This window comes from Streptomyces sp. NPDC001156 (assembly GCF_053598275.1).
Genome location: NZ_JBSFJX010000031.1, coordinates 1 through 56,005 on the forward strand (window position 1 = coordinate 1; position 56,005 = coordinate 56,005).

Below are 56,005 nucleotides of genomic sequence, written 5' to 3' on the forward strand. Positions count from 1 at the left end.
CCTGTGGCGCCTCGTCGACGGCGAACTCACCCGCGACTGACGCCCACCGCCCTCGCCTCACAGGGGCCCCCTTCGCCTCACCGCGGCCCCTGCTCTTCCCCCTGACCCTGGCGCGCACCGTCGCCACGGACGGCCGCGCGCAAAGGAGCTGAATGACGAACCCATGGATGAAAGCCGCATGTCAATGACAACCAAGGACCAAGCGGCGGCAAGCCGCGAACCCGCGGCCTGCGAAGACGTACGCAGGAAACTGCTGGGCGCGTGGGAACTCGTGTCGTACACCGCGACAGACACGGACGGCCAGGTCATCGACCCCCTCGGCCCCCAGCCGCACGGGCTGATCGTCTACACCCCCGAGGGTTACATGTCCGCCCAGCTGTGCCGCAGTGATCGCCCGCGCACGGGATCCGATCGTCTCGAAGAAGCCACGGCGGATGAACTGGCCCAGGCAGCGATGACCTACGTCGCCTACGGAGGCCCCTTCACCGTCGTCGATCCGACGACCGTCGAGCACCAGGTCACCACCGGCCTCTTCCCGAACTGGGTCGGACGGCCCCAAATCAGAAGAGTCGGCTTCGAAGGCGAGTTCCTGAAGCTGAGCCTTGCCACCCCCACCCGTCTGTGGGGCGCGGACCGCACAGCCGAACTCACGTGGCGGAGAGTGAGCTGACCCAGGTAGCGGCGTCTCTCACGGCGAGGGCGTCTTGTCCGCCCGGCGGGGGCTGCGGGGGCCGCAACTTCGACGAGGCCGGCCCCCAGGCCACCGTGCAGGGGCGGTGTCCAGCCCGTGGGCTGTCCGGCGCGGTTCGTCACCGGTCGCAGATCGTCATATTACTGTGGGTGACTGCTGTCGGGAGGAGCTGGCATGGGCGCCCATGTGGAGGCGGGGGGCGAGCCGGACCGGGTACTGCGGATCGCCGTGGTGCTGCTCGTGACCGCTTCCGGCGCGGTGGAGGCCATCTCGTTCACCGCCCTGGACCGGGTCTTCGCCGGTGTCATGACGAGCAACCTGGCGCTGCTCGGGATGGCGATCGGTGAGTCGCGCAGCGCAGGTGTGAATGCGGCCCTGCTGGCCTTGGCGGGCTTCGGCGTGGGCGCCGTGCTGGCCGCCTGGGTCACCCGGGGCGCCACGGGTATCGCCACCCACTGGCCGCCGCGCGTGATGGTCTGCCTGGTCGGTGAGGCGGTTCTGCTCGCTGTCGGCGCGGGGGTCTGGGCCGCGGTCGGTGGCGCGCCGAGCATCATGTTGCGGCACGTGCTGCAGTGCGGCGCCGCCCTGACGATGGGCGTACAGGCCGCGGCCATGGTGGCGGCCGGGCGGGCGGCCGCTCCGACCACCTATCTGACCGGCACGCTCGCCACCTACATCGTGCGCGGCGTCGGCAGCGCCTCGGCGCCCCCCAACCGGTGGGTCCCCCTCCGGCTCTTGGGTCTGATCGTGGGCGCGGCGGCCACCATGGCGCTGCGGCGGACCGCGCCGGAATGGGCCGGCGTCCTCCCCTTCGTACTCGTCACCGCAGCCGCCCTCATCGCCCGCGGGCCCCTGATCCGGGCCCGTCGCGGGGCCTGAATCGCGACGTGGCGTGCCGTGGCCGAATAGGGCGCTCAGGCCGTACCGGCGGCGATGGCGCGCCTGGCGGACTCCCGCAGGACCTCGATGCTGTGGGCCAGGGCCTCGTGCTCCTCGGGCGTCATCGCAGGCTCGTACATCTGCTGGACACCGCCCGCACCCAGCACGCTGGACAACGACAGGGTGACGTCGTGGCGGAGGAGCGGGCGGCGACCGGCAGCACCGCGCGTTCGTCGCGCAGGACGGCCTCGACGAGCCGGGCGGAGACGGCTCCGATGCCGTACTGGCTGGCCCCGTGCCCTCGATGATGGCGATGTTGGCGTACGGGATGTCGTTCTCGACCTCCTTGCGCACCTCCTCCAGGGACCTGCCGGTCTCGGCGAGCAGATCGGTGACGGGGATGCCGCCGACCGTCGCCGAGGACCACAGCAGCACCTGCGAGGTGCCGTGCTCGCCCACCACCAGGGCCTGCACATCGCGTGGCCGGGCCTTGAGCCGGTCGGCGAGCTGGACACGGAACCGCAGGCTGTCGATCAGCGTGCCCGTGAAGAACACCCGGTCGTGTCCGGCCAGTTGCAGTGTGAGGTCCGCCAGCGGATCGGGCGGATCGGTGACCACCATCAGCACCGCCTGCGGCGCGACGGCGACGACCTTCGCGACGATGTCCGCGTACACCTTGGCGTTGGTCTCCAGCAGCCGCAGCCGGCCCTGTGGGTCGGAGCGATCGGTTGCACCGCCGGCCTTCTCGTTCACCCCCGCGGTGATCACGACGACAGCGGCGTCCGCCAGGTCGTCGTAGCCTCCGCAGCGCACATCGACCGTGGGGGACAGCGGTGTGGCGTACCGCATGTCGGCGCGACTCCGGCCGCCCGCGCGCTGTCCCGGTCGATCACCACGATCTCCCGGCACGTGCCGCCGCGTTCGACCAGCGACAGCATGGTGGCGGATCCGACCGCGCCCACGCCGATGGCTCCGACCTTCATCGCACCACCTCTCCTTCCGGGTGGCCCGGCGGCGGTGACGGCGGCTCAAGGGCCACGACCGCCTCGCTCGTGTAGGCCAGGAAGGTGAGCGTCTCCTGGAAGTACAGCTGCACGGTGCTGTCGTCGTGCGACAGGTACCCGATCGACAGGTCCTGGCCGATGCGCAGTTCGAAGTCGCCGCCCCGGGTGGACACCAGAAAGGCCCCGTCGATGGCGGGCGCCCACACGATGTCGCCGTCCAGGAGCCTGGCGATGTGGTTGATGACCGGGTAGCCGTAGTCGGAGGTCTCACTGACGGCGGTGTACGCCTCGGCGCTCAGCGCCAGGGTGTAAGCGCCGCCCACGCCCGCCAGCCGCAGCGCGCTCATGGCCTGGCTGACGGCGTCGGGGTAGGCGCGCACCTCAGCGGGCAGGGTCAGGACCGGGTTGGAGGAGCTCGCGCGCAGACCTGCGATGCCGGCGGAGGCATAGCCTTCGAACACGGCCCGGTCCTCGGCGTACGCGATCCGCCGGGCGGCGTCCTTCACCGGTTGCCAGTCTGCGTCCTTGGCTCCGCGTGCGACGTCGTCGACCTGCTGCCGGTCGACGGTGAACGGAACACGGAGTTCCACGACGGGCTGGTACAGGCGGGTACGGGCCAGGACCCCCTCGGCGGGGGCATCGACGGTCTGCAGATGACCGGTGCCCACGCCGGACAGCTCCAGGCCTTCGGGCTCGGGCACGTCGACGATCCGGCGGGCCGCCACATGGCGCCTGAATGTACGCCGCGCCTCCTCCTCCAGGTCCGCCCAGGCGGCGGCGGAGATGGGCGCCAGTTCGCGGTGAAGGTTGTTCATCGGCGTCAACTGCCCTTCAGGTCACCGATCCCGAGGGAATCGTCCGGAGCCGCCACGTGCGCGAGGGGCATCGAGCCGGTCGTAGTACGGGTGCCATCGGCGTCGGCTGGGGGAGGGGCTTCGAGTTCGGCCTCGGTTCCGGCTGCGGACGCGCTTGCATCGGGTGGGTCGGGAAGGTCGTCGAGGAAATCGCTGGTGGGCACGTGGAACAGCGATCCGGTGACCGGGGTGGAGAAGTCCAGGATCCGGTCGTGGGACGCGGGCGGCGCGCCGAGGAACATGCGCTCCAGCATGGTCTCCGTCACCGCGGGGGTACGGGCGTACCCGATGAAGTAGGTGCCGAACTCGCCCTTGCCGACGGCGCCGAAGGGCATGTTGTCACGCAGGATCTCGTGTTTCGTACCGTCCGGGTCCTCGAGCGTGGTGAGCGCGACATGCGAGTCGGCCGGTTTGATCTCGTCGTCCAGTTCGATGTCGGACAGCTTCCGGCGTCCGATCACCATCTCCTGCGCCTCCACCGGGAGGGCGTTCCACGCCTGGAGATCGTGGATGTACTTCTGCACGATCACGTAGCTTCCGCCCGTGAAGGGGGGATCCTCGTCGCCGACCAGGACGGCCGCGCTCGCCGCCGGACCCACCGGGTTCTCCGTCCCGTCGACGAAGCCGAGCAGGTCCCGTACGTCGAAGTACTTGAAACCATGCACCTCGTCGCGCATCGTCACGGCGCCACGGAGACGCTCCATGATCTCTGCGGCCAGCGCGAAGCACAGATCCAGTCGTGCGGCCCGGATGTGGAAGAGCAGGTCACCCGGCGTGGACACGGCGCGGTGCAGGGGTCCGGCGAGTTCGCGGAAGGGGTGCAGCTCCGCCGGGCGCGGACCCGAGAACAGACGGTCCCACGCATCGGATCCGATACCCGTGACACAACTCAGCCTGCCCTCGGCCGTGGCACGGAAGCCGACGGCACGCTGCAGACCGTTCATGTCGGACAGCAGAGAGCGGACGACCGGCTCACCGCCGCGATCGACGGTCATCACGAGGAAGATGGCGGCAGCCGTCAACGGGGAGAGCACCGACTGGGGGACCGGTTCCTCGGAGCGTTCGGCCACGAGCCACACCCCTTTCCCGGGGCACGAGGGAAGGTGGGCGTCCACGCCCTTTGAGCCGCCGCCACGCCCCGGGGGCTGCGTACCGGTCCGGCTGCTCACGGTGTGCCGGGCGGTGCGGCGGTGACGGGAAACGTTCTCTCACCATAGGGCGGCCCCAACAGGTCTGCCACCGAGGCCCATGACGGAGCGTGAGCACGGTGGGACGGCGGTTCGGGACGCGAAAGATCGCCGTGGAGTGGCCTTCCGGTCGTGTAGCTGTCTGCTGCCTGCCTGTTGCCGCCGTGGGCGGTGGGTACGACCCGCGACCCTCACGGCCCAGCCGGCCCGAGTCCAGTGCCTTCTGTTCCTGGTCCGTACGAAACCGACGGGGTGCATGGTCGTAGCCCGGCGGTCCCGTCACGCGGGCTGCTCGGAGGCGAGCGGGGGTTCGGCCCAGATGAGGGGGCGCCTTCACCACCGCCTCCATCTCTGTTCCCACCCCGTTTTCCATCATCGCGGACTTATCCACAGGGTCTGACGCCTCTCGACGACCCGCTGTACGGTCATCCGCAGTTGATGTTCGTACGGCTGCGTGGACAGCGGGGGAGGCGGTCGGCATGACCGAGGTCGGTGCAGGGATCGAAACGGCAGTGCCGCGGCAGACGCCCAGGATCCCTTCGGTGCGGGGCTTCGCGCGGTGGCCGGTCGCAGACTCCCCCAAGGAGGAGGGCAAGGCCCTGCGCGCCCGGGTGCGGCGACGGTCGCACGCCGAGCTGCCGGTGGACGGCGACCGCCCGGACGCGGTCACCGCGGTCGAGGAGTCCAACCACGGCCGGATCCCCGAACTCACGCCGATACGCGTCGGCAGGATGGCGGCCTCCCCCTTCGCGTTCCTGCGCGGCTCGGCCGGCCTCATGGCCCACGACCTCGCACGCACGCCGAGCACCGGCATCAACGCCCAGATCTGCGGCGACGCCCACGCGGCCAACTTCGGCCTGTACGGGGACGCGCGCGGCGGCCTGGTCATCGACCTGAACGACTTCGACGAGACGGTGCACGGCCCCTGGGAGTGGGACCTCAAGCGCCTCGCCACATCGCTGGTCCTCGCCAGCCGTGAGGCGGCAGCCGACGAGGACACATGCCGTCAGGCGGCGCGCGACACCGTGGGCGCGTACCGGCGCACCATGCGCCTGCTGGCCAGGCTCCCGGTCCTGGACGCCTGGAACGCGATCGCCGACGAGGAGCTCGTCTCCCACACAGACGCCCACGACCTGCTCGGCACGCTGGAGCGGGTCTCGGAGAAGGCACGGAACAACACGAGCGGACGCTTCGCGGCGAAGTCCACGGAACCGGTCGAGGGCGGCGGTCGCCACTTCGTGGACGCACCGCCAGTGCTGCGCCGCATACCGGACGCCGAGGCGGCGGCGGTCGCGGCGTCGCTGGGGCAGTATCTGACTACGCTGTCCGAGGACCGCCTTCCGCTGCTGGCCCGGTACGCGGTGCACGATGTGGCGTTCCGCGTGGTCGGCACAGGCAGCGTGGGCACGCGCTCCTATGTGGTACTGCTGCTCGACCACCGCGGCGAGCCGCTGATCCTGCAGGTCAAGGAGGCGCGTCCGTCCGCTCTGCTCCCCCACCTGGCCACGGCCGGCCACCCGGTGCCGCACGTGGAGCACGAGGGCCGCCGGGTCGTCCTCGGCCAGAAGCGCATGCAGGTGGTCAGCGACATCCTGCTGGGCTGGACGTCGGTCGACGGACGTCCCTACCAGGTACGGCAGTTCCGCAACCGCAAGGGCAGCGTCGACCCCGCCGCCCTGGCTCCCAACCAGATAGACGACTACGCCCGCATGACCGGAGCGCTGCTGGCCCGTGCCCACGCGCACAGCGCCGACCCGCGCCTGATCTCGGGCTACTGCGGAAAGAACGACGAGCTGGACGAGGCGATAGCCACGTTCGCCGTGTCCTACGCGGACCGTACGGAGGCGGACCACGCGGAACTGGTGGCTGCGGTGCGTGGGGGGCGGATTGCCGGGGAGATGGGGGTCTGATGGGGGCGGGAGCGGGGAGGCCCCCCGATCTCCCCGACTTGCCCCGAGTCCGCCCCCGCACCCACCCCCGTCCCCCACCAGCCCCCACGCCCGACCGGAAGAACGGTGCCGCGTACGTGTCTTAGGCTGGTCCGGTGACGACGCCCGAAGCCGAGCAGAGCGAGTCCGTGTCCGCCGCCGAGGAACCGGTTGCCGAAGGTCCCGGGTCCGGCGAAGGTGCGGCCATGGGAGTAGACGGTGCCGGGTCCGGCGAAGACGCGGGCTCCGGGGCAGAAGGTCCGGGGACAGACGGTCCGGGGACCGGCGAGGGCCCGGACGGCCCGGTCGGCGGGGCGCGGCCCGAGGATCGGCTGGAGCGGGCCGTGCGGGCCGCCGAGCAGGCGTTGATCGAGTACGAGATCGCCGTGGAGACCTTCCGCGTCGAGGTCGAGAACTTCTCCCGGCTGCACCACCAGAAGCTGGGCCCGATGTACGCCCGCCTCGACGAACTGGAGGCGGATATCGCCGAGGCGCGGGCCGCCCGGACCGGCGACGCCGAGGACATACGCCTCGCTGACGAAGCACGCGCCCGGGTCATGCCGATGCCGGGCGTCGAGGAGCTGTTCCACGGCTGGATGGACTCCGACGGACTGTTCCCGGAGGCCCAGGCCATGCTCACGGACCGTCCCGTGCGGCCTCCGCAGCGTGTCCGCCCCAGCGAGGAGGCCCGCAAGCTGTACCGGGAGCTCGCCCGCAAGGCCCACCCCGACCTCGCTCAGGACGAGGAGGAGCGCACGCGGCGCGACGAGTTCATCGCCCGGGTTAATGTCGCCTACGCCCGCGGCGACGAGGCCCTGCTGCGGGAGCTGTCCGCGGAGTGGGCCGCCGGGCCGGTCCCGAAGGAGCGCAGGCCGAGCCGCAGCGAGGAGCTCTACGCCCGCCTAGAGTGGCTTGCCCAGCGCAAGGACATGCTCACGCTGGTGGCCCAGGAACTGGAGGAGAGCGCGATCGGCTCGATGCTCCGGCTGGCCCCAGACGACCCTGACGGTCTTCTCGAGGACATCGCGGAGCAGCTGCTGGCCCAGGTGGCGGAGAAGGAAGCCGAGCTGGTGGCACTGCGCGGCTGAGTCCGTGCTCGCCGTCTGCGGTGGCGCGGGTCAGGGGGACGGCGTACTGCTCACCGGTCCCCTGTCGTCCAGCCGCCCGTGCACGGCAGCCCTCAGGGGCGGGGGCCCAGGTCCGTGCTTCGGTCGGGTAGCGTCGGAGTATGCATTTCGGAGCTGGTGTGCCCACGGTCGGGGTCACGGACCTCAAGGACGGCGACTTCCTGCTGGACGTCCGCGAGGACGACGAGTGGCAGGCGGGTCATGCCGCTGGGGCGTTGCACATTCCCATCAGTGAGTTCGTGGCGCGCTATGGCGAGTTCACGGAGGCGGCGCCGCAGGACGGCCGGATCCATGTGATCTGCCGCTCCGGTGGGCGTTCGGCCCAGGTCGCGATGTACCTGGTCCAGCAGGGCGTCGACGCCGTGAACGTCGAGGGCGGTATGCAGGTCTGGGCCGCCTCCGGCCGTCCTGTCGTGGACGCCAAGGGCGAGTCGGGCTTCGTGCTGTAGTACGGGACGCGGGGCCCGCCCGGGAGCGGGCCGGGTGCTCATCCCAGTGGGTGTGCCGCCAGCAGGTCGCCCAGTGTCTCTTCGTGGGCCGCGGCGGGGCCGAGCGAGAGTTCGAGGTGCTTGGCCCAGGCGTGGTAGCGGTGCAGCGGGTAGTCGACGTCGGCGCCGAAGCCTCCGTGCAGATGCTGCGCCGTCTGCACCACCCGGCGTACGCCTTCCGAGGCCCAGATCTTCGCCACCGCCACATCCCCGGCTGCCGGTAGTGCGCCGGCCGCTCCAGAGCCGATGCGCCAGGCTGCCTGCCAGAGTGTGGCCTCCATGGCCCGCAGGTCGATGTACCGGTCGGCTGCCTGGACGGCGACCGCCTGGAACGTGGCGATGGGGTGGCCGAACTGCTCCCGCTTGCCGGTGTACTCGCTCGTCATCTCCAGTACGCGTTCGCCGAGGCCGAGTGCGAGTGCGCAGGTGCCGGTGGTGAGCAGCAGGCGCAGCTGGTCCCAGGCTCCCTCGGCGTCGAGTACGTGGCGCCCCGTGATCCGCGCCGACTCGAGCCGCAGTTCCGCGAGCCGTTCTCCACTGGTGGAGAACTGCTCGGCAAGGACGACGCCCTCGTGCACCCTGGGTACCAGGGCGAGGACGGTGAGGCCCGAGTCGTCGGTGTGCGCGGGTACGAGGATGCTGTCGGCGTTGTATGCCCAGGGCACCGCCGTCTGCATGCCGTCCAGCGTCCAGGTACCGTCTGTGTCCCGCCGTGCGATCACCGAGAGTTCGGCAGGGTCGTGGCCGGTGCGGCCGTGTGCGGCGACGGTGAGTACCTGTTCTCCGCGACCTGCCCGTGCGAGCAGCTCTTCTTTGAGTTCGGGGCTGCCGTGGGCCTGGATGACCGTGGTCGCGGCTGTGTTTTCCAGCAGTGGTACGCGTGCCAGTACCTTGGCCGATTCCCGGAGCACCAGGCAGAGCGCGATCGGGTCGAGGCCGGCCCCGCCGTACTGTTCGTCCAGCAGCAGGCTCAGCAGGTCCGCGGTTGCGAGCCGCGCCCATAGTGCTCGGTCGAAGTCGTCGGCCACGGTGCCGGGGCTGAGCGCGGGGGTGGGCACCGCGTCCGGCGCGACTGCGGCGAACACGGCTTTCGCCGCCTCGAGTGCCGCCTGCTGCTCCTCGCTGAAGGTGAAGTCCATGGCTTGTCCTCCTGGCGGATCCGCTGATCTGACGGAGCGTCAAGATAGAACAGGTTCTAGAAGAAGGGAACGGCCGGTCGGCGAGAGCCCGGACAGGATGACCGTCAGTTGTCGTTCTGTCCGGCCGTCTGTGGCCGCCGGCCGTCCCCACCGACTCCGGCACCGGCGCCGACCTCGACGCAGGAGCCGGAATCGGCGCAGCTCACCGGTCGAAGTCGAGCTCCACCGCTTCGGTGACCGGATGCGACTGGCAGGCCAGCACGTATCCCGCGTCCGTCTCCTCCGGCTCCAGCGCGAAGTTGCGGTCCATGCGTACCTTCCCCGAGACCAGGAAGGCCCGGCAGGTCCCGCACACGCCGCCCTTGCACGCGTAGGGCGCGTCGGGGCGGTTGCGCAGCACCGTCTCCAGGAGCGACTCGCCGTCCTGGACGGGCCAGGTCCCGCCGCGCCCGTCGAGCCGCGCGGTCACCGTGCTGTGCGCCGGAGCCGGTACGGACGGCCCGGCGGGGGTTCCGTCGTCCACATGGAAGATCTCCTCATGGATGCGCGTCCGCGGGACGCCGAGCCCGCGCAGCGCCCGCTCCGCCGACTGCACCAGTCCCAAGGGTCCGCACAGGAACCACCCCGCGACCTTGTCCACGGAGAGCAGTGCCGGCAGCAGCCCGGACAGCCGCTCCCGATCGAGCCGTCCGGACGGCAGTCCTGCCTGCTGCTCCTCCCGGGAGAGCACGGTGGCCAACTGGAACCGGTCTGGAAAGCGGTCCTTGATGTCGGCGACCTCCTCCAGGAACATCGTCGAGGCGGACGTCCGGTCGCTGCGTATGAGGCAGAACCGCGCCTGGGGTTCTCGCGCCAGCAGCGTCGCGACGATCGACAGCACGGGTGTGATCCCGCTGCCACCCACCACCGCGGCGTACATACCGGGTGCGGGCACCAGTGTGAACCGGCCCGCCGGGGTCATCACCTCCAGCTCGTCGCCGACGGTGATCTCCTTGAGCGCGTAGGTGGAGAAGGCTCCGCCGTCGACCAGCCGTACCCCGACGCGCAGGGTGCTGGGGCCCTCGGCGTCCGGTGCGGGGGCGGGGGAGCAGATCGAGTAGGTGCGCCGGACCTCCGTGCCGTCGACGGTGCGGCGCAGGGCCAGGTGCTGGCCGGGTGCGTACCGGAACTCCTCGCGCAGTGCGGGCGGCACGGTGAGGGTCAGCGCCACGGAGTCGTCGGTGAGCTGGTCGATCGCGGCCACCGGGAGCGCGTGGAACCGGGCCATCACAGCTCCTTGAAGTGGTCGAACGGCTCGCGGCAGGCCAGGCAGCGGCGCAGGGCCTTGCACGCGGTGGAGGAGAACCGGCTTAGCAGCTCGGTCTCGGCGGACCCGCAGGACGGGCAGCGCACGGGCTCGTCCTTGCGGGAGGCGGTGAGTGCGTGCGTCGCGTCCGCTCCGCCGGGGTCGGTGGCCGTCCGCGTGGGCCCCAGCTGCACTGCGACCGGGCAGGACGTCTCCTGGTGCCGGGTGCGCGGGGGCGCTATCCCGCACTGGTGCAGTTTGCGGCGGCCTTCCTCGGTGATGTCGTCCGTCGACCAGGCGGGGGTGAGCACTGTGCGCACGACGACGTCGCGTACGCCGTGCTCGTGCAGTACCCGCTCTATGTCCAGGGACATCGCCTCGATCGCGGGGCATCCGGTGTAGGTGGGGGTCAGCTCGACCTCCACGGAGTCCGTGCCGTGGGCATGGACCGAGCGCAGGACGCCGAGCTCCTCCAGGGTGAGTACGGGCAGCTCCGGGTCGGGGACGGAGCCGGCGAGTCGGCGCAGTTCCTCTTCGAGGGCCGTGGTCGTCACCATGACGCCCCCGGATGGCTGCGGTGCAGATGCTGCATCTCGGCGAGCATCCGCCCGAAAGGCTCGGTGTGCAGGCCCTGCCGTCCCGCGCCCGCTGTCCACGCCCCGGACTGCGGTCCCTCGGGAATCTCCAGGGTGGCCCGGCGCAGGACGTCGCCCACCGAGCTCAGCCAGGCTTCCCGCATGGCCGTCCAGTCGGCGTCCACACCTTTGATCGGCTGGAACATCTCCCCTGTGAACCGCCACAGCGCCTCGCACGCGCGCCGCATCCGCTCATGGCTGATGTCCGTGCCGTCGCCGAGCCTCAGGGTCCACTGCTCGGCGTGGTCCTGGTGGTAGGCGACCTCTTTGACGGCCTTGGCCGCGAGGCCCGCGAACTCGCCTGTGCCGCAGGCAAGCTGGGTGTAGAGGAGCCGCTGGTAGGTGGAGAAGTACAGCTGCCGGGCGATGGTGTGCGCGAAGTCGCCGTTGGGCTGCTCCACCAGCTGGAGGTTGCGGAAGGCGCGCTCCTCGCGGAGGTAGGCAAGCTCGTCCTCGTCGCCCGCCATCGACAGCAGCACTCGGGCCTGGCCGAGCAGGTCGAGGGCGATGTTGGCGAGGGCGACCTCTTCCTCGAGTACCGGCGCGTGACCGGCCCACTCCCCCAGGCGGTGCGAGAGCACCAGGGCGTCGTCGCCGAGGGCCAGGGCGGCCGCGGTGCGCACGGTGACGGTCACAGGTGCTTCACCCCCTCCGGGATCTCGTAGAACGTGGGGTGCCGGTACGGCTTGTCGGCGGCCGGCTCGAAGAAGGGGTCCTTCTCGTCGGGTGAGGACGCCGTGACGGCGGACGACGGGACGACCCAGATGGAGACGCCTTCGCCGCGCCGGGTGTACAGGTCACGCGCGTTGCGCAGGGCGAGTTCCGCGTCCGGGGCGTGCAGGCTTCCGGCGTGGGTGTGCGAGAGGCCGCGGCGGGAGCGCACGAAGACCTCCCACAGGGGCCAGTCGGTGTTCGTCATGCCTGCGTCGCTCCTGTCACACTGTGGTGCTTTGCCGCGTGGGCCGCGGCCGCTTCCCGTACCCATGCGCCTTCGTCGTGCGCCTGCCCGCGCTGTGTGATGCGCTGCTCGTTGCAGGGGCCGTTGCCCTTGAGGACCTCCCGGAACTCCGTCCAGTCGATGGGGCCGAAGTCGTAGTGCCCCCGCTCCTCGTTCCACCTGAGCTCGGGGTCGGGGAGGGTGAGGGCGAGTGATTCGGCCTGGGGCACGCAGATGTCCACGAAACGCTGGCGCAGCTCGTCGTTGGAGTGCCGCTTGATCTTCCACTCCATCGACTGCGCGGAGTGCGCCGACTCCTCGTCGGGCGGGCCGAACATCATCAGGGAGGGCCACCACCAGCGGTCCACCGCGTCCTGCGCCATCGCATGCTGCTCCGGCGTGCCCCGGCTTAGGGCGAGCAGCAGTTCGTACCCCTGGCGCTGGTGGAAGGACTCCTCCTTGCAGATGCGGACCATGGCGCGGGCGTAGGGCCCGTAGGAGCAGCGGCACAGAGGCACCTGGTTGGTGATCGCGGCGCCGTCCACCAGCCAGCCGATGGCGCCGACGTCCGCCCAGGTCAGCGTGGGGTAGTTGAAGATCGACGAATACTTCTGGCGGCCCGAGTGCAGTTTGTCCAGAAGCTCGTCGCGGCCGGTGCCAAGTGTCTCCGCGGCGCTGTACAGGTACAGCCCGTGGCCCGCTTCGTCCTGGACCTTGGCTATCAGGATCGCCTTGCGCCGCAGTGAGGGCGCGCGGGTGATCCAGTTGGCCTCGGGCTGCATGCCGATGATCTCGGAGTGCGCGTGCTGGGCGATCTGCCGGACGAGGGTGGCCCGGTAGGCGTCGGGCATCCAGTCGCGCGGCTCGATGCGCTCGTCGGCGGCGACGGTGGCGTCGAAGACGGCCTGGTAGGCCGTCGTGTCCGGCTCCGTGCCACCCGAGCCGGCCATCCGGTGGGCTGCTGCTGTCGCCATGCGGACCCCCTCGACCACTCCGTCTCCCGACCGATCGTTCGGTCCGGTCGATTCAATGGTCGGTCGAGGCGCCGTAGGGTGTCAATCGCTGTGGACAACCTCCGGGCCGCCGTCCGGCCGCTGGGCCCATCGGGCTGTGCGGGACGGGCGGGGCTGAGTACCGTTCGGTGCGCACGGCGCGCTGTGCTGCGACCGGGTGATACGGCCCGGACGGCCCACGGCAGAGCGGCGGCCGGTGGACCGGATCGGCGGCAAGGCACGGCACCGGGGCGCGAGGCTCGGGAGACGGGGCGGGATGGACACGTACGACAAGGGACCGGACGCCGGGCGGGAGCAGCCCGGCGGTTCCGACGACCCGGTGTCCCACCTGCCCGAGCGCGCCGCCAGGGACGTATTCGAGGACCCGGCGCCGACGCAGGCCCCGGAGTGGTCCGGCACGGACGGCCCCCTCCCCGAGGCGCCGGCCCTGGTCGAGCCCGAGGCCACACTCCCCACCGGTCCCGGCGACGGTGAGGCGCCCGCCGCCCGCACGGGCCTGACCGCCCTCTCCCTGCCCTATCAGATCGCCGCCGTACTGGCGCTCGCGGTCGTCGCCGTCGCCGCCTGTGTGCATATCGGGATGGTGTTCCTGCACGTCGCGCCGGCGAACACCGTCACCAAGAAACACGGCACGGCGATCGACGAATGGATCTACCCCGAGTTCGAACAGAACTGGAAGCTGTTCGCCCCCAACCCGCTGCAGCAGAACATCGACGTCCAGGTCCGCGCGGACGTACGCACCGGTGACGGCGGCGAGCGGACGACCGGCTGGTACGACCTGTCGGCGCTCGACGGCGCCGCCATCGACGGCAATCCGCTGCCGAGCCACACCCAGCAGAACGAACTGCGTCGCGCCTGGGACTTCTACGTCGCCTCGCACGACGCCCAGAACCGCCCCGCGGGCCTGCGCGGTGCGCTGGCGGAGGACTATCTGCGCCGCGTGGTCGCGCTGCGCCTCGGCCGTGAGCACGCGGCCGGCCGCGGCGAGGCCGTCGAACGCGTCCAGGTCCGCTCCCGCACCACCAACGTGCCCCCTCCCAAGTGGAGCGACGAGAAGGTCCCCACCGCACCCGACTACCGTGAGCTGCCCTGGTGGTCGCTGTCGGCCGCCGAATGGACGGGGGTGAACGCCTGATGAGCCGCTTCGCGCTGTCCCTCTCGCGTGGCATCGGCCGCGTCACCGAGGCCGCCCTTGGTCCGTACCAGACCGCGATCGTCCGCATCGGCTTCGCCGCCACCTGGCTGCTGTTCCTGCTGCGCGAGTTCCCGCACCGTCAGGAGATGTACGGACCCGACGGCCCGTGGAGCTGGAACCTGGCCCGGCAACTCATCGCGAACAACCACGCCTTCACGATTCTTATGTGGTCCGACAGCCAGGCGTGGTTCGAGACCGTGTACGCCCTCGCCGTGCTCTCCAGCGCCCTGCTGCTGCTCGGCTGGCACACCCGCGCCATGTCGGTACTGTTCATGGTCGGCGTGCTCTCGCTGCAGAACCGCAGCGTCTTCATGGGCGACGGCGGCGACAACGTCATCCACCTGATGGCGATCTACCTGGTGTTCACCCGCTGCGGGCAGCTGTGGTCGCTGGACGAACGGCGCGCGCGGCGCGCCCGCGCCGCACACGCGCTTGGCGAGCTGCCGCGGCCGGACCGGACGGGACCCGCGCTGTGGGCCGTGCTCGGCCTCGCGCTGGCCCTCGCGACGGGCGCTGGCTGGCTGGACATCGGGTGGCTCGTCGTGTTCTGGGGGTTGTGGGCGGTGCAGGGGCTGTGGTGGTGCGTCGAGAGGCGCGCCCCGCACTCGGAGCCCCGCATGCTGCTGGACATCGTCGCCAATCTCGTCCACAACGCGGCCCTGCTCGTGATCATGGCCGAGGCCTGTCTGATCTACTCGACTGCCGGCTGGTACAAGATCCAGGGCTCCCGCTGGCAGGACGGCACCGCGGTCCACTACCCGCTTCACCTCGACTACTTCTCACCCTGGCCCGCACTGTCCGACCTGCTGTCCTCGTCCGGTGTGCTGGTGCTGCTGGTGACGTACGGGACGGTCGCCGCGCAGGTCGCCTTCCCCTTCACCCTGCTCAACCGGCGCGTCAAGAACGTCCTGCTGGCGTTCATGATGACCGAGCACGCGGTGATCGCCGTGGTCCTCGGGCTGCCGTTCTTCTCGCTGGCGATGATCGCCGCCGATGCCGTGTTCCTGCCGACGCCCTTCTTGCGGCGGCTGGGCGCATGGGCGGCGCGCGGGCGTCGACGGCTCGCTCGGCACCGTGTCCGGTCCTCCCTGCCCGGGCCGCGCCTGCGGCAGCACGCCGACGAGGCGCCCGAGCACACACATGCCGGCACGCCGGCGTAAGCGTCCTGTCCTGAGCCCGACGGGTCTTGCCTGATACAGGCCGGAAACCAGCCGCCTGTGCTGTCCTTGCCGCTCGTGCCCCCGCGGATGCCCAAGCCCTCGACGCCGAGAGCTTCCCGGCCCGCGTCGCACGTAGGCTGCGGGGCATGACGGATCCGGCCTCCGGCACCACCGACCCGCTGAGCACCTGGCGCAGGCTCGCCGACGCCTGCGTCCTGCTCGACGGGTTCCACGCGCTCAAGCACGCGGTGCGTTTCCACGCACGCGTGCCGGTGGCCGTCACCACCGACCGGCAGGCCGCACTCTCCTTGGCCGACGAGCTCGCCCCCGACGTACGCGACACCCTGGACGCCCTCCTGGTGGAAGTCCCCGAGGACACCTACCAGGCGCTGGTGCCGCGCCCGCACCCCACCGGCGTGGCCGCTCTCGCCGTGCGCCCCGCACGCGAGGCCAACCTGGAGACGCTGCGGCGCACGCCCCGCCGCGCCCCCGTCGTCGTCCTCGACAACCCGCGCAACCTGGGCAACGCGGGAGCGGTGATCCGCCTCGCGGCCGGTTTCGGCGCGACCGGAGTGGTCACGACCGGCACCCTGGACCCCTGGCATCCCACGGTGGTCCGCGGCGGGGCCGGGCTGCACTTCGCGACCGTCGTGGAGCGGCTGTCCGTGGCCGAACTGCCGCCGGGCCCGCTCTTCGCACTGGACCCGGAGGGCGAGGACATCCGCGGACTGAAGCTCCCCGACGACGCCGTCCTCGCGTTCGGCTCCGAGCGCACCGGTCTGTCCGCCGAACTCCGCGACCGCACGGACCACCTGGTGTCCCTGCCGATGCGCCCCCAGGTCTCCAGCTACAACCTCGCGACCAGCGTGGCCATGACGCTGTACCACTGGAGCGCCGCCGGGGGCGCACCCGCTTGAGCCGGTCCTACGCCTCCCGGCGCACCTCCACCACACGGAAGCGGTTCGCCACGAACGCTCCGTCGCACAGGGCGGCGTTGGCCGCCGCGTTGCCGCCCGAGCCATGGAAGTCGGAGAACGCGGCCGTCTGGTTGACGTACACCCCGCCGGTCAGGTTCAGGGAGAGCTGAGCGCACTCCTCCAGGCAGGCCTCCTCGACGGCCTGCTCGACCTCCTCGGAGGTGGTGTAGGCGCCGACGGTCATCGCACCCTTGTCCCGGATCGTCCGCCGCAGCAGGTCCACCGCGTCAGCCGCCGAATCCACCGCGACCGCGAAGGAGACCGGGCCGAAGCACTCGCTCATGTAGGCGGCCTCGGCGTCCGGCTTGGCGCCGTCGAGCTTGACCACGACCGGTGTCCGGACGACCGCTCCCGGGAAGTCGGGGTTGGTGATCTCCCGGGAGGCCAGGGCGACCTCGCCCAGGCCGGCCGCCGCCTCCAGACGTGCCTTGACGTCGGGGTTCACGATCGCGCCGAGCAGTGCGTTCGCCCGGGCGTCGTCGCCCAGCAGGCCGTCGACCGACCGCGCGAGATCGGCGACCACCTCGTCGTAGGACTTCGGGCCCTCGTCGGTGGAGATGCCGTCCCGCGGGATCAGCAGGTTCTGCGGGGTGGTGCACATCTGGCCGCTGTAGAGGGAGAGGGAGAACGCCAGGTTCGACAGCATCCCCTTGTAGTCGTCCGTCGACTCCACGACCACGGTGTTGACGCCGGCCTTCTCCGTGTAGACCTGCGCCTGGCGGGCGTTGGCCTCCAGCCAGTCGCCGAACGAGGTCGAGCCCGTGTAGTCGATGATCCGGATCTCCGGGCGCACGGCGAGCGTCTTGGCGATGCCTTCGCCGGGGTGCTCGGCGGTCAGCGCCACCAGGTTCGGGTCGAAGCCCGCCTCGGCCAGCACCTGACGGGCCACCTGGACGGTGAGTGCGAGCGGCAGCACCGCGCGCGGGTGGGGCTTGACCAGGACCGCGTTGCCCGTGGCCAGGGACGCGAACAGGCCCGGGTAGCCGTTCCACGTCGGGAAGGTGTTGCAGCCGATGACCATCGCGATGCCGCGCGGGACCGGCTTGAACGTCTTGGTGAGCGCCAGCGGGTCCCGCTTGCCCTGCGGCTTGGTCCACTCCGCGGTGTCCGGGGTGCGGACCTGCTCCACGTACGCGTACGCCACGGCCTCCAGGCCGCGGTCCTGGGCGTGCGGGCCGCCCGCCTGGAACGCCATCATGAAGGCCTGGCCGCTGGTGTGCATGACCGCGTGCGCGAACTCGTGCGTCCGGTCGCTGATGCGCTTGAGGATCTCCAGGCACACCACCGCGCGCATCTCCGCGCCGGCGTCGCGCCACGCCCGCTGGCCCGCGCGCATGGCGGGCAGCAGCACGTCGATGTCCGCGTGGGGGTAGGTGACGCCCAGCTCGATCCCGTAGGGGGACGTCTCCCCGCCCGTCCAGTCGTCCGTGCCCGGCTGGCCGAGGTCGAGGCGGGTGCCGAGGAGGGCGTCGAAGGCGGCCTTGCCGGCCGCGGCGTCCAGGCTGCCGTTCTCTCCGTAGGCCTTCGGGTGCTCGGGGTGCGGGGACCAGTACGCGCGTGTGCGGATGGATTCCAGCGCCTGGTCGAGGGTGGGCCGGTGCTGGGCGATCAGCTGGTGCGCGGTGAGTTCGGCGGCCATGCGGGACCAACTCCTCGTCTCTCGAGCTCTTCCTTGAGCTTATGAGCTGGGCAGGAACAGGCGGACAGAGTTAGAGTAACCGAACGATCGGTCGGTACAAGGGGGACCGCCGTATCTGTGGAAAACCCCGTGCGGGAGGATCGCGCACATGACAGCACTCGACCTCAGCAGCCCCATGGCCGTCGTGGGCACCGGCACCATGGGCCAGGGCATCGCCCAGGTCGCGCTGGTAGCGGGCCATCCGGTGCGGCTGTACGACGCCGTCCCCGGCCGCGCCCACGAAGCGGTGGCAGCGATCGGTGGCCGCCTCGACCGGCTCGTCGAGAAGGACCGGCTCACCGCAGCCGATCGGGACGAGGCCCGCGCCCGTCTGCTGGCCGCCGGAAGCCTGGAGGAGCTGGCGGGCTGCTCGCTCGTCGTCGAGGCGGTCCTCGAGCGCCTGGAGGTCAAGCAGCAGCTGTTCCGGGACCTGGAGGACGTCGTCGGCGACGACTGCCTGCTCGCCACCAACACCTCGTCCCTGTCCGTGACCGCCATCGGCGGCGCCCTGCGCAACGCGGGCCGTCTCGTCGGCCTGCACTTCTTCAACCCCGCCCCGCTGATGCCGCTGGTGGAGGTCGTCTCCGGGTTCGCCACCGACGTCACCTCGGCCACGCGCGCGTACGAGACGGCCCGGGCCTGGGGCAAGACCCCGGTAGCCTGCGCGGACACCCCCGGTTTCATCGTCAACCGCATCGCGCGGCCCTTCTACGCGGAGGCGTTCGCGGTCTACGAGGCGCAGGCCGCCGATCCGGCCACCATCGACGCGGTCCTGCGCGAGTCCGGCGGATTCCGGATGGGCGCCTTCGAACTGACCGACCTCATCGGCCAGGACGTCAACGAATCGGTCACCCGCTCGGTGTGGGAGTCCTTCTTCCAGGACGTGCGCTTCACGCCCTCGCTCGCCCAGCGCAGGCTGGTCGAGTCGGGGAGGCTCGGACGCAAGAGCGGCCACGGCTGGTACGACTATGCGGACGGCGCCGAGCAGTCCGAACCGCACACCGCGGAGAAGGAGCGCCCCCCCGCGTACGTCGTCGCGGAAGGCGACCTGGGACCCGCCGGCGAACTGCTCGCCCTGATACGCGAGGCCGGCATCGGTGTCCGCGAGGACGAAGAGGACCACGGCACCCGTCTGGTCCTGCCCAGTGGCGGCCAGCTGGTCCTCGCCGACGGGCAGACCTCCGTCGAGTTCCGTGACGTCGTCTACTTCGACCTGGCGCTCGACTACCGCAGGGCGACCCGGATCGCCCTGTCCGCCTCCCAGGACACCTCCGCGCAGACCCTCGCCGAGGCCACCGGGCTGTTCCAGGCGCTCGGCAAGGACGTCAGCCTCATCGGGGACGTACCCGGCATGATCGTCGCTCGTACGGTGGCGCGGATCGTCGACCTGGCGCACGACGCGGTCGCCAAGGGCGTGGCCACCGAGGAGGACATCGACACCGCGATGCGCCTCGGCGTCAACTACCCTCTGGGCCCCTTCGAGTGGAGCCGCGGGCTCGGGCGCAGCTGGGCCTACGACCTGCTGGACGACCTGCACATGCGCGACCCCTCCGGGCGGTACGCCCCGTCCCTCGCGCTGTACCGCCACGCGTACGCATCCGAGAGGCGGGAGGGCACCTCATGACCACCGCGAGGCGTGACACGTACACCCCGGAGAGCCTGCTCTCCGTCGCCGTGCAGGTCTTCAACGAGCGCGGCTACGACGGCACCTCGATGGAGCACCTCTCCAAGGCGGCCGGTATCTCCAAGTCGTCGATCTACCACCATGTGGCGGGCAAGGAAGAGCTGCTGCGCCGCGCCGTCAGCCGGGCGCTGGACGGCCTGTTCGGGATCCTCGACGAGGAGCACGCACGCGTGGGGCGTGCCGTGGAGCGGCTCGAGTACGTCGTACGGCGCATGGTCGAGGTGCTGACCGCCGAACTGCCGTATGTGACGCTGCTGCTGCGAGTGCGAGGCAACACCGGCACGGAGCGGTGGGCGCTGGAGCGGCGCCGCGAGTTCGACCACCGGGTCGCCGAGCTGCTGAAGGCCGCGGCGGCCGACGGGGATGTGCGCGGCGACGTGGAGGTGCGGCTCGCGACGCGGCTGGTCTTCGGGATGATCAACTCGATCGTGGAGTGGTACCGGCCCGACGGGCGTGGCATGGGCGAGCGGGAGGTCGCCGACGCGGTCGTGCAGTTGGTCTTCTCGGGGCTGCGCCAGGAGCGCTGAGGCCGAGTGGCGCCCTGAGGGTCAGCCCTCCGGTTCCAGATCCTCCTCCTCGAAGACCAGCAGCGTGCGCGTGCTGAGCACCTCGGGGATCGCCTGGAGCCGGGTCAGGACCAGCTCGCGCAGGGCCCGGTTGTCGGGGGTGTGGACCAGCAGCAGTACGTCGAAGTCCCCGCCGACCAGGGCGATATGGGATGAGCCGGGGAGCAGGCGCAGCTGCTCGCGGACCGTGCGCCAGGAGTTCTGGACGATCTTCAGGGTGATGTACGCCGACGTGCCGTGGCCGGCGCGTTCGTGGTTCACCCGGGCGCCGAAACCGCGGATCACGCCGTCGTCCATGAGCCGGTTGATCCGCGCGTAGGCGTTGGCGCGGGAGACATGGACCCGCTCGGCGACCGCCCGTATGGACGCACGGCCGTCCGACTGGAGGATCTGCAGGATGTCCCGGTCGATGGCGTCGAGCGGGCGCGGCGGCTGAGCGGGGCCGTGCTCCGGCGGCTCAGCCATTTGTTCAGGTGCCATGCGCCCGCGCCTCCCTACCATGGACGTACTGCGTATATCTCAGGTTGTGGAGAACCGTTTGTCCACAGCCTGAAGGCGCCTGTAGCCAAAATGTGCCGACGACCGAACAATCGGTAGGTGAGGCGCATCACTCCCGTGGCGCGTCTGAAGCCGCTCCCACGAGGAGGTGCCGTCATGACGGTCATGGAGCAGCGGGGCGCCTACCGGCCCACACCGCCGCCCGCCTGGCAGCCCCGTACCGACCCCGCTCCGCTGCTGCCCGACGCACTGCCGTACCGCGTCCTCGGCACCGAGGCCGCCGCCAAGGCCGACCCGGAGCTGTTGCGCCTGCTGTACGCGCAGGTCGTGCGCGGCCGCCGGTACAACACGCAGGCGACAGCGCTCACCAAGCAGGGCCGCCTGGCCGTCTACCCCTCCAGCACCGGGCAGGAGGCCTGCCAGGTCGCCGCCGCGCTCGTGCTCGAGGAGCGCGACTGGCTCTTCCCCAGCTACCGCGACACCCTCGCGACCGTCGCCCGCGGCGTCGACCCCGTCGAGGCGCTGACCCTGCTGCGGGGCGACTGGCACACCGGTTACGACCCGTACGCGCACCGTGTGGCCCCCCTGTCCACCCCGCTGGCCACCCAGCTGCCGCATGCCGTGGGTCTTGCGCACGCCGCCCGGCTGAAAGGCGACGACGTGGTCGCGCTCGCCCTGGTCGGCGACGGCGGCACCAGTGAGGGCGACTTCCACGAGGCGATGAACTTCGCCGCCGTCTGGCAGGCACCGGTCGTCTTCCTCGTCCAGAACAACGGCTTCGCGATCTCCGTGCCGCTCGCCAAGCAGACGGCGGCACCCTCCCTGGCCCACAAGGCCGTGGGATACGGAATGCCAGGCCGTCTCGTCGACGGAAACGACGCGGCCGCCGTGCACGAGGTGCTCGCCGACGCCGTACGGCACGCGCGCCAGGGCGGCGGCCCCACGCTCATCGAGGCGGTGACCTACCGCATCGACGCCCACACGAATGCCGACGACGCGACCCGCTACCGCGGCGACGCCGAGGTCGAGGCCTGGCGCGACCACGACCCGATCCTGCTGCTCGAGCGCGAGTTGACCGAGCGCGGACTCCTCGACGAGAACGGGATAAAGGCTGCGCGTGAGGACGCCGAGGCGATGGCGGCGGACCTGCGGGCCCGTATGAACGAGGACCCGGCGCTCGACCCGATGGACCTCTTTGCCCACGTCTACGAACGACCCACCACCCAGCTCGTCGAGCAGGACACCCAGTTGCAGGCGGAGCTGGACGCCGAGGCCGCCGGACCGGAAGGAGCCGGGCGATGACGACCGTTGCCCTCAAGCCGGCCACCATGGCGCAGGCCCTCACCCGCGCGCTGCGCGACGCCATGGCCGCCGACCCGTCCGTGCACGTCATGGGCGAGGACGTGGGCACACTCGGCGGTGTCTTCCGTGTCACCGACGGGCTCGCCAAGGAGTTCGGCGACGACCGCTGCATGGACACGCCGCTCGCCGAGGCGGGCATCCTCGGCACGGCCGTCGGCATGGCCATGTACGGCCTTAGGCCGGTCGTGGAGATGCAGTTCGACGCGTTCGCCTACCCCGCGTTCGAGCAGTTGGTCAGCCATGTCGCACGCATGCGCAACCGCACCCGCGGCGCCATGCCGATGCCGATCACCATCCGTGTCCCCTACGGAGGAGGCATCGGCGGCGTCGAGCACCACAGCGACTCCTCCGAGGCGTACTACATGGCGACGCCGGGGCTCCATGTCGTCACGCCCGCGACGGTCGCCGACGCGTACGGGCTGCTGCGCGCCGCGATCGCCTCCGACGACCCGGTCGTCTTCCTCGAGCCCAAGCGCCTGTACTGGTCAAAGGACTCCTGGAACCCCGAGGAGCCCGAGACGGTCGAGCCCATAGGCCGGGCCGTGGTGCGACGCCCTGGCCGGAGCGCCTCGCTCATCACCTACGGCCCCTCGGTACCGGTCTGCCTGGAGGCCGCCGAGGCCGCACGGGCCGAGGGCTGGGACCTCGAAGTCGTCGATCTGCGCTCCCTGGTGCCCTTCGACGACGAGACGGTGACGGCGTCCGTGCGCCGCACGGGCCGGGCCGTGGTGGTGCACGAGTCGACCGGCTTCGGCGGGCCGGGCGGCGAGATCGCCGCGCGGATCGGCGAACGCTGCTTCCACTATCTGGAAGCCCCGGTGCTGCGCGTGGCCGGGTTCGACATCCCCTATCCGCCGCCGATGCTGGAGCGGCACCATCTGCCGGGCGTGGACCGGATCCTGGACGCCGTCGGGCGTCTGCAGTGGGAGGCGGAGAGCTGATGGCCCAGGTGCTGGAGTTCAGGCTGCCCGACCTCGGGGAGGGGCTCACCGAGGCGGAGATCGTCCGCTGGCTGGTCCAGGTCGGCGATGTCGTCGCGGTCGACCAGCCGGTCGTCGAGGTGGAGACGGCCAAGGCGATGGTGGAGGTGCCCTGCCCCTACGGAGGTGTGGTCACGGCCCGCTTCGGTGAGGAGGGCGCGGAACTGCCCGTGGGCGCTCCGCTGTTGACGGTCGCCGTCGGCGCTGCCGCGGACGAGGCCGAGGAGTCGTCCGGGAACGTCCTGGTCGGGTACGGCACCTCGGCGGCGCCCGCACGCCGCCGCAGGGTGCGCGCGCCGCAGCCCGGCTCGCGGCTCACGGACGGAGTGACCCGGACGGCGCGTCCCGGCTCCGGCCGGGCAACAGCCGAGACGGACTTCGCCGCTGTCGGCGCCCCGGCGTCCGCTGTCGCCGACGAGAGGTCCCGCGCTGCCGTCCCGGAGCGCCCCGACGGCCCCGTTCCGGTGATCTCCCCGCTTGTGCGCAGGCTTGCCCGCGAGCACGGCGTGGACCTGAGGCAGTTGGACGGTTCGGGGCCGGACGGGCTGATCCTGAGGGCCGATGTGGAGGACGCACTGCGGGCCGCGGTGGCCCGAACCGGGTCCTCGGCGGCCATGGCCGCCGCGTCCACCTTCGCCCCGGTCCCGTCCCGTACGTTCCCCTCGTCCGGGGCACCAGTCCCCGAAGCGGCGCCGTACACACCCGGACCGGGCACACGCGCACCCGGACCCCTCACCGCCGGCACCCGCGTCCCCCTCAAGGGTGTCCGCGGCGCCGTCGCCGACAAGCTCTCCCGCAGCCGGCGCGAGATCCCGGACGCCACCTGCTGGGTCGACGCGGACGCCACGGAACTCATGCGCACCCGGGCAGCCATGAACACGGCCGGCGGCCCGAAGATCTCCCTGCTCGCGCTGCTCGCCCGGATCTGCACCGCGGCCCTCGCCCGGTTCCCCGAGCTCAACTCCACGGTCGACACGGAGGCCCGAGAGATCGTCCGGCTCGACCAGGTCCACCTCGGGTTCGCCGCGCAGACCGAACGAGGACTCGTCGTGCCTGTCGTACGCGACGCGCACGTACGGGACGCCGAGTCGCTGACCGCGGAGTTCGCCCGCCTGACCGAGGCCGCGCGCACCGGGACCCTCACCCCCGGTGAGCTCACCGGCGGCACCTTCACCTTGAACAACTACGGGGTGTTCGGCGTCGACGGCTCCACGCCGATCATCAACCACCCCGAGGCGGCCATGCTCGGCATCGGCCGTATCGTCCCCAAGCCCTGGGTGCACGAGAGCGAACTGGCCGTGCGGCAGGTCGTGCAGCTCTCCCTCACCTTCGACCACCGGGTGTGCGACGGCGGTACGGCGGGCGGCTTCCTGCGGTACGTGGCGGACTGCGTGGAACAGCCGGGGGTGCTGCTGCGCACGCTCTGAGCCGGCTGCGCCACGGACATCCCTCGACACTGTGAGCAAGCTCCCGCGCACAGCTGCTGTGCGCGGGGGTGGCAATGATCCATCCGGCGCCCATACTCGGGGGCATGACCGCGTACGAGGACCCCGGTGACTGGGGCGCCGACGTGTACGACGCCGTCGTGCTCGCCGGCGGCTCCGCCCGGCGGCTCGGCGGGGCGGACAAACCCGCGGTGCGCGTCGGCGGACGGGCGCTGCTCGATCGCGTGCTGGCAGCCTGTTCGGGCGCGGCCACCACGGTGGTCGTCGCCGACCCCAGGCCCACCGCGCGCCCCGTGGTCTGGGCCCGCGAGGAGCCGCCGGGCGCCGGACCGGTCGCCGCGCTCGACACGGGCCTGGCACGGACCACCGCCGGACATGTCGTCGTGCTCTCCGCCGACCTGCCGTTCCTGGAGCTGGAGACCGTACGGCGGCTGCTGGCAGGCGTGGCGGCCGACGGCGCCGATGGGGCCGTGCTCACCGACACCGAGGGCCGGGACCAGCCCCTCGTCGCTGCCTACCGGAGCGCTGCGTTGCGCCGCGAGCTGGCGGGGCTGGCCTCCGAGCACGCCGGTCTCTCCGGCCTTCCGCTGCGGCGCCTGACCGCCCGGCTCAGTCTCACCCGTATCTCCGACCCCGTCGCGTCCTTCGACTGCGACACCTGGGACGACATCACCGCCGCCCGCACACGCATCAGGGAGCATGAGCACGTGCTGGATGAATGGATCTCCGCAGTCAAGAACGAACTGGGCATCGACCTCGACGTCGACACCGGCGTCCTTCTCGACCTCGCTCGTGATGCCGCGCACGGCGTCGCACGTCCCGCGGCCCCGCTGACGACGTTCCTCGTCGGCTATGCGGCCGCACAGGCGAACGGCGGGCCGGAGGCGGTCGCCGAGGCCGCCCGCAAGACAGCCGCGCTGGCCCTGCGCTGGGCGGACGAGGACCCCGCCGAGCCCGCGCCGGACGCCGGATGACCCAGCGCGGCGCCCAGGGACACCTGGACACCGAGGAACACGACGTGGAGGAGGCGCTGGCCGTGGCCAACGACAGCAGGGGCAGGAGCCGTCCGCAGCCGGCCCGCTCCGCCGGTTCCCCCGCGGAGCAACACGACCTGGATCTCGAAGAGGCCCTCGCCCTCGTCCGGGACCCGAATGCGCACACGCCCGGGCCCACCTCGCCGTCCCCGGAACGCGGCGCCCATACGCCCGGGCACGCGCCCAGCACCGCGGGGGACGCCGACAGCGAAGGCTCCGGCCCGGACCGTGCCGACGGTGCCGGGTCCCGTGTGACGTCGAAGCATCCGGACCGCCATCAGGCCACGCCCTGGCCCGAGGCCCGTGCGGTCGCCGAGCGCGCAGCCCGATCCGTGCCGCGCCGGGTGCCCGTCCATGTGCCCCTCGACGCCGCCCTCGGTCTCGTGCTCGCCGCGCCCCTCACCGCCCTCACCGATCTGCCCTCCTTCGACACCTCGGCCATGGACGGCTGGGCGGTCGCGGGCCCCGGTCCCTGGGCCGTACGGGAGGGGAACGGAGTCCTCGCCGGGCACGCCGAGCCCGCGCCTCTGGGTGACGGCGAGGCCGTGCGGATCGCCACCGGTGCCCGCGTCCCGCCGGACACCACCGCCGTGCTGCGCAGCGAACACGGCCGTATGGACGGCAACGGACGCTTGCACGCGGCCCTCCCCCAAGATCTCGGTTCCGCACCGGCAGGGGGGACCCCCACGGTCGCGCACGGGCAGGACATCCGGCCGCGCGGCCAGGAGTGCCACAGCGGGGACCAGTTGCTTCCCCGCGGCACCCAGGTCACCCCGGCCGTGCTCGGACTCGCCGCGGGCGCCGGGTACGACGCCCTGTCCGCGCTGCCCCGGCCGCGCGCCGAAGTCCTGATTCTGGGAGACGAGTTGCTCACCGCGGGCCTGCCCAAGGACGGCCTGATCCGGGACGCGCTCGGTCCGATGGTGCCGCCGTGGCTGCGGGCCCTCGGTGCCGAGGTGCCGGCCGTCCGGAGGCTGGGGGATTCCGCCGAGGCCCTGCAGCAGGCGATCACTTCCTCGACCGCCGACCTGATCGTGACGACCGGCGGCACGGCCGCGGGACCTGTCGACCACGTCCACCCCACTCTGCGCCGCCTCGGAGCCGAGCTCCTCGTCGACGGGGTGAAGGTGCGCCCCGGCCACCCCATGCTCCTGGCCCGCCTGCGGGAGGACCAGCACCTCGTGGGGCTGCCCGGCAACCCTCTCGCGGCCGTCTCCGGTCTGCTCACGCTCGCCGAGCCGCTGCTGCGCGGCCTTGGGGGGCGCCTGGCACCGGAGTTGTACACGCTGCCTCTGAAGGACTCCGTCCACGGCCACCCGTACGACACCCGGCTCGTCCCTGTCTCCGTCCGGGCCGACCATGCGGTGCCGCTGCATTACAACGGCCCGGCGATGCTGCGCGGCATCGCCGCCGCGGACGCCCTCGCGGTCGTACCGCCGGGTGGCGCGAGGCACGGTGAGGAACTGGAACTCCTCGACCTCCCCTGGGCCTTGGCGGGGTGAATTCCGCACCGTGACTTCGGGAACGTGTCGTCCGGAGCGTAGCCTGGAGAGCGTGACTCTGGCGGGTGACTTGGCAGGGTGAGTCACTAGAGGGTGTGTTTCACCGGGTTCCTCCGAGGATGCCCCGGCCTTCGGGCCGGGGAGGAATCGGACTCCTGCGGAGCAGGGCAGGGATAGCCGGATCGCCGTCAGGGCGATCCGGTGTCGACCCCGCGCGGCGGTGATGTCGCCCACGATGATCGAGAACTCTCGACTGTCAGTCCTCCCGGGTAGGTTCGGATGCATGACGGCAGAAGCGACCGCGAAGGACGCCGGGCATGCCCGGTACACCTTCCGTGTGCGCCTGTCGAACACGGCCCGGCGCCGGCTGGAAGCCGAGTGGGATCGGTGCCGGTGGGTCTGGAACGAATGTGTGGCCAAGTCCAAGCAGGTCCACGTGCGGGGCAAAGCGGGCGGGGAGAAGCTGACGTGTGGTCCGGCGCAGCTCGACAAGATGCTGACCGAGGCCCGCAGGGGGATGCCGTGGCTGGCTGAGGGCGCGAGCGTGCCTCAGCAGCAGGTGATACGCGACTTCGCCAAGGCTCGCGCGAAGGCCCTGAAGGACCTCAGGGACCGGGTTGCGGCGCACCGTCGGGCGGGGATGCCCCGGTGGAAGAAGAAGCGGGAGGCGCGGCCGAGCCTGAACTACACCCGGCGCGGCTTCCGGGTTGATGACGGTCGTCTGCACCTGGCGGGCGGGATCGTGGTGAGCGTGGTGTGGTCGCGGGAGCTGCCGGCCGACCCGTCCAGTGTGCGCGTGTACCAGGACGGCCTCGGCCACTGGTACGCGTCCTTCGTCGTCCCGGCTCAGGTTGAGCCGCTCTTTGAGACCGGCCGCGTCCTGGGCGTGGACTGGGGTGTGAAGGAGACCGCCACCACCACGGACGACGCCTACGACCTCCCGCATGGCGAGTACGGCAAGCGGGCCGCGCAGCGGCTCGCGAGGTACCAGCGGATGATGGCCCGGCGGCGCCGGCCGAAGGGGCAGCCCGCATCCGCCGGCTACCGGAAGGCGCAGGCCCAGGCGGCGAAGCTGCACAAGAAGATCGCGAGGCAGCGGGAGGACACCGGTCGCAAGTGGGCCAAGGGTGTGATGCGCGGTCATGACGGGGTTGCGGTGGAGGACTTCCGGCCGAGGTTCCTCGCGAAGACCACGATGGCCCGCAAGGCGGCCGATGCCGCCATCGCCGCGACCAAGCGTGCCCTGGTCGAGATGGGCCGCAAGCATGCGCGAGAGGTCCGTCTGGTGCACCCGGCGCACACCACGATGGACTGCGCAACGTGCGGAGCGAGAACCAAGCACGCACTCCCTCTCTCGATGAGAACGTATGCCTGCACCGTGTGCGGATCCGTGTCCCCCAGGGACAAGAACTCCGCCCGCGTGATGCTGGTCCGGGCAGGTTGGAACCCGGACGGTGCTGAGGGCGTAAGACCTCCTGGTCCGCTGGACCGAGAGGCTGCCTGAGCCGTAAATCCCCGCTCAGCCCTGGAGGGTGGAGAATCCCCTCCCTCAGGGAGGGGAGCCTTCAAGTGAAACGTCCGATCCTGAGGCGGGCAGCTGCTGACCGTGGGCACACCCGGCGGTCGCCTGCCGACCGGGCTGACACCCTGGTGGCCACGTGCTGACTGTGCACTCACCACGGCGGGCACTTGCTGACTGTGGTGTGGTCACCCCGGCGGGCACTTGCTGACTGTGTGGTCACCCCGGCAGTCACTTGCTGTCCGGGTGCCCGCCCCGTCACCCATCGGGTGGAAGTCCCGGAGCGGGCGCACCTGGCGGTCTTCCCCCTTGGCGTAAGGCGCCGTGCCGTCGGCTCTCGATGGGCTGACCCTGAGGAGTAGCGTCCCCCTCATGTACGCGATCACGATTCCTGAACCTGGTGGACCCGAGGCGCTGGTGTGGACCGAGGTCCCCGATCCCGTACCCGGCGAGGGCGAAGTGCTGGTCGATGTCGTGGCCGCCGGCGTCAACCGCGCCGACGTCCTTCAGCGGCAGGGCTTCTACAACCCACCGGCCGGTGCCTCCCTCTATCCCGGACTCGAATGCTCGGGGCGCATCGCCGCGCTGGGCCCGGGTGTCTCGGGGTGGGCCGTCGGCGACGAGGTCTGTGCACTGCTCGCGGGCGGCGGCTACGCCGAGAAGGTCGTCGTCCCCGCGGGGCAGCTGCTGCCCGTGCCGGAGGGCCTCGAACTGCGGCATGCCGCCGCGCTGCCGGAGGTGACCTGCACGGTCTGGTCGAACGTCTTCATGGTTGCCCATCTGCGCCCCGGCGAGACGCTGCTCGTGCACGGCGGATCCAGCGGCATCGGCACCATGGCGATCCAGCTCGCCAAGGCTGTGGGCGCCAAGGTCGCGGTCACCGCGGGCAGCAAGGAGAAGCTGGAGCGCTGCGCGGATCTGGGAGCGGACGTACTGATCAACTACCGCGAGCAGGACTTCGTGGAGGAGATCCGGGAGGCCACGGCCGGAGAGGGCGCGGACGTCATCCTCGACAACATGGGTGCGATGTACCTGGACCGCAATGTCCAGGCACTCGCGGTGAACGGGCGGCTCGCGATCATCGGCCTGCAGGGCGGGGTGACGGGCGAGCTGAACATCAACACATTGCTGAGGAAGCAGGCCGCGATCACGGCGACCTCGCTGCGGGCGCGTCCGCTCGGTGAGAAGGCGGCGATCGTGGCGGCGGTGCGCGAACACGTCTGGCCGCTGATCGCCGCCGGTCACGTCCGTCCGGTCGTCGACCGGGAGATTCCGATGAACGACGCCGCCGAGGCCCATCACCTGCTGGAGGAGAGCGGGCACATCGGGAAGGTCCTGCTGGTCGTGCCGTAGCCGGGCGCAGCGGTCACTCCCGGCGCAGACGCAGGGCGAGGAGGGCGAGTCCCAGTCCGGCACCGACGAGGACCAGACCGCTGCCGAGGGGCAGTATCTCCGTCACGGGTTCCGAGCCCCCGGCCTCCCGGGCGAGGACGGCGGAGTCCTGCGACGGGGTGGGCGAGGACTTCAGCGGGTCGACCGCACCGATGGACTCCTCGTCCCCCAGGTCGGGGTACTGGGTGTCGTTCTCCGTCGGCTCCTGCAGTGCCGAGGGGTCCTCATCCGTGTACGTCGGCTCGTCCCCCTGGTCCTCCGGTGAGGAGTCCGTCCGCCCGGGCCGCAACCGTCCCACTCCGGGCAGGCTTCCGGCACGGGAGGGATCGGGCGAGGACAGGGCGGAGGCCGCCAGTGCCGGCGCCGTCGAACGCCTGGCGGCGGGTGCGCCCGCGGGGGTGCGGGACGCCTTGAGCTCGAAGACCGCCATGCGGATGGATGCCGCCGGGGCCTTGGCCGCGAGGGATCTGCCGGTGGCTGAGGTGGAAGTCCTGTGCGCGAGGGAAGTAGCGGCACGGGGAGCGGGGGCCGCCGCTTTGTGCTCCGTGGGGGCTGAGTGTGCGGTGGCGGGTATCGCCTTGTGCTCCGCGTGGGCTGAGTGTGGGGTGGCGGGTATCGCCTTGTGCTCCGCGTGGACTGCATGAGCAGTGGCGCGTACCGCCTTGCCCCTTTCGGGAGCTGCGTGAGCGTTGGCCAGTGCCGCCTTGTTTCCCACGACGGTTGCGTGAGCGGTGGCGGCTGACGTCTTGTGTCCCGCGACGGTTGCGTGAGCGGTGGCGGCTGACGTCTTGTGTCCCGCGAGGGCTGAGTGCGCGGCGACGGCTGACGCCTTCTGTCCCCCGCCGTAAAGGGAGCCGGTCGTGGCCTCCGGCCTGTGCGCAACGGCGCTGGGGAAGCACGAGGCGTATGCCCCGTACCCGGCGGCATGCACGCGGGTCGCGGGCGGCGCCGTGGCGGGCCGCACGGAGTGTGCGGACCGGGTCGCGTACGCCGATGAGGCGGCGACAGCGGAATAGCGGGTGTCGTGCGTAGGCTGAGCGGCGGACGACGCGGACCGGGGGCCGGAGCGGGACCCGATCCCGTACTCGGGCGACATGCCGTACGCGGGGGATATGCCCAAGAGGGCCGTCGTCGTGAGGACGGACGGCAGAACGGACACGCGAAGCGTGCGGAACGTGGTCGGCGTACAGAGCCTTGGAGTCACGCGTGTGACCCCCTCCCGTGCTCGGGGCGGCAAGATCAACGGCTTCAGCCTCACACGGGCCCCCATATCCGGCATCTCGGCTCTGGGCCCGATGAGAGGCCCGCTCTCCGGCCGTCATTTCCCCACCCGGCCCACCGCATAGAGCGGCATGTCAATGCGCCACGCCGTGCCTACGCTGCTGAAACGCGATTTCACGCGACGGTGCCCGGCTGTGCACGGAGCCGGAGGCGCGGACCCGGGCGGTGTGGGTGCCGGACGCCGGGAAGACGAGCGCGGTCCTGGTGCGGCTGGAGGCGGAAGGGCTGGTCAAGCGGGAGGAGTGGGGCGCGAGAGGGCACGCGTACGGACTCACCGAAGCAGGCCGTGGCGAACTGCACGACGGGTACCTCCGTCCGCAGGACCGCTGCATCCGTCCGGTGGAACGCCCCGGTCCGCCGCGTAATGAACAGGCCGCCAAGCCGGCCGTGGCCGTCGACACACCCGAGGCTGCGCTCCATCGGCTCGACCCCCTGCGAGGCCAGGCTGCCTCGCCCGCTGCGAGGCCATGCCGCGGCGCCTCGCCGGGTCGTCGACGAAAGCGCCTGCCGAGCCCGGACAGGGGTGTGTCGCAGGGTGGATCACCTCTCACCGAGGGCACATGACTGGTGTGATGCACCCGTGCGAGAGAATGGCGGCATGGAGATGCCGAGGAACGAAAGGTCGTCCGAGAACGCCCAGAGGATCCTGGTCGTAGGCCAGGACGGAATGGCACTCGGCGGCACCGGAGACGATGACTCCCGCGAGGTCCCGGTGACCGAACAGGTGGAGCAGCCCGCGAAGGTCATGCGTATCGGAAGCATGATCAAGCAGCTGCTGGAGGAGGTGCGTGCGGCTCCTCTGGACGAGGCGAGCCGACAGCGCCTGAAGGAGATCCACGCCAGTTCGGTGAAGGAGCTGGAGGACGGTCTCGCCCCCGAACTCGTCGAGGAACTGGAGCGGCTCTCCCTGCCCTTCACGGACCACGTCATTCCGAGCGACGCGGAACTGCGTATCGCGCAGGCACAGCTGGTGGGCTGGCTGGAGGGGCTGTTCCACGGCATCCAGACCACCCTGTTCGCCCAGCAGATGGCGGCGCGGGCTCAGCTGGAGCAGATGCGCCGGGCCCTGCCGCCGGGCGTCGGCTCCCCCGACGGCGAGGAGGACGGTCGCACGGGCGGCCGGGCCGGCGGACCGTACCTGTAGAACCCGGGAACGTACGAGGGCCGGGCACCACTCGGTGCCGGGCCCTCGCGTTGTGTCAGGAGCCGCTTACGACGGGTTGCCCGTGGAGACGCTCAGTTCGATCTCCGGCATCTTCTTGGGGTCGACGTCCGTGCCGGCGGACGGGAACTGATCCATCACCGTGCCCTCGCCGTAGGTGTTCTCGTCGACATGCTTGATCGACATCTGCCAACCCGCGGCCTGGAAGCACGATTTGACCGACATGATGTACTTGTAGGAGAAGTCCGGGACCCGGATCTTCTTCGGGTCGTTGTACGACTCCTCCGGCTCCGTGCACTTGGTCGTGTCGATTGTCTTCGTCGTGTCGGGGCCCTTGTGGCCCGCGACCCCACTCGAGGACGCGCTGGTGCTGCTGTCGCCACTGCCCGGGTTGTCGTCGCCGCCGCCGGCATTCAGCGACAGGGCCGTGACGAGAGCGCCTATCGCGACCAGGGCGACCAGGATCGAGCCGATGACCACGCCTCGGTTGCCCTTCCGCCCGCCCGAGCCGCCGTTGGCGGGCGTCGGGTACCGCGGGTTGATGGTGTACGGCGGCGGGGTGGAGGACTGCTGCGGCGCGTACGCGGCGGTCTGCGGCGTCTGGTAACCGCCCTGCTGGGGGTAGCCGTACGCGGGCGGCTGCGCGGGCGCGTGGGCCGGCGCGCCGTAGGGGCCGGGGTAGGGCGTCTGGACGGCGCCCGGCGGCACGGGCCTCGCCTGGTCGATGGGCGGGAACACCGCGGAACTGACTCCGGCGCCGTCCGAGGTCCGCGCACCCGGCACGATGCTCGGCGGGGCCGTCGTGAGGGACGCTGCCACGCGCAGGCACTCGTCGCGCATCGCCTCGGCGCTGGGGAAGCGCTCGTTGGGATTCTTCTTCAGCGCGCGAGCGACCAGCGCGTCCACGGCGGGCGGCAGCGAGCGGTTGATCGAGGAAGGAGCCACCGGCTCCTCCTGCACATGCGCGTACGCGATCGCCAGCGGTGAGTCCGCCTCGAACGGCAGCCGTCCGGTGACCAGTTGGAACAGCATGATGCCGACCGAGTACAGATCGCTGCGCGCGTCCACGCCCCGGCCGAGGGCCTGCTCCGGCGACAGGTACTGCGGTGTGCCGACCACCATGCCGGTCTGCGTCATGGAGGTCACGCCGGACTGCATGGCGCGCGCGATACCGAAGTCCATCACCTTGACGACGTTCCGCTTCGTCATCATCACGTTGCCCGGCTTGATGTCCCGGTGGACCAGGCCCATCTCGTGGCTGATCTCCAGGGCCGCCAGCACATCCGCGGTGATCTTCAGCGCCTTGTCGGCGGGCATCGCGCCGTACTGCCGGACGTCCGCGTCGAGGATCGAGCCGAGGGGCTTGCCCTCGATGTACTCCATGACGATGTACGGGGTGGTCATCCCGTCGAGCTGGTCCTCGCCGGTGTCGAAGACCGAGACGATGTTCGTGTGCGTGAGCTTCGCCACGGACTGCGCCTCACGCCGGAAGCGCTCGCGGAAGGCCTGTTCGCGGCCGAGCTCGGTGTGAAGTGTCTTGATCGCGACCTGGCGGTCGAGCACCGTGTCGTACGCGAGGTGCACGGAAGCCATTCCGCCTTCGCCGAGCAAGTCGCGCAGCTGGTAGCGGCCCCCGGCGACCGATCGCCCCGCATAACGGCCCTGTGCGCCGTCCTGGCTCATCTTCTGCGTCCCCCATCGGCGCGGCGGCGATCGCTCGTCGCGCCCCGACCGTGATCGATATTCGAGTGTTCGGCGATCGACGCGATCGATCCGTGATCGACTGCTCTATTCCCGGCCAAGTCTGCCCGAGGGCAGTGACACGTCAAGCTCGGTGCCCGTTCCGTGACCGTACGCGAAAGTAGCCTCGCGCAAGCGTTACAGGGGTCGTACGGGCGGTACACGGGATTTGCACGCGGGACCCCCCGCAGGGTTTGATGGCCGGTCCTTCCCGGTTCCATCTCGGACCGGTGACTTGCACGGAGCCTGTAGCGTGGCCCGTCGGAGACCGTAACAACCACCGCGCAGACCGCGGGCAGAAACGACGGCGAGGACTGATGGCACAGACGCAGCGCGCCCAGGGCCCGTCCGACCCCGAGGCGACTGGCGGCGGGATGTCGGACGCGCCGGAGACGTGGGGCAACGGCGGGCTTGTCGGGGACGGCCGGTACCGGCTGACCCGCAGACTCGGCCGGGGCGGCATGGCCGAGGTGTTCGCGGCCGAGGACGTGCGCCTTGGCAGGACCGTCGCGGTCAAGCTGCTCCGCTCGGACCTCGCGGAGGACCCGGTCTCCAAGGCCCGCTTCACGCGCGAGGCCCAGTCGGTGGCCGGGCTCAACCACCATGCGATCGTCGCCGTGTACGACTCGGGCGAGGACTCGGTGGGCGGCCAGTCGGTGCCGTACATCGTGATGGAGATCGTCGAGGGCCGCACGATCCGCGACCTGCTGCTCAACGCGGAGGCCCCCGGCCCCGAACAGGCCCTGATCATCGTGTCGGGCGTCCTCGAGGCCCTCGCCTATTCGCACCAGCACGGCATCGTGCACCGCGACATCAAGCCGGCGAACGTCATCATCACCAACAACGGCGCGGTGAAGGTGATGGACTTCGGCATCGCGCGGGCCCTGCACGGGGCGTCCACGACGATGACGCAGACCGGCATGGTCATGGGCACCCCGCAGTACCTCTCGCCCGAGCAGGCGCTGGGCAAGGCCGTCGACCACCGCTCCGACCTGTATGCGACGGGCTGCTTGCTGTACGAACTGCTCGCGCTGCGACCCCCGTTCGTCGGCGAGACGCCGCTGTCCGTGGTCTACCAGCACGTCCAGGACATGCCGGTGCCGCCGTCCCAGATCTCCGAGGGCGCGGCGGCTCCGCCGGAGCTGGACGGGCTCGTCATGCGCTCCCTCGCGAAGGAGCCGGACGACCGGTTCCAGACCGCCGAGGAGATGCGCGGACTCGTCCAGTACGCGCTGCAGATGCTGTACGACCAGGGCGGCCACACCGGCACCTGGAACACCGGCCCGGTGGGCGCCCACGACGGCCGGCACACCCCGGCGGCGGGTTTCGCGGGCACGACCGTGATGCCTCATCCCGGCCAGTCCGGCACCACGCAGATCCCGCAGTCGATCCTGCCCGCGGGCTACGGCGGAGGGGACGACGGCGGCTTCGAGGGCCACGGTAACCAGGGCAGCGGCCGCGGCAAGCTGTGGATCCTCGCGGTGCTCGCGGTCGTCGCCATCGCGGCGGGTGTCGCGCTCGCGCTGAACAACGCGGCCGGAAGCGGCGGCGGGGCCGGCACGACGCAGTCGCCCGCCCCGACGAAGGCCCACCAGGACGACAAGTCCACGCCGACGCCGTCGGACGAGACGACCGACACGTCCACGAGCGACAGCTCGAACACGGGCAGCGGCTCGGACTACACGCCCTCGTACACGCCGTCGCCGACGTACAGCCAGCAGCCGCCGGCCCAGCCGTCGACGACTCCGGACCAGCCCACCGACGAGCCCACCGATACGACGCCCACGGACGCGCCGACCGACACGCCCACCGATGGCGGCGGCGCCTCGGACCCGACGTCGACGGACGGCGGCGGAAACAGCGCGGGCGGTTCGCAGGGGCCCTGACCTGCGAACGCCGACCCGGCCGGGTCGGTCGGCCACCCGGACCCCGCGGCGGGAGCGCGGTGACCACCGAGCGACGGCGGCGTGGGCGGCGCCCGAAGATAACGGCCTCCACGCGCGCGTGAGCCCGAAGCACGACTGGACCTGGAAACAGGGGACGTGCGACGACCTCCACGCGCGCGTGACGTCGTTCACGGATGCGCCCCGCCGCGTGGAGATTCCTCGGCGCCGCCGGTGTCCGGGCCCGTATCCGCACCCGACCGGACTCGCACCGCGCCTGCTCGCCCCGCAGGAATCACGGCCCGGTGCTCGCCCTCAGCGCGTGAACGCGTCACACACCGTGTCGTATGTGTGCGTCCACCACACCGCCAGGGCCGAGGCGGCCGGGAACTGCGAATCCGCGCGGCGGTCGTCGCGCTCGTAGTGCCAGCGCAGCATCCAGAAGTCGTTGAGCCGCTCCCACCACACGCGGTGCACGGCGGTGGCGAGTTCGCCGGTCCGCGCCCCCGCGGTACGCGCGCGCATAGGCCCGCACCTTCGCCAAGTCGAGCGTGCCGACGGGCCGCAGGAAGAAGATCGCCGCGGCCCGTACCACCTCCTCGGCGGGCGGCTCCACACCGAGCCTGTCCCAGTCGACGATCGCGGCGGGCACATCTCCCCGGTAGAGCAGATTGAACGGGTGGAAGTCGCCGTGCACCCACCCCACCGAGCCGCCGTTCGGCGGCCGCCGGTCCAGGTGCTGCTCCAGCAGTGCCCGCCGCTCCGTCAGGCGGTGCAGGGCGAGTTCGTCGAAGGCGTCCCGGGGCCGGTGCCGGCGTACCCGGCGCAACAGGTCGTCGATGAGTTCGAAGGTGTCGGCGGGGTCGGCGCTCGTGGGGCGGGCGGCGGGCGCGGAGGTCATCACCCGCTCCAGGCTCGCGTGCACCGTCCCGAGGAGCGCGCCGAGCGCCCGCACTGCTCCGTGGTGAGCTGTCCGCCGTGCCGGTGCCGCCCCTCGACCCACGGGTGCAGGGCGTAGGCGTGGCCGCCGACGACAGCGACCGTACGGCCGTCGCGTCCGGCCAGCGGCGGTGCCACGGGGACGCCGAGGTCCGCCAGACGCTGGGTGGCACGGTGCTGCCGCGCGATCGCAGCGGGGTCGGCGGTCTCGGGGTCGAAGTGGTGCTTGAGAAAGTAGCGGCCGCGCGTCGTGCGGAGCCGGTAGCCGCGGTCGAGCAGTCCCTGGTCGACAGGGTCGCAGGTGAGCGCGGATCCGGCGGCGTACCGGCGGAGGAGGGCGCCCAGAGGGGGCGCATGCGACACCGGGGGTGGTACAGATGAGCGCGGCACGCGCCAGATGTTAGGGCACCAACCGGACCCATGAGCTGGGCCTTGTCACAGACAGTCGCATCCGGTCACAAGGGGGTCGGCGCGTGATCGTCGGGGCGGAATGCGGATCGGTGTCCGCCGACAGGGAGGCGCGCGAGGGGCGCCGCTGAAATCACGTCTTCCCGTGCTCCAGGTGAGCGGGATAACGTGCCGTTGTTCCGGCCCCCTGCAAGGCTGTGACCAGCGCCTGTTCCCGACTTACTCGATTTACTTGGATATCCAAGCAAAATCCCAGGTCAGGAGGGGTTTCACAGAAATGTGGAGCACTGGGTAACGTGCCCTTTGCAGGGCGCTCGCCGGGGCACCTGTCACGTCTGTTTCGAACGAGCCGCACCCACCCCGTGCGTCCGTGCGCTGCAGGCGAGCCGCTCTCAGCGGCCCCACGCGGGCCGAGGGGACCCCCAGGCACCCGGCGAACCCGGGGGCCGGACCGACGGAGGAGCACACGTGACCGTGGAGAGCACTGCCGCGCGCAAGCCGCGACGCAGCGCTGGAAGCAAGGCCGGCACCACCGGCACCAAGCGCACCAGCCGCACCACGCCCAAGCAGGGCACTGACCCGGACCTCGTCCAATTGCTGACGCCTGAGGGCACGCGGGTCGAGAACGCGGAGTACGACCAGTACGTCGAGGGCATCACGCCCGAACAGCTGCGCGGCCTGTACCGGGACATGGTGCTGACCCGCCGCTTCGACGCCGAGGCCACCTCCCTGCAGCGACAGGGCGAGCTGGGCCTGTGGGCGTCGCTGCTCGGCCAGGAGGCCGCTCAGATCGGCTCCGGCCGGGCGCTGAACGACGACGACTACGTCTTCCCGACCTACCGCGAGCACGGCGTCGCCTGGTGCCGCGGGGTCGACCCCGCCAACCTGCTCGGCATGTTCCGCGGTGTGAACAACGGCGGCTGGGACCCGAACAGCAACAACTTCCACCTCTACACGATCGTCATCGGCTCGCAGACGCTGCACGCCACCGGCTACGCCATGGGCGTCGCCAAGGACGGCGCCGACTCGGCGGTGATCGCGTACTTCGGCGACGGCGCCTCCAGCCAGGGCGACGTGGCCGAGTCCTTCACCTTCTCCGCGGTCTACAACGCCCCGGTCGTGTTCTTCTGCCAGAACAACCAGTGGGCGATCTCCGAGCCCACCGAGAAGCAGACCCGTGTGCCGCTGTACCAGCGCGCGCAGGGCTACGGCTTCCCGGGCGTGCGGGTTGACGGCAACGACGTACTGGCCTGCCTGGCCGTCACCAAGTGGGCGCTGGAGCGGGCACGCAACGGCGAGGGCCCGACCCTGGTCGAGGCGTTCACGTACCGCATGGGTGCGCACACGACCTCCGACGACCCGACCCGCTACCGCCACGACGACGAGCGGGCCGCCTGGGAGGCGAAGGACCCGATCGCCCGCCTGCGCACGTATCTCCTGGCCTCAAACCACGCGGACGAGGGATTCTTCGCGGAACTCGAGGCGGAGAGCGAGGCGTTGGGAAGGCGAGTACGCGAAGCGGTCCGTGCCATGCCGGACCCGGACCACTTCGCCATCTTCGAGAACGTGTACGCGGACGGGCACGCGCTCGTCGACGAGGAGCGAGCCCAGTTCGCCGCCTACCAGGCGTCGTTCGCGGACGCAGAAGGGGGACGGTGACATGGCCGAGAAGATGGCGCTCGCAAAGGCGATCAACGAGTCGCTGCGCAAGGCTCTGGAGTCGGACCCCAAGGTCCTGGTGATGGGTGAGGACGTCGGCAAGCTCGGCGGTGTCTTCCGGGTCACCGACGGACTGCAGAAGGACTTCGGCGAGGAGCGGGTCATCGACACCCCGCTCGCCGAGTCCGGCATCGTCGGCACCGCGATCGGCCTGGCGCTGCGCGGGTACCGGCCGGTGGTGGAGATCCAGTTCGACGGCTTCGTCTTCCCGGCGTACGACCAGATCGTCACCCAGCTGGCCAAGATGCACGCCCGCTCGCTGGGCAAGGTCAAGATGCCGGTCGTCGTCCGCATTCCGTACGGCGGCGGCATCGGCGCGGTCGAGCACCACAGCGAGTCCCCCGAGGCGCTGTTCGCGCACGTGGCCGGCCTGAAGATCGTCTCTCCGTCCAACGCGTCGGACGCGTACTGGATGATGCAGCAGGCCATCCAGAGCGACGACCCGGTGATCTTCTTCGAGCCGAAGCGGCGCTACTGGGACAAGGGCGAGGTCAACGCCGAGGCGATCCCCGGCCCCCTGCACAAGGCCCGCGTGGTGCGTGAGGGCACGGATCTGACGCTGGCCGCCTACGGCCCGATGGTCAAGGTCTGCCAGGAGGTGGCGGCCGCCGCCGAGGAGGAGGGCAAGTCCCTCGAGGTCCTGGACCTGCGTTCGGTCTCCCCGCTCGACTTCGACTCCATCCAGGCTTCGGTGGAGAAGACCCGCCGCCTGGTCGTGGTGCATGAGGCACCGGTGTTCTTCGGCTCGGGCGGGGAGATCGCCGCCCGGATCACGGAGCGGTGCTTCTACCACCTCGAGGCGCCCGTCCTGCGGGTCGGCGGCTACCACGCCCCGTACCCGCCGGCGCGGCTGGAGGAGGAGTACCTGCCGGGCCTCGACCGGGTGCTCGACGCCGTCGACCGCGCCCTGGCGTACTGAGGAGAAGGTCGTGACGACGATGACTGACGCGTCCGTGCGAGAGTTCAAGATGCCCGACGTGGGCGAGGGACTCACCGAGGCCGAGATCCTCAAGTGGTACGTGCAGCCCGGTGACACGGTCACCGACGGACAGGTCGTCTGCGAGGTGGAGACGGCGAAAGCGGCCGTCGAACTGCCGATCCCGTACGACGGGGTCGTCCGGGAACTCCGCTTCCCCGAGGGCACCACGGTCGATGTCGGCACCGCCATCATCGCGGTCGACACCACCGGAGGGGCCCCGGCCGAGGAGGCCCCGGCGTCCGCCGAGGCCGTGGCCGCGCAGCCCGCGGCCGAGGAGCCCAAGCAGGAGGGCCGCCAGCCGGTGCTCGTCGGGTACGGCGTCGCCGAGTCCTCGACCCGGCGCCGGCCCCGCAAGACGACCGCGACGGCCGCCGAGGAGACTCTCCAAGCGGCCACGGCGCTCCAGGGCGAGCTGAACGGACACGGCGCGCAAGCTCCCCGTCCGCTCGCGAAGCCGCCGGTGCGCAAGCTCGCCAAGGACCTGGGTGTCGACCTGGCGAGGGTGCGGCCCTCGGGTCCGGACGGGATCATCACCCGCGAGGACGTGCACGCCGCGGTGGTGCCCGCACCGGCCGCCGCTGCTCCGGTCCCCGCTCCCGCGGCTCCCGTCGCCCAGGCGCCTGCCGCCGTCCAGGCGCCGGCGGTGACGTACGACACCGCGCGGGAGACCCGTATCCCCGTCAAGGGCGTCCGCAAGGTCACGGCGCAGGCGATGGTCGGCTCGGCGTTCACCGCGCCGCACGTCACGGAGTTCGTGACCGTCGACGTGACCCGCACGATGAAGCTGGTCGAGGAGCTCAAGCAGGACAGGGAGCTGCAGGGCCTGCGCGTGAACCCGCTGCTCCTCATCGCCAAGGCCCTGCTGGTGGCGATCAAGCGGAACCCGGACATCAACGCGTCCTGGGACGAGGCGAACCAGGAGATCGTGCGCAAGCACTATGTGAACCTGGGCATCGCGGCGGCCACTCCACGCGGTCTGATCGTGCCGAACATCAAGGACGCGCACGACAAGACGCTTCCGCAGCTGGCGGAGGCGCTCGGCGAACTGGTGGCCACGGCGCGCGAGGGCAAGACGTCTCCGGCGGCGATGCAGGGCGGCACGGTCACCATCACGAACGTGGGCGTCTTCGGCGTCGACACGGGCACGCCGATCCTCAACCCTGGCGAGTCGGCGATCCTCGCGGTCGGCGCGATCAAGCTCCAGCCGTGGGTCCACAAGGGCAAGGTCAAGCCCCGCCAGGTCACCACCCTGGCGCTCAGCTTCGACCACCGTCTGGTCGACGGCGAGCTGGGCTCGAAGGTCCTTGCGGATGTGGCGGCCATCCTGGAGCAGCCGAAGCGGCTGATCACCTGGGGTTAGGGCCGAAACCTGCTGCAGAAGGGGGCCTGCCGCACCAGCGGCAGGCCCCCTTCTGCGTGAGAGTCGGCGTCAGCCCAGCTTCGCGAAGCCGTAGTTCAGGAGCTTCGTCGCGTCCGTGGCGCGCTGCGCGTACGTGGACGAGGCCAAAACCGTGCCGATGACGGTCTTCCCGTTGCGGGTGGCCGCGAAGACGAGGCAGGCGCCGGCCTCGGGGCCGGAGCCGGTCTTCACACCGATCGCGCCGCTGTAGCTGCTGAGCAGCGTGTTGGTGTTGGTCCACGGCGCCATGGTCCGGGTGGTGCCCGACTTGGTGATGGTCTTCGCCGTGTACGACTTCGTCTTCACGATCGTGCGGAACGTGGAGTTCTTCATCGCGCTGCTCGCGATTTTCGTCAGGTCGCGCGGCGTCGAGTAGTTGCTTCCGTTGCCGATGCCGTCGAACGAGTCGAAGTGCGTGTTCGTCAGCCCGAGGCTCTTGGCGGCGCTGTTCATCTTGCCGATGAACGACTTCACGCGGGCGGCACGCGTCGTGCCGGAACCGAACTTGTCCGCGAGCGCGTAGGCGGCGTCGCAGCCGGACGGCAGCATCAGCGCGTACATCAACTGGCGGACGGTGACCTTGTCGCCGACGATCAGGTGTGCGGACGAGGCGTTGTTGGCAACGATGTAGTCGCTGTACGCCTTCTGGATCGTGACCTTCGCGTCCAGGTTGAGGTTCGACTGGGCGAGCACGACCTTCGCAGTCATGATCTTCGTGGTGGAGCCGGTGGAACGCCTGGTGTCCGCGGCCTTCGTGTACAGCGTCGAGCCGTTGGCGTTGTTCATCACGTAGCCGCCCTTGGCCACGATCGAGGGCGTTGTGAGGGCCTGCGCGGGCGCCGCGGTGAGGGCTCCGGTGGTGAGCACGGCTCCGGTGGTGACCACTGCCGCGACTGCCCTGCGAACTCGCGCGCCCTTAATGCCGGTAATCAAGTTAAACGCTCCGATGCGTCTCTGATGCGCCTGAAAGCATCCAAATGCCCCTGGAGTGCGGCCAGATGGCAAGGCCGCACTCCCTTGAGACTCGCGAGTGGCAGAAATGGATGTGCGGTTGTCAGGGGAAATTTTGAGGCGGCCGCGCGGTCCGCATCGTGGACGTTCATCGGCATGCGTACGCGTTGTATCTATGATGTGCGCATGCCTTCACTGCCCTCGCCCGCCCCCGCTCCCGAGAAGCCGTCGGCCAAGCAACCGCCTGCCGCCGACCGTGTGTACGCCCACGTCAAGCAAGGTGTCCTCGGACGCCGTTATGAAGGCGGGACGCTGCTCACCGAGGGCGAGCTGGCCGACGAGGTCGGCGTCTCCCGGACGCCGGTGCGCGAGGCGCTGCTGCGGCTGGAGGCCGAAGGGCTGATCCGGCTCTACCCGAAGAAGGGAGCGCTCGTCCTGCCCGTCTCCGCCCAGGAGATCGCGGACGTGGTCGAGACGCGTCAGCTCGTGGAGGAGTATGCGGCCCGCAAGGCGGTGCCCGCCCCGCACGCCTTGATCTCCCGTCTCGAAGAGCTTCTCGCCCGGCAGAAGGAGCAGGCCGCGGCCGGGGATCTGGCCGGGGCTGCGGTCACCGACCGCACCTTCCACGCCGAGATCGTGCGCAGTGGCGGCAACGAGATCCTCTCCCGCCTCTACGACCAGCTCAGGGACCGGCAACTGCGGATGGGTGTCGCGGTCATGCACTCGCATCCTGACCGGATCGCCAAGACGCTCACCGAACACGCGGAGATCCTGCACGCCCTGCGGTCCGGCGACGCCGAGGCGGCGGTCGAGATCGTCCACCGGCACGTCAGCTGGTTCTCCCACCTGGCACGGGGTGAGGTGCGATGAGTGCCGACTCCCGTTCCGTATCCCTGCCCGGCGATCCGCCCGGCGGCCGTCGCGCCGTCGCCGTGTGGGCCGTCGGCGTCTCGGTCTACTTCGTCGCCGTCATCTTCCGAACGTCCCTGGGTGTCGCCGGACTCGACGCCGCGGACCGCTTCCACGTCGGCGCGTCGGCGCTGTCCACCTTCTCCATCCTCCAGCTCCTCGTGTACGCGGGCATGCAGATACCCGTCGGCCTGTTGGTGGACCGCCTCGGCACCAAGAAGGTGCTGGCCATCGGAGTGGTCCTTTTCACAGCCGGTCAGCTGGGGTTCGCCTTCGCCTCCTCGTACGGCACGGCGCTCGCCTCGCGTGCGCTGCTCGGCTGCGGTGACGCGATGACGTTCATCAGCGTGCTGCGGCTCGGCACCCGCTGGTTCCCGGCCCGGCGTAGCCCGCTGGTCGCCCAGCTCGCCGGTCTGGTGGGCATGGCCGGCAACCTGATCTCGACGCTCGTGCTGGCCCGGCTGCTGCACGGCGTCGGCTGGACCGCGGCGTTCGGCGGCAGCTCGCTCGCCGGCGTCGTCGTGTTGCTCCTGCTCCTGTTCTTCCTGAAGGACCACCCCGAGGGGCACGAGCCCGAGTCGTTCCCGCACCACGGAGCGGCCTATGTGCGGCGGCAGATCGTGGCGTCCTGGAAGGAGCCCGGGACGCGGCTCGGCATGTGGGTGCACTTCACCACACAGTTCCCGGCGATGGTGTTCCTGCTGCTGTGGGGACTTCCGTTCCTGGTGCAGGCCCAGGGCTTGTCGCGGGCGACGGCCGGTGAGCTCCTCACGCTCGTGGTGCTGTCGAACATGGTCGTCGGCCTGGTGTACGGGCAGATCGTCGCCCGCCACCACGCGGCGCGGCTGCCGTTGGCGCTCGGCACGGTCACGGCCACGGCGGTGGTGTGGGCGGCCACGCTCGTCTACCCGGGCGTGCACGCGCCGATGTGGCTGCTGATCGTGCTGTGCACGGTGCTCGGCGCCTGCGGTCCGGCCTCGATGATCGGCTTCGACTTCGCGCGTCCGGCGAACCCGCCCGAGCGTCAGGGCACCGCCTCGGGCATCACCAACATGGGCGGTTTCGTCGCTTCCATGACGACACTGCTGGCGATCGGCGTGCTCCTGGACGCGACGGGAGACGACTACACCGTGGCGTTCTGCGCGGTGTTCGTACTCCAGGTGGTGGGGCTGAGCCAGATCCTGCGCCTGCGCGAGCAGGCGGCGCGCAGGGAGCGGGAGCGGCTGGTCGCGAGCCGGGTGGAGACGGTGCACGTGCCGGCGGCGTAGGTGCCGGCGCCGTGTCCCGTGGCTTCGCCGTCGCCGGTTACGGACGGCGGCGCGGCCGCTCCAGGCCCAGTACACGGTCCTTCAGCGCCGGGAACTGCTCCCGGGTGGCCGCGACCCTCGCCGGATCGAACTCCACCGTGAGGACCTCCTCGTCGGCGCCCGCCTCGGCGAGGACGTCGCCCCAGGGATCTACCACGATCGAGTGACCCGCCTGCGGAACCCCGGCGTGCGTCCCGGCCGTTCCACAGGCAAGGACGTAAGCCTGGTTCTCGACCGCCCGCGCCTGGGCCAGCAGCGTCCAGTGGGACCGGCGGCGCTCCGGCCAGCCCGCCGGGATCACGATCGTCTCGGCCCCCGCGTCCACGAGCGAGCGGAAGAGCTCGGGGAAGCGGAGGTCGTAGCAGGTGGCCACGCCGACGGTCGTCTCCGGCAGAGGCACCGTCACCGGCTCGGTCCCCGCGCCCATCAGGACGGCCTCGCCCTTGTCGAAGCCGAAGCGGTGGATCTTGCGGTAGAAGGTGGCCAGTTCACCGGAGGGGGAGAAGATGAGAGACGTGTTGTAGATCGGGCCTTCGGGGTCGCGCTCGGGGATCGACCCGGCGTGCAGCCACACGCCCGCGTCGCTCGCCGCCTTGGCCATGACCTCGTAGGTCGGCCCTTCGAGCGGCTCCGCCTCGGACCCGAACTGCTCGTAGGCGAACGCCCCGGTCGTCCAGAGCTCGGGCAGCACCACCAGATCGACTTCGGCTTGATCCCTTACCAGTGAGGCGGCCCGTCGGCGGCGTGAATCGACCGATTCGTTGTCTTCTACCCGGAATTGGATGAGGGAGGCGCGCACAGTACCACCGTCCTGGCATTCGAGCCGTCTTTTCGGGCCTACGATCGTCACACGAAAGCCCTGCCGGGGTGCCTCAGAGCAGCGTAACTTAACGTTCCAAGACACCCGCGACAGTCGCCGCCCATCGCCACTGCCGTCACAACCGCCCGTGCACCGACCGCCCGAGGGGCCCCGTTCCGTGAGTCTGCATCCCACTCTTCAGCCCTACGCCGACGCCTGGACCCACTCCATCGAAGCGATATCCGAGCTGGTGCAGCCGCTCGCGGACAGCGAGTGGAACCGACGCACGCCCTGCCCCGGCTGGTCGCTGCGCGACGTGGTCTCCCACGTCATCGGCATGGACTGCGAAATGCTCGGGGATCCCCGGCCGATCCACACGCTCCCGCGCGACCTGTTCCACGTCAAGACCGAGCACCAGCGCTACATGGAGATGCAGGTCGACGTCCGCCGCCACCACACGGCGCCCGAGATGACGTCCGAGCTGGAGTACACGATCATCCGCCGCAACCGCCAGCTGCGGAACGAGTCGCGGGACCCGGGCACCAAGATGCGCGGCCCGCTCGGCACCGAGCAGACTCTCGAAGAGGCCATGCGGTACCGCGCGTTCGACGTGTGGGTGCACGAGCAGGATCTCCGCACGGCGCTGCGTCGGCCGGGGAACCTGGACTCGCCCGGCGCGTACATCGCGCGGGACGAGCTGGTGGCAGCGCTGCCGAAGGTCGTCGCCGAGGAGGCGAAGGCACCCGCCGGTTCGGCGATCGTCTTCGATGTGCACGGCCCCGTCGAGTTCATGCGCACGGTGCGGGTCGACGCGGAGGGCCGCGGTTCGGTCGACGGCACACCCTCGCTGGGCCCGAGGGTGGCGCTCACGCTCGACTGGGAGACCTATGTGGGTCTTGCCTGCGGCCGGATCACCGCGGACCTGGTCGCGGACCGCATCAAGGCGGAGGGCGACCCGGAGCTGACGGCGGCGATCCTGATGGCGTTCGCCGTGACAAAGTAGACCCGGGCCCACGGGAGCGAGCCGCCCGGCGTCGGCCGGGCACGGGGAGGGCTGGGAACAGCCAGGGCCGGGCACGGATAGGGACATGCCGGGCCCTGACAACGCACAGGCCGGTACACCGTGGTGGCCCGCACATCGGCGGGGCCCACACCTCAGGCGGGCCGGTCTTCGTGTCGCCCGATCGCTGTGAGGACCTGATCTCTGTGTGGGCCCGGATACAGCATGGGCCCGGACGCCGTGTGGGCGCGACTCCGGGTCGTGGGAGATCGCGTGAGCTCAGGCGCCCACGGCCGAGCGGCTCAGTCCCCCTCCCGCTCCTTCTCCGCCAGGTGGATCACGCACACCGCCACCGCGATCATCAGGGCCGGGTCGGCGTCGTCGCGCACAATGTCGAGGCCGTACGTCTCGCGGACGTGCAGCCAGCGGCGGGAGATCTGCGCGAGCAGCTCCCCGTCGTAGTCGATGGCGAACTCGCGGTCGAGGATCTTGCCGCTGACGTCGAGTTCCGTCCCGTCCACCAGCGAGACGCGGTAGTGGTTGCGCAGCAGGGACAGGCGCTTGCGCTTGATCGTGGCCAGCGGGTCGCCGTTGCGTTCGATAATCATTGTGTCGCGCAGGGCGAACATCTTCTGATGGATGTCGATCAGGACCCGCCCCTGCGTGTCCTTGAGCTCGAAGGTGTCCCGCAGCCGCATCGCCTTGCCGTCGACCAGGAACACCTTGTTGCCGTGCTGGTCCTCGATCCAGTAGTCGTCACCGAAGCCGAGGAGCCGGTCGCGTACCAGGAGTCTCATACGAGGAAAGGTTCCCCCGCGGCGGGCCCGAAACGCCGTCGGTAGGCCGATGGGCTCAGCCCGGTCTCACGCCGCAGCCGTGCCCGCAGGTTGGCGGCCGTGCCGAGGCCACTGCGCGCGGCGACCACGTCCAGCCGCTCCTCCCCGCGCTCGATCAGCCGGCACGCGAGAGCGACCCTCTCTCCGGTCAGCCAGGCCAGCGGGGTGGTGCCCAGTTGCGCACGGAAGCGGCGGTGCAGGGTGGCGGGGCTCACCGCGGCGCGCGCCGCGAGGTCCGCGACGCTGAGCGGCTCACCCAGGCGCTCCTGCGCCCAGGCGAGCAACGGGGCGAGCGACTCGTCCGGCACCTCGGGCACCGGCCGCTCCACGAACTGCCGCTGCCCGCCGTCGCGATGTGCCGCGAAGACCAGCCGCCGGGAGACGGCGTTCGCGATCTCGGCGCCATGGTCGCGGCGCACGACGTGCAGCCCGAGGTCGAGCGCCGAGGCGCTCCCGGAGGCGGTCAGGATGTCGCCGTCGTCCACGAACAGCACATCCGGCTCCAGCCTGACCTGCGGAAACCGCACCCGAAACGTATCGGCCCACATCCAGTGGCAGGCCGCCCGGCGTCCGTCGAGCAGCCCGGCTTCCGCGATGGTGAACGCCCCGGAGCAGAACGCACGGTCACGCTGGCCAAGGGTTCGGTCTTCACGGTCCCGCGCGGCACGGAGCACAAGCCGTCCGCCCCCACCGGAGCGTCGATCCTGCTGTTCGAACCCACCGGCACCATGACGGTCGGCGACCGCCACGAGGACGTCCCGGACCACGTGGACGCGACGACGGGACATGCGCTGACCTGACCAGGGCTGGGACCAAAGGCCAGAGGCCAAGGGCCAAGGCCCGAGTGGGGAAGGGCGAACTGGTTCGGGACCGGGGCGGGGCCCGGAACGCGTACGGACCCGGGAACGGGGCGGGGCCCGGGACGCGTACGGACCCGGGAACGCGAGACCGGCCCGGAAGCGGCCTGCCGGGCGCCGGGAGCGAACGAGTGAGTCCCCCGCCGGAGCGGCGGGGGACTCGTGTGCGGGCCACTGTGGGGCCGCTGACGGTCCGCCGAGGGACCGGGGCCGGGTCTACCGGTAGCCCTCCTGCGTGTCGTCCTCGTCGTCGTCCCACGACGTGCGCCCGTCGTTGCGGTCACGGCGCATGTCGGGGTCCGACAGGTGGGACCCGTTCGTCTCGGGGTCGCGCCGGTCCCGGTTGCGCTTCTCCTCGCCGGAGATCTCACCGTGCTCGCGTTCACGGTCGCGGCGGTGCGTCTGGTCGTCGATGTCTCGTGGCATGGAACTGCTCCCTTACAGTGGCCCCCCTGTGTGCGTCGAGCATCTCTCGGTGATGGCGCGAACGCATCCCGTGATTCTGTGGCCACCGTACGTCACCGAAGTTATCCACAGGCTCCGTGGCTTCACCGGCGCGGATGGCACTCTTGACGCATGAACGACTCCACACCGCGTCGCGTCCGTGTCCGCGCCCCCGAGCTGATCGGCAAGGGTGGCTGGCTGAACACGGGCGGTGAACAGTACAGCCTCGCCGACCTGCGAGGACGCATCGTCATCCTCGATTTCTGGAAGTTCACTACGATGCACTGAACTTCCGGAGGACGCCGTGCACCATCACACGCTTGCCGACCTGTACCTACGCCTGTCGCTGGACAGGGACGGCAAGACCGCCATCGAGCGCCAGGAAGCCGACTGCCGGGCGTGGGCGGAACGCAACGGGCTCACGGTGCGCAAGGTCCACATTGACCGTGGGCGCTCCGGCTACAAGTCGGTCACTCGCAAGGGCTTCGACGCCGCGCTGGCAGCCGTCACGGCTGGTGTCGTCGGCACGCTGCTGGTCTGGAAGCTCGACCGGCTCTCCCGCAAGGGCATCGGGGAAGTCGGCGCCGCTCTCGACAACATTTCCCGCGTCGGCGGACGGCTCGTCTCGGTGGTGGACGGACTCGACACGTCGAACGACAGCGCCCGAGTCACGATTGCTCTGCTTGCTGAGCTTGCCCGCTCGGAGTCGCGCAACATCGGCACCCGCGTCAGCAACGCGAAGCGGTACCTGCGTTCCAAGGGGCAGTGGATCGGCGGTCAGCCGCCTTACGGGCTCGTGGTCGATCCCAGCACCAAGCAGCTGGCCCACGACCCCGGGACGGCTGTGTACGCCCGGCTGATAGCCGATGAGGCGCTGGCCGGTACCTCGCTGGTCAATATTGCCCGGCTGCTCAACAGCCACGAAATAGAGTCCCCGCGCGGTCGCCAGTGGAACGCGGCGAGCATCATGCAGCTTCTACGCTCTCCGGCGTTCGCCGGGCTGATGCCTCAGACCGAGTACACCGAAGCAGCGGACGGCACCCGCAAGTACGGCAGTCGGGTGGTTCCGTATCGCGATCCCGAGACGCTGGACACCGTCTCGATTGGCGAGGGGATCATCACGGTCGGGGAACGAGAGCTGATCTCCAAGCAACTGGAGTCGCGTACCTACCCGCATGCTGGCAAGAGGCGCCCCAAGCCTGAGGGTTCCGCGCTGCTGACGGGCCTGATCTTCTGCGGTGTGCCCGGATGCGGACGCCGTATGCACCGCGTAGGCGGCTCATACCAGTGCATGGCGCGCCGAGCGGGCAATCAGTGCCCGGGTGCGTCGGCTCTCGCTGACCTGGTGGACGAGCACGTGACCGAGCGGTTTCTTACGCGGCTGCCTGCGCTTGAGCCGGACGATCCGCTGCTTGTTGCCATCGCGGACAGATGGGTCCACCGTGCGGACCCTGAGACGTTCGCCAAGCGGGACGCGATCACCGCTGAGATCAGCGACGAGGAGGCACGGCTCGCCGACTTGGAGGACGCCAGGTACGTCCGTGGCGAGTTCGACGGGCCGGACGCCGTGGAGCGGTACACCCGCCTTGCCGCTCGCCTGCGAGGGCGCATCGAGGGATTGCGCGCCGACTTGGAGAAGCTGCCGACGCCGGCTGTGGACATCTCGCCCATGCTGGACGGTGAGCTGTTGCGGGAGGCGTGGGAAGTCTCCGAGGTCCCTGACCGACGCGACCGGCTGACCTTGGCGATAGACCGTGTGGTAATCAGCAAGGGCAGGCGAGGTGCCCGTTTCGTTGGCGAGGATCGCGTAACGATCGAGTGGGCGGACGTCAGCGAGTAGACGTCCCTCTGAGCGCCTTCACGGCCCGGTGTCGGTCACCCCCGGCGGCGGGCCGTTTGGCGTTCCTGGGAGCGTCTGCGCCCCGTGGGGTTCGCACGGTGACGCGGTGACGAATGACGATGATGAGACTGGTTCCCCGTTCCTTCTACAGCGGGATGATTTTTACTCCTCTCTATTCACCTAACCAGCGGTTGACCAGGCCGTTTGTTACTCTCTACGGCCACCCGTTGGGTGGTCACTGAGCCACCTTTGACCACCTGGCTTGCAAGACAGCGGGGGCGATAAGGGCTGAAACATCACTCGTAAGAGGATTTGAGGACTTTGGGTAAGTACATCGATGACGTGACCGCTCGCCGCGCACTGGAGACTGCAGCGTGGCACGCCGACAGGGCCGGAATGTCCCTGCCGTTCGTATGGTCGGGGGCGCAGTGGACGACGCCAGGCGGGGAGTGGCGGGATTGGCCGTTGATCCGGCGCGGCATAGGTGAGTGGCTGCGCGCTGTAGCAACGGGGCTGGACGCCGCCGAGTCGGACGCAGGGCGCCGCGAGGAGCTACGGCGACATATGTATGATGCGCGTTTCGCTGCCTTCCATGCGACCGATCCAGACGACAAGCAGTGGCACACGGACGTGGCCAACGGGTTGGCCCGTGACCTTGAAGCCATCCCCGCCTCTGCCCACATTGCTCCCGCCATGGTGCGTGACATACGCACTGTGGCGTCTGAGATCGAGTCCGCTTCCGACGCTCGCGCTACTCAACTCCTTTCGCTGGCTTCACAGTTCGATGCTTTCCGCGCTTCGCTGAATGATCCTGCCGCGTGGGTCAGGCGTCTGGGTACTGCGCCGCACAGTGTGCACGTCCGCACGTCTGCTGTCTGGGAAGCCTTCGCCACTGCGGAACCGGTCTTGTCTCGCTCTCTGGGCACGGTAACGGGCAAGCGTGCCTTGTTCGCTGCGATGGATAAGCGCTTCGGTGCACGCCGGAAGCTTTCGGGGTACGAGGGTTGGCGCGGCGTGGCGCTACCGGATGCCGACCCCAGGGGGTGACCCCGCCTCCGCCCTACGCCAGAGCGGCAGGGAGAGGAAACCTTCGCATGGCTGATCGGGGCGTTTGCGTGGGGAGTCGCTGAGCGTGACGGTCGGCGGGGCGTCCATCAAACGATGGTTATTGAGACGCCGGGGTCGGTAGGGCGAATGGGACATCGGAGTGTTCAAAACGCGTCTCAAAACGTGCTCGAAACCTCTGGCGTTGTGAGACGAGTTTTGAGACGATCAGGTCATGACGACGAACACGGGCACGCTGATCGGTTACCAGCGAGTGAGCACCAACGCGCAGGATGCGCAGCTTCAGGCGGACGCGCTGAGCGAGGCAGGGTGCGCCCGCATCTTCGAGGACAAGGCGTCGGGCAAGAACGCCGACCGTGCCGGGCTGCTCGCTGCTCTCGACTACATGCGGGAGGGCGACACCCTCACCGTGTGGAAGTTGGACCGGTTGGGCCGTTCCACAAAGGACGTGCTCACGATCGCCGAGGATCTACACGCCCGGGGGATCGCGCTGCGAATTCTGACGGGCACGCTGGCCGGTAGCTACTCCCCGAAGGGTGAGGGAAAGTTCTTCTTCACGATGATGGTTGCCTTCGCGGAGCTGGAGCGAGACATGATCGTTGAGCGAACCCGCGCCGGGCTGGACGCTGCAAAGGCGCAGGGTCGGACCGGTGGGCGCCCCACCGTCATGGATGCTGACAAGCTCGCTGCGGCCAAGGCGCGTAGGGCCAAGGGAGAGAGCGTCACAGCCATTGCCAAGGCGCTCAACGTGTCCCGCGCGACGCTGTACCGGGCGCTTGCCGACGCGGAATGACCCGGCCCCAATCGAGAGACCGTCTACCCGTCGTGGTGGACAGTCTTTCGCATGTCTGGGCATGGGGGGTGGGTCAATCTCTGGGCGAGAGCGCCCCATGGACCCGGCCCCCATGCGCGCGTACATCGCTGCGAAATTACGACCTGGGGGTCGGCCAAGGTCGTAGCCATGACCCACAACAGCTCATCAACCACGGATCTGGTGCTCCACGCGGTGACGGATGTACTCGTCTGGATGCGATCGGGCGATCATCACTGCCGCTTCCACGAGGTCATGCAGCTCAGGCGGGTACGCCGACTTCCGGAGCGGCAGTCCGGGGAGAATGCAGCGCCGAACGTCGAGGTGCTCGTTACTCACGAACTCTCGGAGCGCAGCCTCATACCACTCACCCACCGTGACAGACCTGTCGTCGGCCTCTGCCTGGCTTCCGACGTCTGGGTCCTCTGCCCTGACTTTGGAGAGCCGAAGCGGCAGCGCCGACCAGTACCAAGCCCGCGCAGCACCTGCCCGCTCTTGGTTGGTTCCCGTCCGCAGATAGTCCAGCAGCGCTGAGCGGACGCGTCGGTATCCGAAGGCATTCAGAGCCGGCTCAACGAACTGGCGGTTGAAGCTCGGGTCCGGGTCATAGACCGCAGCCTTCATGAGGACGCCGAAGGACGCCTCGGGCAGCACCAACTCTTGGCGGCATGCCTCGCGCAAGGCACTGCGCACTTGGTGTTGCCACTGCCGCTCATCACCAGCGTCTGACTCGGGGGCGACATCGAGCCTTAGAACCCGAACCACGTCCGCCAGGCACTTCAGGAACGGCTGCCTCCCGTCCTCCGTGCGCCCTGGCAGTGCCATGAACCCTTGCGCGGCGCTCCCCGCGCCTCTCGCAGCCGTCTCGTCTCCGTCAACAGCCAACTCTGTCCCTCCCCTGTCCCAGGCCCACATGGAATGCTTCCACAGCCCGTGCGGTTGGATGGGGGTATGGCTTCACGTGTACGTGTCCGCGCTCCCGAGTTGATCGGCAAGGGCGGCTGGCTGAACACCGGCGGCGAAAATCTCTCCCTTGCGGACCTGCGAGGTAAGTGCGTCGTCGTAGACTTCTGGACGTTCTGCTGCATCAACTGCCTGCACGTCCTGGACGAGCTGCGCGAGCTGGAGGAGAAGCACCGCGACACGGTGGTGATCATCGGCGTGCACTCACCGAAGTTCGTCCACGAGGCGGAACACCAGGCGGTGGTGGACGCGGTCGAGCGGTACGGGGTCGAGCATCCGGTGCTCGACGACCCCGAGCTCGCCACCTGGAAGCAGTACGCCGTCCGTGCCTGGCCGACGCTCGTGGTCATCGACCCGGAGGGGTATGTGGTCGCGCAGCACGCGGGCGAGGGTCACGCGCACGCGATAGCGCGGCTCGTGGAGGAACTGGAGGAGGAGCACTCCGCGAAGGGCACGCTGCGCCGCGGCGACGGTCCGTACGTGGCGCCGGAGCCCGAGCCCACGACCCTCCGGTTCCCGGGCAAGGCGCTCCTGCTCCCGTCCGGAACCTTCCTGGTCAGCGACACCACCCGGCACCAGCTGGTGGAGCTGGCGGCGGACGGCGAGACGGTCGTGCGCCGGATCGGCTCCGGTGTGCGGGGCTTCGCGGACGGCCCGGCGGACGCGGCGAGCTTCAACGAGCCGCAGGGCCTGGCGCTGCTGGAGGAGGGCGCGGTGGTCGTGGCCGACACCGTGAACCACGCGCTGCGCCGCCTGGACCTGGCGACCGGCGAGGTCACTACGCTCGCAGGCACCGGCAAGCAGTGGTGGCAGGGCTCGCCGACGTCCGGTCCCGCCCGGGAGGTGGACCTGTCCTCGCCGTGGGACGTGGCGGTCTTCGGCGACCTGGTCTGGATCGCCATGGCGGGGGTGCACCAGCTGTGGACGTACGACCCGCGGACGGCCACGGTCGCGGTGGCGGCGGGCACCACCAACGAAGGGCTGGTGGACGGTGCCGGTGCCGAGGCCTGGTTCGCGCAGCCTTCGGGACTCGCGGCGTCCGTCGACGGGGAGCGCCTCTGGCTGGCCGACTCCGAGACGAGCGCCCTGCGTTGGGTGGACCGGGACGGCGCGGTGCACACGGCCGTCGGCACGGGACTGTTCGACTTCGGGCACCGCGACGGCGCGGCCGGACAGGCGTTGCTGCAGCACCCGCTGGGTGTGACCGCCCTGCCGGACGGTTCGGTGGCGGTCAGCGACACCTACAACCACGCGCTGCGCCGCTACGACCCGGCGACGGGAGAGGTGAGCACGCTGGCGACGGATCTGCGGGAGCCGTCGGACGCCGTGCTGGTCGGCGAGGACATCGTGGTCGTGGAGTCGGCCCGCCACCGGCTGACCCGGCTGCGACTGCCCGAAGAGGCGGTCCAGGTCGCATCGGTGGCCCACCGCACCCAGCGCGCGGCGACCGAAGTCGCGCCCGGCAAGCTCCGGTTGGACGTGATCTTCCAGGCCCCGGCCGGTCAGAAGCTGGACACGCGCTACGGCCCCTCGACCCGCCTGCTGGTCTCCTCGACCCCGCCCGAGCTGCTGCTGAAGGGCGAGGGCGCGGACACGGACCTTGGGCGCGACCTCGAACTGGACCCGTCCATACCGGAGGGTGTCCTGCATATCTCGGCGATGGCCGCGTCCTGCGACGACGACCCGGCCAATGAGTACCCGGCGTGCCACGTCCACCAGCAGGACTGGGGCGTCCCGGTCCGCCTCACGGAAGGCGGGGCGACCCGGCTCCCGCTGGTGCTGGCGGGCATGGACGAGGAGTAGGCCGCCGGCGCGCCCGGTTCATGCCCTGCCGAGAACCGGGGTAGGCCGCCGGTACCCGGTTACGGCCCCGCCGCGACGTGGCGCGGGCCGGCCGATATGCGGGGTTGGCCCGCCGGGACGGGCGCGGGCCGTCGACACGCGGGGCAGGCCCGCTGGGAAGTGGCCCGGGCCACCGACATGCGGGGCTGAGCCGCCGGGATGTGGCACAGCCCGCCAACGCGCGCGGGGTGGCCCGCCCGGACGTGGCGCAGTCCGCCGACATACCGGGTTCACGCCCGGCTGGGAAGTGGCGCCGGCCGCCGGCATGCGGGTCTGGCGCCGGCACGCGGTGCGGGCGGCCAACACGCGGGGCTGGCCCGCCCGGACGTGGCGCAGGTCGCCAACACGTGCGGCGGGCCCGCTGGGAAGCGGCGCAGGCCGGGTGGGGCCGGCCTGGTCCGGGACTAGATTCCGTACCCGTCGCCGTACTCCCGGCGGTGCCGTTCCTCCTCGACCACCGGTGCGGACGGCACCACCACTCGCCGGCGGCGGTAGATGCTGCTGAAGGTGGCGACTCCGATCAGTCCGGCGATCATGAAGATGACGCCGACCAGATGCAGATTGACCCCGTTCATGTGCCAGTCGGTCGCGAACGCGAGGATGGCCCCCACGGCGATCAGGATGATGCATCCGCCCAGGCCCATGAGTCCTGCCCTCCCTGTGGGTCCGGTCCTTCCGTCCCCGCACCCGAGTACCCGGGCGAGTGGAAGGC

48 protein-coding genes and 5 pseudogenes are annotated in these 56,005 nt (G+C 70.5%); 30 read left to right on the forward strand and 23 right to left on the reverse strand.

The window, feature by feature from the left end:
- Positions 1–178: 178 nt before the first annotated feature.
- Both ACWDA7_RS17595 and ACWDA7_RS17600 read left to right on the forward strand, forming a co-directional pair.
- A complete protein-coding gene (locus ACWDA7_RS17595; protein ID WP_450605186.1) occupies positions 179–670 on the forward strand; it encodes a lipocalin-like domain-containing protein in 492 nt (163 codons plus the stop codon).
- 195 nt (positions 671–865) lie between these two features.
- Positions 866–1,570, forward strand: a complete 705-nt coding sequence (locus ACWDA7_RS17600) for a DUF1275 family protein (RefSeq protein WP_450605187.1) — start codon at positions 866–868, stop codon at positions 1,568–1,570.
- Between the two features lie 35 nt (positions 1,571–1,605).
- Here ACWDA7_RS17600 and ACWDA7_RS17605 read toward each other — a convergent pair whose 3' ends face one another.
- From ACWDA7_RS17605 to ACWDA7_RS17625, 5 genes and pseudogenes are all read right to left on the reverse strand, one after another.
- A complete protein-coding gene (locus tag ACWDA7_RS17605; RefSeq protein WP_450605188.1) occupies positions 1,606–1,746 on the reverse strand; it encodes a hypothetical protein in 141 nt (46 codons plus the stop codon).
- Between the two features lie 109 nt (positions 1,747–1,855).
- Positions 1,856–2,419: pseudogene (locus tag ACWDA7_RS17610) on the reverse strand (lactate/malate family dehydrogenase); the annotation flags it as partial.
- Positions 2,335–2,553 carry an NAD(P)-binding domain-containing protein gene (locus tag ACWDA7_RS17615; protein WP_450605189.1) on the reverse strand — a complete coding sequence of 73 codons (219 nt, stop codon included), beginning with the start codon at positions 2,551–2,553 and terminating at the stop codon, positions 2,335–2,337. The pseudogene ACWDA7_RS17610 and the gene ACWDA7_RS17615, both read right to left, overlap by 85 nt.
- The gene (locus tag ACWDA7_RS17620) at positions 2,550–3,389 is read right to left on the reverse strand and encodes a family 1 encapsulin nanocompartment shell protein (protein ID WP_450605190.1); all 840 of its coding nucleotides are present in this window, start codon (positions 3,387–3,389) and stop codon (positions 2,550–2,552) included. The genes ACWDA7_RS17615 and ACWDA7_RS17620 overlap by 4 nt, the downstream gene beginning before the upstream one ends.
- A 5-nt stretch (positions 3,390–3,394) precedes the next feature.
- Positions 3,395–4,498 (reverse strand): Dyp-type peroxidase, encoded by a 1,104-nt coding sequence (locus ACWDA7_RS17625; RefSeq protein ID WP_450605191.1) that lies wholly within the window; start codon positions 4,496–4,498, stop codon positions 3,395–3,397.
- A gap of 596 nt (positions 4,499–5,094) precedes the next feature.
- On the opposite strand from ACWDA7_RS17625, the gene ACWDA7_RS17630 reads away from it, so the two are divergent.
- The 3 genes from ACWDA7_RS17630 to ACWDA7_RS17640 all read left to right on the forward strand — a co-directional run bounded on the left by ACWDA7_RS17630 (position 5,095) and on the right by ACWDA7_RS17640 (position 8,119).
- On the forward strand, positions 5,095–6,525 hold the full coding sequence (locus ACWDA7_RS17630) for a DUF2252 domain-containing protein (protein WP_450605192.1): 1,431 nt from the start codon (positions 5,095–5,097) through the stop codon (positions 6,523–6,525).
- A 134-nt stretch (positions 6,526–6,659) separates the two neighbouring features.
- Complete coding sequence (locus tag ACWDA7_RS17635) at positions 6,660–7,631, forward strand: J domain-containing protein (protein ID WP_450605193.1); 972 nt, start codon at positions 6,660–6,662, stop codon at positions 7,629–7,631.
- 158 nt (positions 7,632–7,789) lie between these two features.
- A complete protein-coding gene (locus ACWDA7_RS17640; RefSeq protein ID WP_450605236.1) occupies positions 7,790–8,119 on the forward strand; it encodes a rhodanese-like domain-containing protein in 330 nt (109 codons plus the stop codon).
- Between the two features lie 38 nt (positions 8,120–8,157).
- Here the strand turns inward: ACWDA7_RS17640 and ACWDA7_RS17645 are convergent, their stop codons facing one another.
- The 6 genes from ACWDA7_RS17645 to paaA form a co-directional block, all read right to left on the reverse strand.
- Positions 8,158–9,297 (reverse strand): acyl-CoA dehydrogenase family protein, encoded by a 1,140-nt coding sequence (locus ACWDA7_RS17645; RefSeq protein ID WP_450605194.1) that lies wholly within the window; start codon positions 9,295–9,297, stop codon positions 8,158–8,160.
- A 202-nt stretch (positions 9,298–9,499) separates the two neighbouring features.
- The gene (locus ACWDA7_RS17650) at positions 9,500–10,564 is read right to left on the reverse strand and encodes a 2Fe-2S iron-sulfur cluster-binding protein (RefSeq protein WP_450605195.1); all 1,065 of its coding nucleotides are present in this window, start codon (positions 10,562–10,564) and stop codon (positions 9,500–9,502) included.
- Positions 10,564–11,139: a 1,2-phenylacetyl-CoA epoxidase subunit PaaD gene (gene paaD / locus ACWDA7_RS17655; protein WP_450605196.1), complete on the reverse strand. Its 576-nt coding sequence runs from the start codon at positions 11,137–11,139 to the stop codon at positions 10,564–10,566. Before paaD ends, ACWDA7_RS17650 begins: the two co-directional genes overlap by 1 nt.
- Entirely contained in the window at positions 11,133–11,852 is a 720-nt protein-coding gene (gene paaC / locus ACWDA7_RS17660) for a 1,2-phenylacetyl-CoA epoxidase subunit PaaC (RefSeq protein ID WP_450605197.1), read from the reverse strand. The genes paaD and paaC overlap by 7 nt, the downstream gene beginning before the upstream one ends.
- A complete protein-coding gene (paaB, locus tag ACWDA7_RS17665) occupies positions 11,849–12,136 on the reverse strand; it encodes a 1,2-phenylacetyl-CoA epoxidase subunit PaaB (protein ID WP_189695943.1) in 288 nt (95 codons plus the stop codon). The genes paaC and paaB overlap by 4 nt, the downstream gene beginning before the upstream one ends.
- Complete coding sequence (gene paaA, locus ACWDA7_RS17670; protein ID WP_450605198.1) at positions 12,133–13,128, reverse strand: 1,2-phenylacetyl-CoA epoxidase subunit PaaA; 996 nt, start codon at positions 13,126–13,128, stop codon at positions 12,133–12,135. Before paaA ends, paaB begins: the two co-directional genes overlap by 4 nt.
- A gap of 295 nt (positions 13,129–13,423) precedes the next feature.
- Between paaA and ACWDA7_RS17675 the strand changes: the two genes are divergently transcribed.
- From ACWDA7_RS17675 to ACWDA7_RS17685, 3 genes are all read left to right on the forward strand, one after another.
- On the forward strand, positions 13,424–14,302 hold the full coding sequence (locus ACWDA7_RS17675) for a DUF5819 family protein (protein WP_450605199.1): 879 nt from the start codon (positions 13,424–13,426) through the stop codon (positions 14,300–14,302).
- Entirely contained in the window at positions 14,302–15,522 is a 1,221-nt protein-coding gene (locus tag ACWDA7_RS17680; RefSeq protein WP_450605200.1) for an HTTM domain-containing protein, read from the forward strand. Before ACWDA7_RS17675 ends, ACWDA7_RS17680 begins: the two co-directional genes overlap by 1 nt.
- A gap of 146 nt (positions 15,523–15,668) precedes the next feature.
- Positions 15,669–16,439 (forward strand): TrmH family RNA methyltransferase, encoded by a 771-nt coding sequence (locus ACWDA7_RS17685; RefSeq protein WP_450605201.1) that lies wholly within the window; start codon positions 15,669–15,671, stop codon positions 16,437–16,439.
- Positions 16,440–16,446: 7 nt separating this feature from the next.
- Here the strand turns inward: ACWDA7_RS17685 and paaN are convergent, their stop codons facing one another.
- Positions 16,447–18,138, reverse strand: coding sequence for a phenylacetic acid degradation protein PaaN (gene paaN / locus ACWDA7_RS17690; RefSeq protein WP_450605202.1), 1,692 nt, complete (start codon positions 18,136–18,138; stop codon positions 16,447–16,449).
- Between the two features lie 148 nt (positions 18,139–18,286).
- On the opposite strand from paaN, the gene ACWDA7_RS17695 reads away from it, so the two are divergent.
- Entirely contained in the window at positions 18,287–19,801 is a 1,515-nt protein-coding gene (locus ACWDA7_RS17695) for a 3-hydroxyacyl-CoA dehydrogenase (protein ID WP_450605203.1), read from the forward strand.
- A complete protein-coding gene (locus ACWDA7_RS17700) occupies positions 19,798–20,388 on the forward strand; it encodes a TetR/AcrR family transcriptional regulator (protein WP_450605204.1) in 591 nt (196 codons plus the stop codon). Before ACWDA7_RS17695 ends, ACWDA7_RS17700 begins: the two co-directional genes overlap by 4 nt.
- Before the next feature lie 21 nt (positions 20,389–20,409).
- Here the strand turns inward: ACWDA7_RS17700 and ACWDA7_RS17705 are convergent, their stop codons facing one another.
- Positions 20,410–20,892 carry an Lrp/AsnC family transcriptional regulator gene (locus tag ACWDA7_RS17705; RefSeq protein WP_359390724.1) on the reverse strand — a complete coding sequence of 161 codons (483 nt, stop codon included), beginning with the start codon at positions 20,890–20,892 and terminating at the stop codon, positions 20,410–20,412.
- Positions 20,893–21,081: 189 nt separating this feature from the next.
- On the opposite strand from ACWDA7_RS17705, the gene pdhA (ACWDA7_RS17710) reads away from it, so the two are divergent.
- The 7 genes from pdhA (ACWDA7_RS17710) to ACWDA7_RS17740 all read left to right on the forward strand — a co-directional run bounded on the left by pdhA (ACWDA7_RS17710) (position 21,082) and on the right by ACWDA7_RS17740 (position 30,120).
- The gene (pdhA, locus tag ACWDA7_RS17710) at positions 21,082–22,227 is read left to right on the forward strand and encodes a pyruvate dehydrogenase (acetyl-transferring) E1 component subunit alpha (protein ID WP_450605205.1); all 1,146 of its coding nucleotides are present in this window, start codon (positions 21,082–21,084) and stop codon (positions 22,225–22,227) included.
- Complete coding sequence (locus ACWDA7_RS17715; protein ID WP_359390329.1) at positions 22,224–23,228, forward strand: alpha-ketoacid dehydrogenase subunit beta; 1,005 nt, start codon at positions 22,224–22,226, stop codon at positions 23,226–23,228. Before pdhA (ACWDA7_RS17710) ends, ACWDA7_RS17715 begins: the two co-directional genes overlap by 4 nt.
- Complete coding sequence (locus ACWDA7_RS17720; RefSeq protein ID WP_450605206.1) at positions 23,228–24,694, forward strand: dihydrolipoamide acetyltransferase family protein; 1,467 nt, start codon at positions 23,228–23,230, stop codon at positions 24,692–24,694. The genes ACWDA7_RS17715 and ACWDA7_RS17720 overlap by 1 nt, the downstream gene beginning before the upstream one ends.
- Before the next feature lie 104 nt (positions 24,695–24,798).
- Complete coding sequence (locus ACWDA7_RS17725) at positions 24,799–25,686, forward strand: NTP transferase domain-containing protein (protein WP_450605207.1); 888 nt, start codon at positions 24,799–24,801, stop codon at positions 25,684–25,686.
- Complete coding sequence (locus ACWDA7_RS17730; RefSeq protein WP_450605208.1) at positions 25,683–27,248, forward strand: molybdopterin molybdotransferase MoeA; 1,566 nt, start codon at positions 25,683–25,685, stop codon at positions 27,246–27,248. The genes ACWDA7_RS17725 and ACWDA7_RS17730 overlap by 4 nt, the downstream gene beginning before the upstream one ends.
- A gap of 283 nt (positions 27,249–27,531) precedes the next feature.
- Complete coding sequence (locus tag ACWDA7_RS17735; RefSeq protein ID WP_450605209.1) at positions 27,532–28,752, forward strand: RNA-guided endonuclease InsQ/TnpB family protein; 1,221 nt, start codon at positions 27,532–27,534, stop codon at positions 28,750–28,752.
- Between the two features lie 387 nt (positions 28,753–29,139).
- Positions 29,140–30,120 (forward strand): NAD(P)H-quinone oxidoreductase, encoded by a 981-nt coding sequence (locus tag ACWDA7_RS17740; RefSeq protein ID WP_450605210.1) that lies wholly within the window; start codon positions 29,140–29,142, stop codon positions 30,118–30,120.
- A gap of 13 nt (positions 30,121–30,133) precedes the next feature.
- Here the strand turns inward: ACWDA7_RS17740 and ACWDA7_RS17745 are convergent, their stop codons facing one another.
- Positions 30,134–30,589, reverse strand: coding sequence for a hypothetical protein (locus ACWDA7_RS17745; protein WP_450605211.1), 456 nt, complete (start codon positions 30,587–30,589; stop codon positions 30,134–30,136).
- Between the two features lie 1,449 nt (positions 30,590–32,038).
- Here ACWDA7_RS17745 and ACWDA7_RS17750 point away from each other — a divergent pair.
- On the forward strand, positions 32,039–32,584 hold the full coding sequence (locus ACWDA7_RS17750) for a bacterial proteasome activator family protein (RefSeq protein ID WP_359390306.1): 546 nt from the start codon (positions 32,039–32,041) through the stop codon (positions 32,582–32,584).
- A gap of 66 nt (positions 32,585–32,650) precedes the next feature.
- Here the strand turns inward: ACWDA7_RS17750 and ACWDA7_RS17755 are convergent, their stop codons facing one another.
- Positions 32,651–34,285 (reverse strand): protein kinase domain-containing protein, encoded by a 1,635-nt coding sequence (locus tag ACWDA7_RS17755; RefSeq protein WP_450605212.1) that lies wholly within the window; start codon positions 34,283–34,285, stop codon positions 32,651–32,653.
- A gap of 374 nt (positions 34,286–34,659) precedes the next feature.
- Between ACWDA7_RS17755 and ACWDA7_RS17760 the strand changes: the two genes are divergently transcribed.
- Positions 34,660–36,228 (forward strand): protein kinase domain-containing protein, encoded by a 1,569-nt coding sequence (locus ACWDA7_RS17760; RefSeq protein ID WP_450605213.1) that lies wholly within the window; start codon positions 34,660–34,662, stop codon positions 36,226–36,228.
- Between the two features lie 328 nt (positions 36,229–36,556).
- On the opposite strand, the pseudogene ACWDA7_RS17765 reads toward ACWDA7_RS17760, so the two are convergent.
- Positions 36,557–37,554, reverse strand: a pseudogene (locus ACWDA7_RS17765) (phosphotransferase enzyme family protein).
- Between the two features lie 486 nt (positions 37,555–38,040).
- Between ACWDA7_RS17765 and pdhA (ACWDA7_RS17770) the strand changes: the two are divergent.
- Genes pdhA (ACWDA7_RS17770) through ACWDA7_RS17780 form a run of 3 tightly spaced genes read left to right on the forward strand, consistent with a single transcriptional unit; the run spans position 38,041 to position 41,630 of the window.
- The gene (gene pdhA / locus ACWDA7_RS17770) at positions 38,041–39,231 is read left to right on the forward strand and encodes a pyruvate dehydrogenase (acetyl-transferring) E1 component subunit alpha (RefSeq protein WP_360991156.1); all 1,191 of its coding nucleotides are present in this window, start codon (positions 38,041–38,043) and stop codon (positions 39,229–39,231) included.
- Position 39,232: 1 nt separating this feature from the next.
- Positions 39,233–40,210, forward strand: coding sequence for an alpha-ketoacid dehydrogenase subunit beta (locus ACWDA7_RS17775; RefSeq protein WP_359390294.1), 978 nt, complete (start codon positions 39,233–39,235; stop codon positions 40,208–40,210).
- Between the two features lie 10 nt (positions 40,211–40,220).
- Positions 40,221–41,630, forward strand: coding sequence for a dihydrolipoamide acetyltransferase family protein (locus ACWDA7_RS17780; RefSeq protein WP_450605214.1), 1,410 nt, complete (start codon positions 40,221–40,223; stop codon positions 41,628–41,630).
- A gap of 69 nt (positions 41,631–41,699) precedes the next feature.
- On the opposite strand, the gene ACWDA7_RS17785 is transcribed toward ACWDA7_RS17780, so the two are convergent.
- Entirely contained in the window at positions 41,700–42,602 is a 903-nt protein-coding gene (locus ACWDA7_RS17785; RefSeq protein ID WP_450605215.1) for a D-alanyl-D-alanine carboxypeptidase family protein, read from the reverse strand.
- A gap of 204 nt (positions 42,603–42,806) precedes the next feature.
- On the opposite strand from ACWDA7_RS17785, the gene ACWDA7_RS17790 reads away from it, so the two are divergent.
- Both ACWDA7_RS17790 and ACWDA7_RS17795 read left to right on the forward strand, forming a co-directional pair.
- Entirely contained in the window at positions 42,807–43,490 is a 684-nt protein-coding gene (locus ACWDA7_RS17790) for a GntR family transcriptional regulator (protein WP_450605216.1), read from the forward strand.
- A complete protein-coding gene (locus tag ACWDA7_RS17795) occupies positions 43,487–44,797 on the forward strand; it encodes an MFS transporter (RefSeq protein ID WP_450605217.1) in 1,311 nt (436 codons plus the stop codon). The genes ACWDA7_RS17790 and ACWDA7_RS17795 overlap by 4 nt, the downstream gene beginning before the upstream one ends.
- A gap of 37 nt (positions 44,798–44,834) precedes the next feature.
- Here ACWDA7_RS17795 and ACWDA7_RS17800 read toward each other — a convergent pair whose 3' ends face one another.
- Positions 44,835–45,635: a carbon-nitrogen family hydrolase gene (locus tag ACWDA7_RS17800; protein WP_450605218.1), complete on the reverse strand. Its 801-nt coding sequence runs from the start codon at positions 45,633–45,635 to the stop codon at positions 44,835–44,837.
- Positions 45,636–45,813: 178 nt separating this feature from the next.
- On the opposite strand from ACWDA7_RS17800, the gene ACWDA7_RS17805 reads away from it, so the two are divergent.
- Positions 45,814–46,638, forward strand: a complete 825-nt coding sequence (locus tag ACWDA7_RS17805; protein WP_450605219.1) for a maleylpyruvate isomerase family mycothiol-dependent enzyme — start codon at positions 45,814–45,816, stop codon at positions 46,636–46,638.
- Positions 46,639–46,937: 299 nt separating this feature from the next.
- Here ACWDA7_RS17805 and ACWDA7_RS17810 read toward each other — a convergent pair whose 3' ends face one another.
- Together ACWDA7_RS17810 and ACWDA7_RS17815 are read right to left on the reverse strand one after the other, a co-directional pair.
- Positions 46,938–47,432, reverse strand: a complete 495-nt coding sequence (locus ACWDA7_RS17810; RefSeq protein WP_450605220.1) for an LURP-one-related/scramblase family protein — start codon at positions 47,430–47,432, stop codon at positions 46,938–46,940.
- Positions 47,429–48,085 (reverse strand): annotated as a pseudogene (locus ACWDA7_RS17815) (helix-turn-helix domain-containing protein); the annotation flags it as partial. The pseudogene ACWDA7_RS17815 and the gene ACWDA7_RS17810, both read right to left, overlap by 4 nt.
- Between ACWDA7_RS17815 and ACWDA7_RS17820 the strand changes: the two are divergent.
- Positions 48,077–48,271, forward strand: a pseudogene (locus ACWDA7_RS17820) (cupin domain-containing protein); the annotation flags it as partial. The pseudogenes ACWDA7_RS17815 and ACWDA7_RS17820 overlap by 9 nt on opposite strands.
- Before the next feature lie 273 nt (positions 48,272–48,544).
- Here the strand turns inward: ACWDA7_RS17820 and ACWDA7_RS17825 are convergent.
- Positions 48,545–48,754, reverse strand: a complete 210-nt coding sequence (locus ACWDA7_RS17825; protein ID WP_450605221.1) for a hypothetical protein — start codon at positions 48,752–48,754, stop codon at positions 48,545–48,547.
- 150 nt (positions 48,755–48,904) lie between these two features.
- Between ACWDA7_RS17825 and ACWDA7_RS17830 the strand changes: the two are divergent.
- The 3 genes and pseudogenes from ACWDA7_RS17830 to ACWDA7_RS17840 form a co-directional block, all read left to right on the forward strand.
- Positions 48,905–49,045, forward strand: a pseudogene (locus ACWDA7_RS17830) (thioredoxin-like domain-containing protein); the annotation flags it as partial.
- A 31-nt stretch (positions 49,046–49,076) separates the two neighbouring features.
- Positions 49,077–50,612, forward strand: coding sequence for a recombinase family protein (locus tag ACWDA7_RS17835; RefSeq protein ID WP_450605222.1), 1,536 nt, complete (start codon positions 49,077–49,079; stop codon positions 50,610–50,612).
- Positions 50,613–51,891: 1,279 nt separating this feature from the next.
- The gene (locus ACWDA7_RS17840; protein WP_450605223.1) at positions 51,892–52,470 is read left to right on the forward strand and encodes a recombinase family protein; all 579 of its coding nucleotides are present in this window, start codon (positions 51,892–51,894) and stop codon (positions 52,468–52,470) included.
- Between the two features lie 186 nt (positions 52,471–52,656).
- Here the strand turns inward: ACWDA7_RS17840 and ACWDA7_RS17845 are convergent, their stop codons facing one another.
- Positions 52,657–53,373, reverse strand: a complete 717-nt coding sequence (locus ACWDA7_RS17845) for a hypothetical protein (RefSeq protein ID WP_450605224.1) — start codon at positions 53,371–53,373, stop codon at positions 52,657–52,659.
- Positions 53,374–53,439: 66 nt separating this feature from the next.
- On the opposite strand from ACWDA7_RS17845, the gene ACWDA7_RS17850 reads away from it, so the two are divergent.
- Positions 53,440–55,254 (forward strand): thioredoxin-like domain-containing protein, encoded by a 1,815-nt coding sequence (locus ACWDA7_RS17850; protein ID WP_450605225.1) that lies wholly within the window; start codon positions 53,440–53,442, stop codon positions 55,252–55,254.
- A 443-nt stretch (positions 55,255–55,697) separates the two neighbouring features.
- On the opposite strand, the gene ACWDA7_RS17855 is transcribed toward ACWDA7_RS17850, so the two are convergent.
- Entirely contained in the window at positions 55,698–55,937 is a 240-nt protein-coding gene (locus ACWDA7_RS17855) for a DUF6458 family protein (protein WP_359402953.1), read from the reverse strand.
- Positions 55,938–56,005: the final 68 nt, after the last annotated feature.

Bases quoted from the DNA above. Each gene is read 5' to 3' on its own strand.
- ACWDA7_RS17595 (WP_450605186.1), top strand. From the start codon at position 179: ATGTCAATGACAACCAAGGACCAAGCGGCGGCAAGCCGCGAACCCGCG.
- ACWDA7_RS17600 (WP_450605187.1), top strand. From the start codon at position 866: ATGGGCGCCCATGTGGAGGCGGGGGGCGAGCCGGACCGGGTACTGCGG.
- ACWDA7_RS17615 (WP_450605189.1), bottom strand. From the start codon at position 2,553: ATGAAGGTCGGAGCCATCGGCGTGGGCGCGGTCGGATCCGCCACCATG.
- ACWDA7_RS17620 (WP_450605190.1), bottom strand. From the start codon at position 3,389: ATGAACAACCTTCACCGCGAACTGGCGCCCATCTCCGCCGCCGCCTGG.
- ACWDA7_RS17630 (WP_450605192.1), top strand. From the start codon at position 5,095: ATGACCGAGGTCGGTGCAGGGATCGAAACGGCAGTGCCGCGGCAGACG.
- ACWDA7_RS17645 (WP_450605194.1), bottom strand. From the start codon at position 9,297: ATGGACTTCACCTTCAGCGAGGAGCAGCAGGCGGCACTCGAGGCGGCG.
- ACWDA7_RS17650 (WP_450605195.1), bottom strand. From the start codon at position 10,564: ATGGCCCGGTTCCACGCGCTCCCGGTGGCCGCGATCGACCAGCTCACC.
- paaD (WP_450605196.1), bottom strand. From the start codon at position 11,139: ATGGTGACGACCACGGCCCTCGAAGAGGAACTGCGCCGACTCGCCGGC.
- paaB (WP_189695943.1), bottom strand. From the start codon at position 12,136: ATGACGAACACCGACTGGCCCCTGTGGGAGGTCTTCGTGCGCTCCCGC.
- paaA (WP_450605198.1), bottom strand. From the start codon at position 13,128: ATGGCGACAGCAGCAGCCCACCGGATGGCCGGCTCGGGTGGCACGGAG.
- ACWDA7_RS17675 (WP_450605199.1), top strand. From the start codon at position 13,424: ATGGACACGTACGACAAGGGACCGGACGCCGGGCGGGAGCAGCCCGGC.
- ACWDA7_RS17680 (WP_450605200.1), top strand. From the start codon at position 14,302: ATGAGCCGCTTCGCGCTGTCCCTCTCGCGTGGCATCGGCCGCGTCACC.
- ACWDA7_RS17685 (WP_450605201.1), top strand. From the start codon at position 15,669: ATGACGGATCCGGCCTCCGGCACCACCGACCCGCTGAGCACCTGGCGC.
- paaN (WP_450605202.1), bottom strand. From the start codon at position 18,138: ATGGCCGCCGAACTCACCGCGCACCAGCTGATCGCCCAGCACCGGCCC.
- ACWDA7_RS17695 (WP_450605203.1), top strand. From the start codon at position 18,287: ATGACAGCACTCGACCTCAGCAGCCCCATGGCCGTCGTGGGCACCGGC.
- ACWDA7_RS17700 (WP_450605204.1), top strand. From the start codon at position 19,798: ATGACCACCGCGAGGCGTGACACGTACACCCCGGAGAGCCTGCTCTCC.
- ACWDA7_RS17705 (WP_359390724.1), bottom strand. From the start codon at position 20,892: ATGGCTGAGCCGCCGGAGCACGGCCCCGCTCAGCCGCCGCGCCCGCTC.
- pdhA (WP_450605205.1), top strand. From the start codon at position 21,082: ATGACGGTCATGGAGCAGCGGGGCGCCTACCGGCCCACACCGCCGCCC.
- ACWDA7_RS17715 (WP_359390329.1), top strand. From the start codon at position 22,224: ATGACGACCGTTGCCCTCAAGCCGGCCACCATGGCGCAGGCCCTCACC.
- ACWDA7_RS17720 (WP_450605206.1), top strand. From the start codon at position 23,228: ATGGCCCAGGTGCTGGAGTTCAGGCTGCCCGACCTCGGGGAGGGGCTC.
- ACWDA7_RS17725 (WP_450605207.1), top strand. From the start codon at position 24,799: ATGACCGCGTACGAGGACCCCGGTGACTGGGGCGCCGACGTGTACGAC.
- ACWDA7_RS17730 (WP_450605208.1), top strand. From the start codon at position 25,683: ATGACCCAGCGCGGCGCCCAGGGACACCTGGACACCGAGGAACACGAC.
- ACWDA7_RS17735 (WP_450605209.1), top strand. From the start codon at position 27,532: ATGACGGCAGAAGCGACCGCGAAGGACGCCGGGCATGCCCGGTACACC.
- ACWDA7_RS17740 (WP_450605210.1), top strand. From the start codon at position 29,140: ATGTACGCGATCACGATTCCTGAACCTGGTGGACCCGAGGCGCTGGTG.
- ACWDA7_RS17745 (WP_450605211.1), bottom strand. From the start codon at position 30,589: ATGGCGGTCTTCGAGCTCAAGGCGTCCCGCACCCCCGCGGGCGCACCC.
- ACWDA7_RS17750 (WP_359390306.1), top strand. From the start codon at position 32,039: ATGGAGATGCCGAGGAACGAAAGGTCGTCCGAGAACGCCCAGAGGATC.
- ACWDA7_RS17755 (WP_450605212.1), bottom strand. From the start codon at position 34,285: ATGAGCCAGGACGGCGCACAGGGCCGTTATGCGGGGCGATCGGTCGCC.
- ACWDA7_RS17760 (WP_450605213.1), top strand. From the start codon at position 34,660: ATGGCACAGACGCAGCGCGCCCAGGGCCCGTCCGACCCCGAGGCGACT.
- ACWDA7_RS17775 (WP_359390294.1), top strand. From the start codon at position 39,233: ATGGCCGAGAAGATGGCGCTCGCAAAGGCGATCAACGAGTCGCTGCGC.
- ACWDA7_RS17790 (WP_450605216.1), top strand. From the start codon at position 42,807: ATGCCTTCACTGCCCTCGCCCGCCCCCGCTCCCGAGAAGCCGTCGGCC.
- ACWDA7_RS17795 (WP_450605217.1), top strand. From the start codon at position 43,487: ATGAGTGCCGACTCCCGTTCCGTATCCCTGCCCGGCGATCCGCCCGGC.
- ACWDA7_RS17810 (WP_450605220.1), bottom strand. From the start codon at position 47,432: ATGAGACTCCTGGTACGCGACCGGCTCCTCGGCTTCGGTGACGACTAC.
- ACWDA7_RS17825 (WP_450605221.1), bottom strand. From the start codon at position 48,754: ATGCCACGAGACATCGACGACCAGACGCACCGCCGCGACCGTGAACGC.
- ACWDA7_RS17840 (WP_450605223.1), top strand. From the start codon at position 51,892: ATGACGACGAACACGGGCACGCTGATCGGTTACCAGCGAGTGAGCACC.
- ACWDA7_RS17850 (WP_450605225.1), top strand. From the start codon at position 53,440: ATGGCTTCACGTGTACGTGTCCGCGCTCCCGAGTTGATCGGCAAGGGC.
- ACWDA7_RS17855 (WP_359402953.1), bottom strand. From the start codon at position 55,937: ATGGGCCTGGGCGGATGCATCATCCTGATCGCCGTGGGGGCCATCCTC.